Source organism: Sinorhizobium sp. NG07B (genome assembly GCF_002532005.1).
In the GTDB taxonomy this organism is placed as follows: Bacteria; Pseudomonadota; Alphaproteobacteria; order Rhizobiales; family Rhizobiaceae; genus Sinorhizobium; species Sinorhizobium fredii_C.
In genome coordinates, this window is the sequence record NZ_NWTD01000001.1 from 167,152 (window position 1) to 223,244 (window position 56,093).

A 56,093-nucleotide genomic window follows, 5' to 3' on the forward strand; every position below is an offset into this window, starting at 1 on the left:
TGCCGCTTCCCTGTTGTCGCGGAAGAGGGGATTGTCAGCGCTCGGCGACTTCCAAGCGGACTGGAGGCCCTCGGGCTTCTCCCAGGCGGCGAGCAACTCGCCGGCAATCGTCGTCAGGTTCTGCGCGATCGTCGTTCCGTAAAGGCAGCGAAAGTCACCTTCCGCGCCGGTCAGCGTCTCGGCTCCCGTGCCGTAGAGAACATATTCAAGCGCGCCGAGGCCCTGCACGGCGACGCTTTTCGTTTTCAGGCTTTCCGCCTGCGTCGCGCTCTCGTCGCGCTTGGCGAGAATAGCCTGTACCTGTTTCAGGCCGGTGCTCTTGCGATCCGGATAGAACAGGAAGCGCTCGAACCTGTTCTGTTCGAGGGCCGGTCCGAGGCGGATGATCTCGATCGTCGACCATCTTTGCACGACATCCGAAAAGGCCGCTCGCGTTTCCTCAAGTGCAGCGTCAGACGGCGTCGCACAAAGCGCGGCGCTTTTCTCGCCAAGTTCGCCCGTCGCCCGCCTCAGGTCGCGATAGCCGGGAATGATGAAGCCATCGACCGCCTTCGCCATCACGCCCGGCAGGGCGGCTTCGTCGAGAACGCGCGGCAAAAGCGCGTTGCCCTCCTGGGCCGCCGCGGGCGCGATCGCTGCAAGAAGCAGCAAGCCGAGGATCAGGGGAAGGCGCAGGCGCATCAGAGCGACTCCAGAAAGGAAAGCAGGGCGTTTCGGTCGTCCTTCGACATGGCGGCGAAGGCATCGCGGGTCTTTTCCGCCTCGCCGCCGTGCCAGAGGATGGCCTCGGTGAAATTCCGGGCACGCCCGTCATGCAGCAGGAACGTGTGGCCGCTGACGGTCTTCGTCAAGCCCAGCCCCCAAAGCGGCGGCGTGCGCCATTCGCGTCCGCTGGCAATTCCGACCTGCTGGCCGTCGGCGAGCCCGTCGCCCATGTCGTGCAGCAGGAAGTCGGAATAGGGCCAGATCAGCTGGAAGGCCAGCTCCTTGTGAGGCGCATCGCGCCGGGTCACGTATTTCGGCGTGTGGCAGACCGGACAGCCCGCTTCATAGAAAAGCCGTTTGCCCTCTAGCGTTTGCGGAAAGCTCGCCTTGCGCCGGGCCGGCACCGCGAGATTGGCGGAATAGAAGGTGACGAGGCCGAGCACCGGGTCGGGAGCCTCGACCGGACCGAGCCGCGCCTGGACACCGATCGGAAGCGTCAGGCAAGCGCCCTGCGCCTTGGTGCAGTCGCCATAGCCGCTGTCGAAGGCCGGCGTGGAAATGCCGATATCGACCGCAAAGGCGTCTGCTGCCTGTTGGCGAATGGTCGGATTCTGAGCCTTCCAGCCGAAGCGGCCGAGCGCGATCGTGCCACTGTCCCGATCCCGGGCGATTGCCGCCCGTCCGCTGACGCCGTCACCGTCCCGGTCGTCCGGGTCGGCTTTCGCAAGAATGTCTGCCTCGTGGATCATCTCGATGAGGCCGAGCCCGATCATCGCCGGGGCGACGCGCGGCGACGCGGTCGTCATCGGGTCCATCGGGCCATAGCCGAGATCGGTGACTGCGTAATGCGGCTTTCGGAGATGGACGATCTCGCCATCCGCAAGCGGCATCGCTTCTTCCCGGTAGCTGACCTTGAGACGGCCTTCGGCGGCAAGCCCGGGCACGGCGCTGTCCTGCAGCTGGGCGCCATAGACGGGGTCCGGGAAATTCAGTGCCTGGTGGTCAGCGATGAAGCGCCGTTCGGCTTCGTCGCGGGGCGGACGGGCGAGACGGTAGACCGTCGATGTCGAATCCACCCCCTCCGGCGGGCGGCCCCGCCCATCGCGCGGATGGCAGCTTTCGCAAGCGCGGGCGTTATAGAGAGGGCCGAGTCCATCGGAGGCTTGGGTCGAGGAGGGGGCGGAGACCCAAAGCTTTTCGAACAACGCCTTGCCGAGCTTGAAATTCTCTTCGTCTTCGAAGGGTAGGTTGGCCGAGAACTGCTGGAAGATTCTCTGGTCGATTGGCGCGATCGTCGTTGTGGCTCCCGCCGACATCGCCTCGAACTGTTCGGCCTTGGAAAAGTCCTGGGTGGGCCGGGTGACGGTTTCGACGCGTTCGAGATCCTGTCCGGAAAGGTCGTCGCGGGCCGGGAGGCACCCCCCTCTGCCCTGCCGGGCATCTCCCCCACAAGGGGGGAGATCGGTAAGCGCCGATGTTCCGCTCAACGAATTAGGCTGCGCGTGTTCGGTTGAATTCGACAGGTTCGGTATTTGCGCGTTGATGGGGCAGGGCTTTGCTTCCGGCCAATCTCCCCCCTTGTGGGGGAGATGCCCGGCAGGGCAGAGGGGGGTATCACCCTTCACCCCGGCGGCAGCGCCGAGGCCATCGCCTGTAGCCCAAGCCGCGGCGGGAACGCCGATGAGCGCGGCGAGCGGCAGCGCGAGGAAGCGGGCGGTCAGGACTTTCATCGGGCAAGAGCCGGGCCGCGCCCTGTCGGAACGGCCCGCCTTTTCAGCTTATTGGAAAACCGCGTTAGGATTATCCAGGCTATCCGAACCTTCAAGCTCGATCTTGCCGAGGTCGAGCGCCGCGATGACCCGTTCGACGGTCTTGGCCTGGGCAATCAGCCCGTCGATCGCGGCCTGGACGGTAGCGTTACCTTCCGCATTGTTTTCGCCGATCATCTGGTCGTAGGCCTCGACGGTCTCGGCCCGCTTTGCCATCGCCTGCATCTTCTCGACCGTCGTCGCGAGATTGGCCGTCATCTCCTTGTCGAGCGCGGCGTCCTTGGCGGCGACGAGCTTGGAAAGCGACGGGCCGGTGAGCTTCGTGCCGTCGATCCGGGTGTATTCGCCCGTATAGGCGGACTGGATGCCGATCGCGTCATGCAGGTGCGAATTGTGGGTGTTGTCCGAGAAGCAATCATGTTCCTCTTCCGGATCGTGCAGCAGCAGGCCGAGCTTCATGCGCTCGCCCGCAAGTTCGCCATAGGAGAGCGAGCCCATGCCGGTGAGGATCGCCGCGAGGCCGGCCTCGGGTTCGGCTTCCACCGCCTTGGCCGCGGCACCTTCCGGTGCCCAGTTGGCGACCATTTCCTTGAGATCGGAGACGAGCAGGTCGGTCGCCGCCTTCAGGTAAGCAGCGCGGCGGTCGCAATTGCCGTTGGTGCAGGCCTTGGTGTCGAAATCGGTATAGGCGCGCTTTCCAGCGCCCGGGCCGGTGCCGTTCAGGTCCTGGCCCCAGAGCAGGAATTCGATGGCGTGGTAGCCGGTCGCGACATTCGCCTCGATGCCGCCGGCTTCCTGCAGGGTGCCGGCCAGGAATTCCGGCGTGATGTTCGTCGCGTCGACGTCCTTGCCGTCGATCTTGATCGTCTTGTTGGCGATGACATTGGCGGTGAACAGCGCGTTCTCGTCGCTCTCGGTGCCGTAGCTCGGGTCGACATAGTCGATCAGGCCCTCGTCGAGCGGCCAGGCGTTCACCTTGCCTTCCCATTCATCGACAATCGCATTGCCGAAGCGGTAGACCTCTGTCTCCTGGTAGGGGTTGCGCGCCCTGAGCCAGGCCTCGCGCGCCGCCTTCAGCGCCTCCTCGTTGGGGCTGACGATCAGCGCATCGACGGCCTTGTCGAGGGCTTCGGCGGTCGTCAGCGCGTCCTCGTATTTGGCATGCGCGATCGCCGCATAATGCTTTACGACGGCGGCTGCGTCGGTCGCGGCGCTGGCCGGCTGCAGGGCCAGCACGGACGTGGCCGTCATGAGTGCCAGCGCGGCGGCGCGGGTGAAATTCTTGGTCATGACCCTCTCCTTCGCTTCTTGCAGACCGGCCGAGCAAAGCGGCTCGAGGCCGGTAAAGCGCTCATGTCATGAACCAAAAGCAAACTGGTGTCAAAGCGTATAGTTTAGAAGATTTTCAAATTTGCGACTTCCCCTTGCAGCGTTCGTCTCGGTACCTGTCGTTGCCCCATAACCGCTGCACGCTTGTGGGCGACATGCACTGGGCCGCTAGCTTTTCCTGCCCATCAGGCAAAAGAAAAACCCATCGGTTCCGGTTGAAGCGGGCGTCAGCGTGACGGTCTTCATATCGGCCGACCAGGGCTGTGGCTTGTCGGTACCGAACAGCGTCGCCCATGTTGCGGCGGCCGAGAGGATCTCGAACTCCGGATTGTCCTCGCAGAAGCCGTAGACCTGCGCTTCGTTTTCTTCCGGAAGCACGGAGCAGGTCACATAGATCAGGTGCCCGCCGGGGCGCACGAACTGGGCGGCGCCGGCAAGCGCCTCCTCCTGCTGGGCCAGTCGCTCCTCAAGGTTCTTCTGGGTCAGGCGCCACTTCGTGTCGGGCCGGCGCCGCCAGGTTCCGGTCCCCGTGCACGGCGCGTCGACGAGCACCCGGTCGCAGCGGCCTGCAAGCGGGGTGAGCGCCTCCGCCGACTCGTGCACCTGGACATTGCGGGTGCCGGCGCGCTTCAGTCGCTCGATGATCGGCGCGAGACGCTTGCGGTCGGCGTCATAGGCATGCACCTGACCCTTGTTGTTCATCGCGGCGGAGATGGCGAGCGTCTTGCCGCCGCCGCCGGCGCAATAGTCGAGCACCTGCTCACCCTCGCGCGCAAAGACCAGGTCGGCGACGATCTGCGAGCCCTCGTCCTGAACCTCGAACCAGCCCTTCTGAAACGAGATTTCGGCGGTGACGTGCGGCAGGCGCGCGGCGCCCTCGCCGGCGGGGATGCGTATGCCGTGGCGGGCGATCGCCGACGGTTCGGCACCGCTGCGCTCCAATGCCTTCAAGACCTTGTCGCGGCTTGCCTTCAGCGTGTTGACGCGAAGGTCGAGGGTTGGCCGGCCGGCGAGCGCCCTGGCTTCGTCGAGCCAGTCGTCCGAGAAGTTTTCTTCGAAAGAGGCTTGCGTCCACTCAGGGACATCGCCCTGCACATGGAGCGGCGCGTCTTCGATACGGCGCTCGCGGAACGCCCTCATCATCTCTGCCGAGGGTGCCTGCGGGGCGAACTTGTCGTCGGAGAGTTCCGCGGCCAGCCTATCGGGCGTGAAGCCCCATTGGCGGTACATGACCGCGTGGCCGAGGGCGGCCGGGCTTTCGCTATCCATCAGATAGGCGTGGGAGAGCTTCATCCGGAGCGCGTCATAGACGATGTTGCCGATGGCGGCACGGTCGCCCGAGCCGGCAAAACGATGCGACAGGCCCCAGTCCTTGAGCGCGTCGGCAACCGGGCGCTTGCGCTTCTCGATATCGTCAAGAACGTCTATGGCTCCGGCGAGCCGTCCGCCCAATCGCATCTTCGATCAACTCCTTTTTCGCCGTGGTAGCGGCGATGGCACCGAAGAGCAAGTGAGCGGTCGCATTATGTGCGGGAGAGATCGCCCCGCGGAAGAGAACCGTCCAGCCTCAAGCCGGCGGCCTTCGAACGATCAGGAATTGACGACCTGGTAGCAGATGCTGGCGGTGCCCGAGCGGACCATGCCGATCTGCGAGGCGGCCGCCTTGGAAAGATCGATGACCCGGCCGCGAATGAAGGGACCGCGGTCATTGATGCGCACGACGACGGACTTGCCGTTTCGCTTGTTGGTGACCTGGACCTTGGTGCCGAATTTCAAGCTTCGGTGCGCGGCCGTCAGGCGCGCGGCGTTCATGCGCTCGCCGGAGGCGGTTTTCGAGGTGAGGGCATACCAGGAGGCGCCACCGCAACCCGTTCCCTTTGCCTGGCTGTCGGATGCCGAGACGAGACCCATCCCGACGGCGAATAGCGCTGCGGCGGCAGCAGTCTTGATTTTCGCGGGCTTCAAGCGGTGACCCCTTCGGATTGAATGTTCGACTAGTTCCCTTTGCAGTTCGAGCTAATTAGGGCAAAACATGGCAAAAACGTGCTTCAACCGTTAACCATTCATTAGGATTTATTGAAAAATGCTGTTAATTTAAAACGAGATGCCGTTTTAATTGCTTTAGAAAGACCCAAGAAGTTCTTTTGAATCAGCGCCTAAACGTTTCCTGCGGGTTTTGGTTCCTCCCAACTCCCAGGCTGACGTAAAAAATCATTTAAAATTTCGATGCGCGTGAATTTCTACGAATTTCCCTCATCAAAATCCCAATCTATCGCCCAGGTTGTATCGAATGGCGAAGTATAGGTCGAAATAGGGCAGTATGAGGCAGTCAAGGTGAGTCGTCCGAATCTATTACTTTCGGATGATCTCGCAACATGCTTTCGGCGGTGGGGGATATTCTGATAAAAGTATCGGAGAGGTGGTTTTACTATCCACGCCAGGTCCCGCTTGCCCATAGCTGTGCAAGCGAAACGCGATAATTCGGATAGGCTAAGTCGAATCCGGTCTCGCGCAGACGCGCATTGGAAACGCGCTTGTTCTCACCATAGAAGGAGCGCGCCATCGGCGACATCTCCGCGCTCTCGAAGGGAATTTCCGGGGGCGGTTCGACGCCCATCAGCCGGGCGGCCTCGGCCACCACGTCCTGCGGCGGTCCCGGCTCGTCGTCGGTCGCGTTGAAGGTCCCGCCCATGCCGCGGTCGGCAAGGAACGCGGCCGCCGCGCCGATATCCTCGACGCGGATGCGGTTGAAGACCTGGTTCGCCTTGACGACCCGTCGGGCCGTGCCTTCGGAAAGATTGCGGAAAGCGTTGCGGCCCGGGCCGTAGATGCCGGCAAGTCGAAGCACGGCGACGGGAACGCCCCGCCTGGCGCCATAGTCCAACCAGGCGTTTTCCGCCTCGACCCGTTCCTTCGAGCGCTGCGAAACCGGCTTTATCGGCGTTTCCTCGCTGACCCAGCCGCCGCGATGGTCGCCATAGACGCCGACGGTCGAGAGATAGCCGACCCAACGGAGTCGCGGCATGAGGTCGTCGAGTGGCGGCGTCGCCGAGCGGAACATCGGGTCGCCTTCGCGTCCCGGCGCGATCGATTGGATGAGGTGCGTCGTCTTGCCCATCGCCTCGGCGAGTCCCGGGGAAATGTCGTCGCCGTCGAACAGCAGCGGCTCGATGCCGGCCGCCTGGAGCGCCGTCAGCTTGTCCGGCGAGCGGGTCGTTCCCGCGACCGACTGTGCGGCTGGCGCCAGCGCCTTCGCGATCGCCGTGCCGGAATAGCCGGCACCAAGTATCAGGACATGCATCGGCTCACTCCCGCCATTTGCCATTCCGAAAGCACCTCGTCATCCGTTTCCTGCCCGCACTCCATAGCGAAGGCGGCGAGCTCGTCAGCTGCCATCAGCCGCGAAAGCGCCCAGACGGCCATCGCCCGGACCGTTGGGGAGGCATCACGCGCCAATGCCTTGCAGGCGGGTAGCAACTTCTCTTCACCGGAATTGCCGGCGGCGATCAAGACATTTCTGACGAAACGGTCGCGGCCGATGCGTTTCACGGGAGAGCCGGAAAACAGGCTGCGGAAGGCGGCGTCGTCGAGCGTGAGCAGGGCGGCGAGCTCCGGTTCCCTGAGGTCCTCCCTGGCTTTGAGCTTCATCTCCGCGGCCGAGTGCGCGAATTTGTTCCAGGGACAGACGGCCAGGCAATCGTCGCAGCCATAGATGCGATTGCCGATCAGCGGTCTGAGTTCGGAGTCGATCGGCCCGTTGTGCTCGATCGTCAGGTAGGAGATGCAGCGCCGTGCATCGATCTGGTAGGGCGCCGGGAAGGCCCGGGTCGGACAGGCGTCGAGGCACGCCCGGCAGGAGCCGCAATGGTCGCGCTCAGGATCATCGATGTCGAGATCGGCGGTCGTGAACAGGCTGCCGAGAAACAGCCAGGAGCCGAATTCGCGGCTGACGAGATTGGTGTGCTTGCCCTGCCAGCCGAGTCCGGCCTTTTCCGCCAGTGGCTTCTCCATGACCGGCGCGGTGTCGACGAAGACCTTCACATCCTCGCTGGCGCGCGCCGCAAAGCGCGTGGCGATCTCCTTGAGCCGTCCCTTGACGACGTCGTGATAGTCGCGGTTCCGGGCATAGACGGAGATCGCGCCGCGATCTTGCTTGGCGAGGATCTCCAGCGGATCGGTGTCGGGCCCGTAGTTCATGCCGAAGAGGACGATCGAGCGGACCTCGCTCCACAGCACACGCGGATCGGCGCGCCGCTCCGCCGTCTCGGACAGCCACTCCATCGTGCCGTGACAGCCGGCGGTCAGGAATTGTCGGAGCCGCTCCGGCGCCTGCGGTATGGCATCCGGCCGGGTGATCCGACAGAGCTCGAAGCCCTTGGCCGCCGCTTCCTCCTTCAGAAAGGCGGTGAGCGTCCGGCGTTTCCTGCCCTGGTTCTCCGCCTTTGCAGCGTCGCCGGGCATTGTCGTGTCCTTAGAAATCGAGGTCCGCATAATGGGAAACGGGGGTAACGCCGCGCACCCGCTCGGCGAGCAGCGGGCGGAAGGACGGCCGGGATTTGAGCCGCTGGTACCATTCCTTGGCGGTCGGGGCGTCGGACCAGTCGATTTCGCCGAGATAGTCGAGGACGGAGACCGCCGCGGCCGCCGCGAGATCGGCGTAGGAAATCCGATCGCCTGCAAGCCAGGGACGCGAGCCGGCGAGCCAGGAGAGATACTTCATATGCTGGCGGATATTGTTGCGCGAGGTCCGGAGGATCTTCGAATCCGGCGCGCCGCCGCCCTGGTCCGGCGTCATCTGCAGCTTGTAGATGCGCTCGCGCACCAGCGGCCGGGTGACGTCGGCCTCCATCTTCTGCAGGAACCATTCGCTGAGCCGGCGGATTTCGGCGCGCTGAAAGGGATCCTCCGCCAAGAGCCGGCGATCACGCTTCATGATGCCGCTGGTCTCGTCGAGATACTCGGAGATGATCGTCGCGCCGCAAAGCGCCCGCATGCTGTCGTCGACATAGACCGGCAGGGTGCCGGCCGGGTTGAGCGCCAGGAAGTCGCGCCGATTCTCCCAGGGCTGCTCTTCGCTCAATTCCGTCTGATAGCCATATTCTGAGAGAATAAGGCGTACGAACCGCGAGGCGGAGGACATGGGGTGATGATACAGTGTCGGCATCGATATCAGGGTGCAGCTGTTTTCGGGGATCTACAGCGCCGTGCGTCTTTTCAGACGCACAAAGGACGCTGCAGCACTTTGAATCGCTGCATGTTTTGATCCTTAAATCGGCTCGATTTAAGGAAACATGCAGTAGGCATCGCGGCATATGCAACTGGCCACGGCTTCATACAACGAGCTATAGGTAGTTGCGGTGGCAAACACAAGAGAATCGACTTTTTCCTCCCAAATCCAAGAATATCAGGAACCGTTCATATATGGCCGATCAATCGATCATCAGCGCGCTCGTGCTCGGGCTCATCGAAGGCCTGACGGAGTTCATCCCCGTCTCGTCGACGGCGCATGTGCTCCTTGCCGGACACTTCCTCGGCTTCAAGTCGCCGGGAAATACCTTCGCCGTGCTCATCCAACTCGGCGCCATCCTTGCGATCCTGCTCGTCTATTTCAAGAAGCTGCTGTCGATCGCGCTGGCGCTCCCGACAAGCGTCAAGGCGCGGCGCTTCGTCTTCTCGGTGCTCGTCGCCTTCCTGCCGGCGGCCCTGATCGGCGCCGCGGCGCATGACTTCATCAAGACGGTGCTGTTCGAGACGCCGATGCTGATCTGCGTCGTGCTGATCGTCGGCGGCGTCATCCTCTATGTGATCGATCAGCTGCCCTTGAAGCCGCGCTACACTGACGTCTTCGATTACCCGCCTTCGCTGGCGCTGAAGATCGGCCTCTTCCAGTGCCTGGCGATGATCCCGGGGACGTCACGCTCCGGCGCCACGATCGCCGGCGCTTTGCTGATGGGAACCGACAAGCGTTCGGCCGCCGAGTTCTCCTTCTTCCTCGCTATGCCCACCATGGTCGGCGCCTTCACCATCGATCTCTACAAGAACCGCAACGCGCTCTCCTTCGACGACATCAGCCTGATCGCTATCGGTTTCATCGCCGCCTTCGTCGCGGGCATCTTCGTGGTGCGCTCGCTGCTCGATTTCGTCTCGCAGCGCGGCTTCACGCCTTTCGCGATCTGGCGCATTGTTGTCGGCACCGCAGGCCTGATCGGCCTCTGGCTACTGAGGTAGGCGCAGCCCGAAAAACTAAAGCCGCATGCGTCTCTTGCGAAACGCATGCGGCCCCTGGCCCCCGCCAATAAACTCAAAATGTCTGCCTCACGGCCGAGGCAGTTGCCCGGCTTACCAGCCGGATGCGCCGATCGACGCGGTCGTGCACGGATCGACGCCATAGGCAGGCGTGCAGCCCTTGCTGCTGCTCGCCACAGTGCCCGGTGCGATGAATGAGCCAGCCAGAATGATCAGTGCCGCAGACGCAAAAAAGATTGCGATCGACTTGCCCATGGGACGTTGTGCCTTTCGAGTATGAAGTTGTCACCGCCTGCGCTCGCCGCGCCGTGGGTGCGAGCGGTGTTTATTCGCCGGGCGTGTCATGATCAATATCAGGACATGCTGAATCTGCGGTAAACACCATTCCGGTTTTCGACTGCGGCAGAACTGCAACGCTGTTGCGCCAGCGCCACAAGCAAAAGCCGCCGGCGGGACCGGCGGCTGGGATCAGACGACAACGCCCGCGGGGATGATCAGGCGGCGCGACCGCCGCGCGTGTACTGCCCCTGCGGGCGAAAACGCACCAGATAGGTCGGCAGGATCGAGTCCAACAACGTCGGCTCGATGCCGATGCCGGGGAGCGTCCGGCCTTCCGCTTCGGCGGCCGGGGAAACGACATTGTCGGATTTCAGCAACACGACCTGGTCGGCGGTGATCGGCGGCGCGATGAAGGGCACGAGCGATGCGACACTGCCGAGAAGCGACGCGATGCCGAAGGGGATCGAGACGAAGGAACGCTTGCGATCGATCGTTTCGAGCATGATCTCGAGACATTCGCGGAACGAAAGGACCTGGGCGCCGCCGAGTTCATAGATCGTCCCGCCCTTGAGCTTGCCGTCGACGGAGCGGGCGACGGCTTCGGCGACATCCGTCACATAGACCGGCTGGAACTTCGTGTGGCCGCCGCCGATCAGCGGCAGGGCCGGCGCGAAACGCGCCATGCTGGCGAATTTGTTGAAGAAATCGTCCTCGGGTCCGAAGATGATCGACGGTCGCAGGATGACCGCCTCTGGCACCGTTTCGAGGATGGCGATCTCGGCCCGGCCCTTGGTGCGGGCATATTGGGATTCGGAATTCGTGTTGGCGCCGATCGCCGAAATGTGCGTCAGCTGTGCACCGGCCGCGCGGGCGGCTTCGGCGACGGCCCGGGCGCCGAAGTCCTGGACCGCGTCGAAGGTGTTGCGGCCGCGCTCGAAGAGCACGCCGACGCAATTGATCACGTGATCGGCCCCCTCGACGGCGCGGTCGACGGACCGGCGATAGCGCAGGTTGGCCTGGACGAAGGAAATCTGGCCCATGGTGCCGAGCGGCTGGAGATGGCCCGCGAGGTCCGGCCGCCGCACCGCGACGCGGATGCGATAGCCTCGCTTTGCAAGCGCGCGAACCACATGACGGCCGACAAATCCGGATCCGCCGAAAATCGTCACCAGCGGCGGAAGGTTGGACAAGGTCATGGGAAGCGCACTCCTGAGGTCGTTGGCAAGAATGGATTGCTACATAGCCGAAGCAGCGGGCAAGGTGAAGGCCATTCCACGGCACGGCTTGTTAGCCTTCCGTCCGCTGCCCGCGGCAGGGCTCCCAGCTAATCCTCAGACGCCCTCAACCACCACCATCTCGGCGTCGGCGACCTCCTGGCGGATCGCCGCGGCGATCTGATATTCGGGGGAATTGTAGCAGTCGATCGCGGCCTGCACCGAGGGGAATTCGATCACCACGTTGCGGGCGCGCACGGCCCCCTCCAGCCGGTGGAACTCGCCGCCGCGCGCCAGGAAGGTGGCACCATATTTCACGAAGGCGGGTTTTGCGGCCGCCACATAGTCCTTGTAGCGTTCGGGGTCTCTGATATCGACCCGAGCAATCCAGTATCCCTTGGCCATGATGAGCTCCTCGTCTTTCCGAAAAGTGCAGACGGGATCGTTACTTCCGGCAATTCCTGGTCGAGGTCAAGCGTGCCGGCAGACGAGAAGTCGAAAAGCCGAGTCTGGTTGCTTCCTGGCGACGGAATCAACCGGGGAGGGCGCTTTTCATCTCCGCGAGCATGGCGCGGCTCGCAGCCAGCGGATCGGTCGCCTTGACGATCGGCCGGCCGACGACGAGATGGCTCGAGCCGGCGCGGATCGCCTCGGCCGGCGTCATCACCCGCTTCTGGTCGCCTTTCTCCGCACCGGCGGGACGGATTCCCGGCGTCACCACCGCCATCTCCGCCCCGATGACACGGCGGACGGCTGCGGCTTCTTCCGCCGAGCAGACGATGCCGCCCATGCCGGCGGCGCGCGCCTGTTCGGCACGGCGCAGCACCAGTGTATGCGGATCGGTTCCATAGCCGGCATCGGCGACATCCTGGGCGTCCATTGAGGTCAGCACCGTGACGCCGAGCAGGCAGAGGTCGGATCCCTTCGCGGCGTCGACGGCCGCCTTCATCGCTTTCGGATAGGCGTGCAGCGTCAGCATCGACATGCCCATCCTGGCGATGTTCTCGACGCCCTTCGCCACCGTGTTGTCGATGTCGAGCAGCTTCATGTCGAGAAAGACTTTCTTGCCGCCCGCGGCGAGATCACGGGCGAAATCCAAGCCGCCGGCGAAGACGAGCTGATAACCGATCTTGTAGAAGAGGACCTCGTCGCCAAGCGTCGAAACGATTTTCTCCGCCTCGGCGGTCGTCGGAATATCGAGGCCGACGATCAGCCGGTCACGCGCGCTTGTGCTCATGTCGATCACCCCTGCCAGATTTCCATCGGCGTCCAGTCGCATGTGACGCCGCGATCCGCAAGACGGAAGGCAAAGAGATTGCCGCCGCCCGGCAACTGGTCGGCGCTGCGGGCGATCGCCGTCCCGGTCATCCGGCATTTGAGCAGCGTGCCGACGCCGCCATGGCCGACAAAGGCGATCGGGACGGCCGGATCGTGGCGGTCGAGGATGTAGAATACCGCCTTCACAATCCGCGCCTGCGCGTCGATGGCGCGCTCCCAGCCCCTGAAACTTTTCTCCGGATGGGCGAAGAATCGGTCCGCGGCCTTCTCGAAATCCTCTGGCGGCAGAAATCCGGTCGCGGAGCGGTCGTTCTCGCCGGTTTCCTCATCCGTTTCGACCGGAACGCCCGCGGCCTCGGCAAGGATCGCTGCGGTTTCCAGCGCCTTCCGTTCTCCGCTTGAGATGACGCGGCCAAGCAGCCGGACCCACGGCTGATTGGAGGTCAGGCGCGCCCGTTCCCGCCCGAGATCGGACAGGCCCCACTCCGGCACCGGGACAGCAGGATCGATCTGGATCTGCGGGTGCGTGATATAGACGCCGAACACGGGCGAGCCGTCCGTCTAATGGGCTTTGCTGTAAATCCAGAGCTGTGCCGGCGGGATGTTGCGCACGACGAAATCATAATGCTGGATGCGATAGCGATCCGGCATGGCGACGACCGGCGACATCGGCCCATAGGAGATCTGAACGACCGGGCGGCCGAAGGGGATGCGCGAGAGCAGATCGTCGATCAGCTCGACACGACGGTGCATCGGAAAATTAAGGAGCGGTACGGCGGAGACGACGCTGTCGAACTGCTGACAGTTCAGCGCGCCCAGCGTGCGCGAAAGGTCGAAGGCGTCGCCGTTGATGAAGTTCACACCGGCGAAATCCTGCTTCAACTGGTTGAAGAATTCGGTGGAGTATTCGATCGATACCAGCTTTTCAGGGGAGATGCCGCGCTCGAGGATCGCCTTGGTGATCACGCCCGTCCCCGGTCCGAGCTCAAGCACCGGCAAGCCGGAACGCGGATTGACGACGCTCGCCATCCGCCGCGCCGTCACCGCGGAGGTCGGCAGGATCGCGCCGACCGCGCGGGTGTTGCTCATCCAGCCCTTAAAGAAGCGAATCTCTTCGTCGAACTTCTGACCGAACTTTTCCTTCACCTTCAGGCGCAGACTCATCGAATCCCCTCGGCTTCATTGTTCCCATGGCTTTGCGCGCGGTACCGCGATTCGGCGGCCGCGCGTAAGCGTCTGCTCATAATGTGCTCCCATCTGCGGCGAAAACAAGTCGGCCTGCGTCTGAAAGCGACACTTTATCAACAACCAGCGACAGTCCCGCCAATGAAAAACCCGCCAGGCGGCAGCATGGCGGGTTCTGTCCGATTTCGCGCCGCTGCCCGCCTCTTTAAATCGCAGTCGATTTCGGACCGGAAACGTGCTGCAGCGACCTCTGTGCGTCTGATCGAGACGTATTGTCCTCAGACGCGCATCGGCATCAGCACGTAGAGCGCGTCGTCCGCGGCAAGATCGCGCACCAAGGTCGGCGAGCCGGGATCCGCCAGCATGAAGACCGCCTCATTGCCGGTAAGCTGGGCAGTGATGTCGAGAAGATATTTGGCGTTGAAGCCGATTTCGAGCGGATCGCTCTCATAACCGACCGGCAATTCTTCCGTTGCGCTGCCGGAATCCGGATTGTTGACGGTCAGCGTCATCTGGCCGTCGGAGAGCGCCAGTTTGACGGCCCGGCCGCGTTCGGAGGAGATCGTCGAAACGCGGTCGACGGCCTGTGCGAAGGACTGGCAGTCGACGCGCAGTTCCTTGTCATTGCCGGCCGGAATCACCCGCTGATAGTCCGGGAACGTCCCGTCGATCAGCTTCGACGTCATGACGATCGAGCCGATCGTCAGGCGGATCTTCGCGTCCGAGACCTCGACCGTGACCACCACGTCCGGAGTGTCGAGCAGTTTTTGCAATTCGCTGACGGTCTTGCGCGGAATGATGATGCCGGGCATGCCCTCGGAGCCGGCCGGCGCCTCGATGTCGGCGCGGGCGAGGCGATGGCCGTCGGTAGCCACCGCCCGCAGCTTGAGCTCGCCCTTGTTCTCAACCGTGTGGAAGAAGATGCCGTTGAGGTAGTAGCGCGTTTCCTCCGTCGAGATCGCGAACTGCGTCCTGTCGATCAGCATCTTCAGATCCGTCGCCTTGGCGCGGAAGGAATGCGAGAAGCTGCCGGCCGTGAGGTCCGGGAAGTCCGATTGCGGCAGGCATTGCAACGAGAACTTGGAGCGGCCCGAGGCGACGGTCATCGCCGTGCCCTCGGCATTGGTGGCGAGCAGCACCTCGGAACCGTCCGGCAGCTTGCGAACGATGTCATAGAGCAGATGCGCCGGAACGGTGGTTGCGCCCGCCTGTTCCACCTGCGCCGGTGTTGCCTCGGTGATCTCCAGGTCGAGGTCGGTCGCCTTCATTTCGAGGCTGGCGCCGTCGGAGCGCAGCAGCACGTTCGAGAGGATCGGGATCGTGTTGCGCCGTTCGACCACGCGGTGGACATGGTTCAGCGATTTCAAAAGATTGGACCGCTCGAGAGTAATGCGCATGGGATGCTACCGCTTTCAACCATTGCCGGACGGGCGGGGCGCGCCTGCCGCGGCGTCAAACTGCGTGTGTCCCGGCCGGCCGGCCGGAGCGATGTGGACGGGCAAAATGGCAGAAAAATCGCCGCGAAAGCAAGCGGTTTCGCGGGCTTTTCCCAAATGCAGCAGCCTGCCGTCCCGGCCGGCCTTGCCCTGCGCTGGCCGCTCACTCATAAAGGGCGCGAATCGGCAAGCCGGGCATCAGCGGGAACAGGGCGTTGGAAAAGCAGCAATCGGCCGAGGCGGCGGAGAAGGAAAGACAGCGCAGCTTTCGGCTGCACAATGCAAGCGTACCGGCGCGCCCCCTGGAACCGGCGCTCTATCTGGTGGCGACGCCGATCGGCAACCTCGCCGATATCACCTTGAGGGCGCTGGAGACGATTGCCGGCGCCGATCTGCTCGCCTGCGAGGATACGCGCGTGACGCGGGTGCTGCTCGATCGCTACGGCATCGTCAATCGGCCGGTCGCCTACCACGAACACAATGCCGCCGAGGCCGGGCCGCGGCTGATTGCGGGGCTCGCCGAGGGGAAATCGGTGGCGCTCGTTTCCGATGCCGGTACGCCGCTCGTCTCCGATCCCGGCTATCGCCTGGCGCAACTCGCGATCGACGCCGGCCACAAGGTCGTTCCCGTCCCCGGCCCGTCGGCGCCGCTTGCCGCCCTCGTCGCGTCGGGACTTCCGAGCGACGCCTTCCTGTTTGGCGGGTTTCTGCCGACCAAGGACAAGGCGAAGCGTGACCGGCTCAGGGAATTCGCCGCTGTGCCAGCGACGCTCCTCTTCTTCGAGTCGCCGCACCGCATCGCCGCCACCGTCGCCGCCGCCGCCGCGGTTTTCGGCGAGGAGAGGAGAGCCGCTGTCTGCCGCGAGCTGACCAAGGCCTTCGAGGAGTTCCGCCGCGGCACGCTCGGCGAGCTCAAAGCCTTTTATGACCAAGGCGCGAGCGTCAAGGGCGAGATCGTGCTGGTGATCGGTCCGCCGGACGCAAAGCCCGTCGCGGAGGCCGCGGACGTGGACGCGCTGCTGAAGGAGCTCGTCCGCGACATGCCGATGGGCAAGGCGGCGACTGAGGCGGCGCGCCGGACCGGACTGCCGCGCAAGGAGCTTTACGATCGACTCCTCAGCCTGAAGGACAGTCATGAAGGCTGAGCGCCCGGCTGCCCGCAAGCTCAAGGCGCTGAAGCGCGGCCATCTCGCCGAATACCGGGCCGCGCTCTGCCTGATGCTCAAGGGCTACCGGATCGTCGCGATGCGCTATCGCACCAAGCTCGGCGAGATCGACATCATTGCCCGCCGCGGCGACCTGATCGCCTGCGTCGAAGTCAAGGCCCGGGCGAGTTTCGACGGGGCCGTCTTCGCCGTCTCCGATACGGCGCAGCGGCGGATCAGGGCGGCGAGCGATATCTGGCTGTCGCGCCAGACGGATTTTCACCGCCTCTCGGTCCGCTACGACATCGTCGCCGTCATGCCCTGGCGCTGGCCGCGGCACCTGCCGGACGCGTTTTGATCAAACGATCAAAAATGTAATCGATCCGACACAAAAGCATTACCGGCCTGTCATCGAATGTCACTAGTCCACTGCCCACCGCAACCACGGTGGAGAGGGACCAGCCATGTTGAAAACCATTTCGCTCGCAGCCATTGCTCTTGCATTTTCCACGACGACGTCGCTCGCCGCGACCAACATCACCTGGTGGCACGGCATGGCCGGTCGCAACGGCGAGGTGATCAACGAGGTCGCCCAGAAATTCAACGTCTCCCAGAGCGCCTGCGCCCTGACGCCGGTCAGCAAGGGCACCTATGAGGAAGCGCTTGCCTCCGGCATCGCCGCTTTCCGCTCCGGCGAACAGCCGAACATCCTGCAGGTCTTCGACGCCGGTGCCGCAACCATCATCAACGCCAAGGGCGCCGTCATTCCGGCCGAGGACCTGATCACCAAGGCGGGCTACAGTTTCGACCGTGGCGCTTTCATCGACGGCGTGCGCTATTTCTACGCCGATAGCGAAGGCAAGTTCGTCGGCATGCCGTTCAATTCCTCGGCGCCGATCATGTATATCAACGACGAGGCCCTGAAGAAGGCCGGCGTCGAGGCCCCGAAGACCTGGGAAGAGTTCGAGGCTATCGCACCGAAGCTGAAGGAGGCTGGCTTCATTCCGCTCGTCCAGTCGCAGCTCACCTGGCAGTTCACCGAGAACTTCTTCTCACGCAACAACATCCAGTTCGCCACCAACAACAACGGCTACGACAGCGTCGTCGATACCAAGCTCAAGGTCACCGACCCGAACCTGGAGATGATGTTCGAGAAGCTGAAGGCCTGGAAGGACCAGGGCTACTTCGCTTTCTACGGTGCCGGCTGGAACGACAACCAGAAAGTCTTCGAAGAAGGCAAGGCAGCCCTTTGGATCGGCTCCTCCGGCTCCTTCGGCGGTCTGCAAAAGACTGCGACCATGCCCTTCTCGGCGACCTTCCTGCCCTATTGGAACGCGATCAAGGGCGCCGGCACCAACTCCTTCATCGGCGGCGCCGCACTCTTTGCCATGTCCGGAAAGTCGGACGAGGAAAACAAGTGCGTGGCCGATTTCTTCCAGTTCCTGACCTCGCCGGAAGTCCAGTACTTCTATCACAAGGCCACCGGCTATGTTGCGATCACCAAGGCGGCCTATGAGCTCGCCCAGAAGGACGGCTACTACAAGGAAAAGCCGGTCGCCGAAGTCGGCATCAAGCAGCTCCTGCTGCCGGCCGGCGATTGGTCCAGGGGCTACCGCCTTGGCTTCTATCCGCAGATCCGCGAGATCATGGAGCGCGAATACGGCCGCATCTTCTCCGGCGAAGCGACCGTGAAGGATGCCCTTGAAGCGATCGAGAAGGAAGGCAACGAACTGCTCGCCCGTTTCGCCAAGACCGCCGGCTGATTGCGATGAGCGAGGCGAGCCCCTCACCATTCCCCTTTCCCCGCGCGCGGGGAAAGGGGAATGCCGCCGACAATGGAGCGTCCCTTCTCCCCGCCAGTGCGGGGAGAAGGTGGCCGGCAGGCCGGATGAGGGGCCGCTCCAAAGATCAAGGACAGCAGGCAGCCGCCAAGCGCGTGCAATTCGCCTCGCCTTTCCTGCCCTATCTCTTTCTCGCGCCGCAGCTCGCGATCATCTTCGTGTTCTTTTACTGGCCGTCTGCCCAGGCGATCCAGTCCTCCTTCTATCTCGAGGATCCGTTCGGTTTCGGCTCCACCTTCGTCGGCCTCACGAACTATGCCGACGTCCTGAAGTCGACCGAGTATTTCGGCATAGCGCGGTTCACGGCCATCTTCACCGCCCTCGTCACCTTCTTCGCGCTGGCGATCGGGCTCCTGCTCGCCGTCAAGGCGGACGGCGTCATTCGCGGCAACGCGACCTACAAGACGCTGCTCATCTGGGTCTATGCGATCGCCCCGCCTGTCGCCGGCCTGATCGGCATGATGTTCTTCAACCAGCATATCGGCCCGCTCGTCGAATTCGCCCGCTGGTTCGGTTGGGACATCAAAGTCGGGCTCGATTATTTCGACACGGCCTTCGCGATGATCGTCGTCGCGGTCTGGAAGCAAATCCCCTACAACTTCATCTTCTTCCTTTCGGGACTTCAGGGCATTCCGGTGTCGGTGCGCGAGGCGGCGGCGATCGATTGCCGCTCGGAAATGCGCCGCTTCTGGACGGTCATCCTGCCGCTGCTGGCGCCGACTGCCTTCTTCCTGCTGATCATCAACGTCACCTATGCGCTTTTCGATACGTTCGGCATCATCGACGTGATGGTGAAGGACAAGGCCGCCAACAACCCGATCACGCTCGTCTACAAAGTCTACATGGACGGCTTCCGCGGCAACGATCTCGGCGGCTCCTCGGCGCAATCGGTGATCCTCATGCTGATCGTCCTGGTGCTCACCGTCTTCCAGTTCCGCTTCATCGAGCGGCGCGTGCACTATAATTGAGGTGATGCCGATGTATCGCACCCGTTTGCTCGACCACGTCATTCTTCTGATCGGCGTCTTCATCATGGTGATGCCCGTCGTCGTCGCCTTCATGACCTCGACCCACGAGGCGGCAGACATCCACCGCAATGGCCTCAGTCTCACCTGGGGCGGCCATTTCGCCGAGACTTATGAGACGGTTCTGGCCCGCGAGGGCGGTTTCACCGGCAAGGTCACCGGCTTCAACATGATGCTGAACTCCATGATCCTGGGCCTCGGCTTTGCCGTCGGCAAGATCGTGCTCTCGATGCTGGCGGCCTATGCGATCGTCTATTTCCGCTTTCCGCTGGCGAGCTTGTTCTTCTGGGTGATCTTCACGACGCTGCTCCTGCCGCTCGAGGTCCGCATCCTGCCCTCCTACGAGGTGATGAATGCCCTGAGGCTGACGAACACCTATACCGGGCTGATCGTGCCGCTTCTCGCCTCTGCGACCGGCACCTTCTATTTCCGCCAATTCTTCAAGTCGGTACCGGACGAACTCCTGGAGGCGGCGCGGATCGACGGCGCGGGGCCGTTCAAGTTCTTCATCGACGTGCTGGTGCCGCTGTCGCGCACCATGATGGCGGCGATCTTCATCATCATGTTCGTCTACGGCTGGAACCAGTATCTCTGGCCGACACTGATGACGACGGACGAGGGCTTCTTCACGCTGGTGCGCGGCATCAAGCAGATCCTGCTCGTCTGGGTCGGCTCCAACATTCCCGATTACAACGAGGCCTTTGCGCTGGCCATCCTCGCCATGCTGCCGCCGGTGATAATCGTCGTCATGTTCCAGCGCTGGTTCATCAAGGGACTTACTGAGAGCGACAAATAGAGCATTTCCCGGCGAAGTGTGCAGCGGTTCGCCGTCGGAAATGCGCAGACACAAAGTGGAACGACCGGAGGCGCGGCGGGTTTTAGATCCGTTCCCGCTCCGCATTCCTCATTGACCAACGGAGCTAGCCATGGCGGCGATCGATATCGCAGAGGTCTCTAAAATCTACTCGGGCAATGTCGAGGCCGTAAAGTCGGTCTCGATCGACATTGCCGACGGCGAGTTCATCGTGCTCGTAGGCCCCTCCGGCTGCGGCAAGTCCACGCTTCTGCGCATGGTCGCCGGGCTGGAGACGATCTCGAAAGGCAGCGTGACGATCGGCACGCGCCTCGTCAACGATGTCGATCCGGCCGAACGCGACATCGCCATGGTCTTCCAGAATTATGCGCTCTATCCGCACATGACGGTTTACCAGAACCTGGCCTATGGCCTCAGGAACAGGAAGACGCCGAAGGCGGAGATCGACGCGCGCGTCGCGGAAGCCGCGCGGATGCTGGAGATCGAGCCCTATCTCGACCGCAAACCGCGGGCGCTTTCGGGCGGCCAGCGCCAGCGCGTCGCCATGGGTCGGGCGATCGTCCGCAAGCCGGCCGCTTTTCTCTTCGACGAGCCGCTTTCGAACCTCGATGCGAAGCTGCGGGTCTCGATGCGCGGCGAGATCAAGCGGTTGCAGAAGCGGCTCGGTACCACCTCGCTCTACGTGACCCACGACCAGCTTGAGGCGATGACGCTCGCCGATCGGCTGGTGGTGCTGAACGGCGGCCGCATCGAGCAGATCGGCCGGCCGCTCGAGGTCTATCACGCACCGGCCTCGACTTTCGTCGCGAGCTTCATCGGCTCGCCGGCGATGAACCTCCTCAAGGGCATGCTCGAAGGCGGCCGCCTGCATATCGGCACGCATGCGATCGACCTCGACTATCCGGCGCCGACCCGGGGGCCGGTGACCGTCGGGCTCAGGGCGGAAGACTTGCGCCCGGCATCTGCCGGCGAGCAGGCCTTGCTCTTCCGCGTCGACTATGTCGAGGAACTCGGAGCACAACGCCTGGTGCACGGCGCGGTCGAGGATCAGCCGCTGACCGTCGCGTTGCCGCCGGAAACGCCGCTTTCCAGCGAGCTTGCCATCGCCATCCCGATGGATCGCCTGCATTTCTTCTCGGCGGAGAACGGCAAGCGGCTTCATCGTCAAGAGCGGACGGATGGCATGGCCGGTGCCGCGCCGGCCCGTCCGCACGCCGTGAATTTGGAGCCTGTGTCGTGATTGAGAAAGCCGTATCGACCCTTGCTGTTCCTTCGCGAGAGCACCGCGAGGGCATTGCCCGGACGGAACGCAGCATCCCTACCCATGACGCGATCATGGCCGGGATCGAGGCGATGAACACGATCGAGGTCGGCGGCGCCGCCACGACGCCAGCGCCGCTTGCCTTTCCCTTCACTGTTGCTGCCTGGAACCTCGAGCGCTGCCTGTTTCCCGAAGAAAGCGCCGAGCATCTCCGCGCGACCGGGGCGCGGCTCGTGCTGCTTTCGGAGATGGACAACGGCATGGCCCGCACCGGCCAGCGCCACACGACGGCCGAGATTGCGAGCGCGTTGGAAATGCAATACGCCTACGGCGTCGAGTTCATCGAGCTCGGCCTCGGCTCCGATACCGAGCGCGAATTCTGCAAGGACGACTTCAACGACAAGGGCTTCCACGGCAATGCCTTGCTGACCGCCGTGCCCCTCCGGCGTCCCTTCCTGTTGCGGCTTTGCGGGGAGCGCCTGTGGTTCAGGGACGACACCGATCAGCCGCGTCTCGGCGAGCGCTGCGCCGTCGGTGCCGTGATCGAGACCGAAGCGGGTCCCTTCGTCGCCGTTTCCACGCATTTGGAAAGCGCCACGACCGCCGCCTATCGCGAGCGGCAGATGAAGGAACTGATCGATCAGCTGGACACCACCTTTCCCGAACTTCCGATCCTGACCGGCGGCGATCTCAATACGGGAAACCATATCGGCGGCGATTTCGAGGCGGAGGGCCTCTTTGCGGCGAGCGCTGCACGCGGCTTCACCCGCCACGGCGGACCGCTCGATCAGATGACCACCCGTCCGAGCCTGATCACCCGTTGGCCGAAACGGGCGATGAAGCTCGACTGGTTCTTAGCGCGGGGGCTGAAGATCGGCGAGAGCCGCATCGTTCCCTCGCTCGACACCTCAGGGCGGCCGCTCTCCGATCACGACCTCATCACCTGCCTCGTCGAGGGTTTCCAATAGGCGCCGGTCTCCTTGCCTAAGCGCCTTGCGCATTCTACATGTGGCGGGCCTCCTGTGGCGGTGTCCGCCGTTGCGGGTGCATGATCGTCGCGGTAGCGCTTTGAATTGCTGTATGATTTCGCCGAAGCGATTTCCGCCTTGGGCGATGCGGCAGGGGAACCAACGGGAACGGGAAAATGGCAGGAATCGTCAATGTCGGGGTCCAAATGGACCATGTCTCGGGCATCACCATTGCGGGCGATTCCACCTTTGCCATGAGCCTCGAGGCACAGGCGCGCGGGTACCGGCTGTTCCACTACACGCCCGACAAGCTGTCGCTGCGTGACGGCAAGGTCTATGCGACCGCGCAGCAGATGACGCTGCGCGACGTCAAGGGCGACCATTTCACGCTGGACGAGCCCGAGCGGATCGATCTTTCGACCATGGACGTCATCCTGCTTCGCCAGGATCCGCCCTTCGACATGGCCTATATCACCTCGACGCATCTTCTGGAGCGGCTTCACCCGAAGACGCTCGTCGTCAACGACCCGGCCTGGGTGCGCAATTCGCCGGAGAAAATCTTCGTCACCGAATTTCCCGACCTGATGCCGCGGACGCTGATCACGCGGGATGCGAGCGAGATCGCCCGCTTCCGCGAGGAGATGGGCGACATCATCCTGAAGCCGCTCTACGGCAATGGCGGCGCCGGAGTCTTCCATTCGGCGCGCGACGATCGCAATCTCTCGTCGCTGCTTGAAATGTTCGGCCAGATGTTTCGCGAGCCCTTCATTGCTCAGGAATATCTGCCGGCGGTCCGAAAGGGCGACAAACGCATCCTGCTCGTCGATGGCGAGCCGGTTGGCGCCATCAACCGCGTCCCGGCCGAACACGACGCCCGCTCCAACATGCATGTCGGCGGCCGCGCCGAGGCGACCGAGCTCACCGCTCGCGAGAAGGAAATCTGCGACCGCATCGGACCGGCGCTGAAAGAACGCGGCTTCCTCTTCGTCGGCATTGATGTCATCGGGGATTACATGACCGAAATCAACGTCACTTCGCCGACTGGAATCCGCGAGGTCAAGAAGTTCGGCGGCGCCGATGTCGCCGGCATGCTCTGGGATGCAATCGAAAAGAAACGCGGCTGACCTCCGCAATCGTTTAGGAACGTTCGACCTGCCCGATCGGCATGCCGCCGGCACGCCGATTTCACCTCACGCGCGTTTGTTCTATTATTGTTCTTGTTTTTAAGCGCGTACCGTGCAAGATTTGGCTTGCTACCGGCGGCGGTTGTGCGGTGCAGGCTGGAGCAATGGGGGGCATCATGGTCGCGCGCGTCAGCACGGTTGCGTTTCAGGGTATCGAGGGCGTTCCGGTCGACGTCCAGGTAATGGTGGCTCCTGGCAAGGTCGGCATGCAGATCGTCGGGCTGCCGGACAAGGCCGTTGCCGAAAGCCGCGAACGCGTCCAGGCGGCGCTGCACGCCTCGGGCCTGGCGCTGCCGGCCAAGCGGGTCACCGTCAATCTGGCGCCGGCCGACCTGCCCAAGGAAGGCAGCCATTTCGACCTCGCCATCGCGCTCGGCCTGATGGCGGCGCTCGGCGCCATCCCAGCGGATGCACTTTCCGGCTATGTGGTCATCGGCGAGCTCAATCTCGACGGCACGATCGCTCCAGTTGCCGGTGCGCTGCCGGCGGCGATCGGGGCCAATGGACTCGGCAAGGGGCTGATCTGCCCCGCCGAAAGCGGCGCTGAAGCGGCCTGGGCCGGCGCCGAGATCAATATCCTGGCGCCGCGCAGCCTGATTGCCATCGCCAATCATTTCCGCGGCACGCAGGTGCTCTCCCGCCCCGAACCGGCGGTCCCGGCGGCCGCCGCCGATCTTCCCGATCTCGCCGACATCAAGGGCCAGGAAAGCGCCAAACGGGCGCTGGAGGTCGCGGCCGCCGGCAATCACAATCTCCTGATGGTAGGCCCTCCCGGTTCCGGCAAGTCGATGCTGGCGTCGCGTCTGCCGTCCATCCTGCCGCCGCTCTCCCCAGCCGAACTGCTCGAAGTGTCGATGATCCATTCGATCGCCGGGCAATTGGCGGGCGGCAAGCTCTCCGACCGCCGGCCGTTCCGTGCGCCGCACCATTCCGCCACCATGGCGGCGCTGATCGGCGGCGGTTTGCGGGCAAAACCCGGGGAGGCGTCGCTCGCCCATCATGGCGTCCTGTTTCTCGACGAGTTTCCGGAGTTTCCCCCGCAGGTGCTCGATGCGCTGCGCCAGCCGCTCGAAACCGCCGAATGCGTCATTGCGCGCGCCAATCACCGTGTGAGCTACCCGGCGGCGATCCAGCTCGTCGCCGCGATGAACCCCTGCCGCTGCGGCATGGCCGGCGAGCCGGGCCGCAGCTGCGCCCGCGGCCCGCGCTGCATGGCCGATTACCAGGCGCGGATTTCCGGTCCGCTGATGGACCGCATCGATATCCGCATCGACGTGCCCGCCGTCAGTGCCGCCAACCTCATCCGCCCCGGCACGGCGGAGGCAAGCGCCGTCGTCGCGCGCCGCGTCGCCCGCGCCCGCGAGTTGCAGCGGGGTCGCTTCGCCGCCCTCGGCCATCCGGAATTGACGAGCAATGCCCGGGCATCGACGGCGATGATCGAGAGAATCGCCGAACCCGATTCGGCGGGGCTGCAGCTCCTCAGGGACGCCGCGGAAAAGATGAAGTTCTCGGCGCGCGGCTATCACCGTGTGCTGAAGGTGGCCCGCACGCTCGCCGATCTCGACGAAGCACCGACCGTCGGACGGATCCATCTCGCCGAAGCGATCTCCTATCGCGTCGCCGGCGAGCGCCTGCCGGTAGCGGCGTAGCGCTCGCCTGGCCCAGTTGCACAAATCCAAGTCCATCTCTCAAGGCCCGCTATCGTGTTCCCCTTCAACGGCACCTTCCAACCAAACCGTTTCGTTATGCCGCTCGCCCTTGTGGCAGGCATTCTCCTTGGACCGGCCGTGGGGTCGGCAGTGTCCGAGGACCCAAGCAAGCTCTCCTATGGGGCGAGAATCGGCATGACGATGACGATCGTTTCGAAGGAGGGAATTGGAACGGCAAACGCTGTGATCCGCCTGAAGCACACGCCGCAGGACGCGAAAGTCTTCTGCGTCGAATATCTCCGCGATGACTCGTTGCGCTGCATTGGAGACGTGATCGCGACGACGAAGCTCGCTGACCGCGTCACCGGCAATTGCGTCGAGCGCACCTGGACGGACATGCATGGCTCCAGCTATTCCTTTCACGGCTCCGCCAGGCAGTCTCCTGAAATGATCAAGAAAGGGCTGCTGTCGGAGACGGACTATCTCATCCGCCGCGACGGTGACGAGGCTTTTCTCCCAAACCTTTCGCTTGCCTCCTACGCCGAGAGGCTCGAAATTTTTCAAAGCCTTTGCCCCGGAATTGCGAAATAGCGCCACGAAACGCCGAAGCGTGCTGCACTACAGCGTCCGCGCCCTTTCAGGCGATCGCGATCAGGGACGGCGGGATGAACCTTTCATCGCCGAGTTCGCCTCGAAGATGAGATCGATGAGGGAGGTGCGGAGAGTGCGAAAGCGGCTTCGACCAAGGCCGACCTCATGAACAAGCCCGGCGATTGGCACGAGATCGTCGTCTCGCTGAACAGCGAGGGATCGAGCGCGGTATGGGCGGAAAACCGAGCACCTCCTCTCATCCCGCTCCGCAGTGCCCGCGCCTCTACCCGCCCAGCCCCTCGAAAAGCACCGTCGAAAGATAACGCTCCGCAAAGGACGGAATGATCACCACGATCATCTTGCCGGCATTCTCCTCGCGCCGGCCGACTTCGATCGCCGCCTGGAGCGCGGCGCCGGAGGAGATACCGACCGGTACGCCTTCGAGCGTGGCGACGAGCCGTGCCACTTCGACCGCTTCGCCCGCATTCACGGTGACGACCTCGTCATAGATCGAGGTGTCGAGGATCGGCGGCGCGAAGCCAGCGCCGATGCCCTGGATCTTGTGCGGTCCCGGCGTGCCGCCCGAGAGGACCGGCGACTCCTCGGGCTCGACGGCGATCACCTTGACCGACGGCTTGCGCGCCTTCAGCACCTGACCGGCGCCGGTGATCGTGCCGCCGGTGCCGATGCCGGAAACGAGGATATCGACGCCGCCTTCGGTGTCGTTCCAGATTTCCTCGGCGGTCGTCCTGCGATGGATTTCCGGATTGGCCGGATTTTCGAACTGCTGCGGGATGATGGCGTCGGGCAGCGTCTCGGTGAGTTCCTGCGCCTTGGCGATGGCGCCCTTCATGCCCTTTGCCCCTTCGGTCAGCACCAATTCGGCGCCGAGCAGCGACAGCATCTTGCGCCGCTCGACCGACATCGTTTCGGGCATGGTGAGGATCAGCCTGTAGCCTTTGGCGGCGGCCACGAAGGCAAGCGCTATGCCGGTATTGCCCGATGTCGGCTCGATCAGCGTCGTCCGGCCGGGCTCGATCTTGCCCTCCGCCTCAAGCGCTTCGATCATCGCGACGCCGATGCGGTCCTTGACCGAGGCGATCGGATTGAAGAACTCGAGCTTGGCAAGCAGGTTCGCCTTCACGCCCTTTTCGCTGGCGAGCCTGTCCAGCCGCACGATGGGAGTGTCGCCGATCGTTTCGGTGATTGATGAAAAGACGCGGCCGCGGCCGGGCTTGCGCGCTTCTGGCATTGTGCTTCTCCCGTTGCTCAAGATGGTTGTCATGAGAATAGGAACAATCAACGGTCCATTCCAGAGCGGGAAAGCGCCGGATGCGGGCAGGCGGAGGAAAAAGCGATAGCAAACCCGCCGGTTGGAGCATGTTTTTCCGGTCGGTGGATAGCACGGCGTGGAAAGTTCCGCTTGAGAACGCCGCACCATCGCTCGCAAAAATTGACCCGGTGACAAGAACGGCGTTGCTAGCGACTCGTTGAGCCGTGCACGTTCCGGAAAAACTGCGGAAGGGGAACGGCCTTGCCCGAAACTCACAATCTCATCGGCTTCGCGCTGATTGCGCTCGGCATGGTACTGACGCCGGGACCGAACATGATCTACCTGATCTCCCGTTCGATCTGCCAAGGCCCGGGCGCCGGCCTTGTCTCGCTCGGCGGCGTGGCACTCGGCTTCGTCTTCTACATGGTCTTCGCCGCGCTCGGCATCACCGCCCTGTTGCTCGCGGTTCCCTTCGCCCACAACGTGCTGTGCTTCGCCGGCGCACTCTATCTCCTCTTCCTCGCCTGGCAGGCCGTGAAGCCCGGCGGTCGCTCGCCGTTCCAGGTCCGCGACCTGCCGCAGGACGGACCGCGCAAGCTCTTCGTCATGGGCCTCGTCACCAGCCTGCTCAATCCGAAGGTGGCGGCGCTCTACCTTTCGCTGCTGCCGCAGTTCATCCGACCGGAATCCGGAAGCGTGCTCCTGCAGTCGCTCGTTTTCGGCAGCCTGCAGATCGCAATCAGCGTCAGCGTCAATGCGCCGATCGCGGTGACCGCCGGGTCGATCGCCGCCTTCCTCGCAGGCCGGCCCCTCTTCATGCTGGTGCAGCGCTGGATGATGAGCACCGTGCTCGCCGGCCTCGCCGTCAGCATGGCTGCCGAGGCGCGCCGGTAGGCGAGGTCACCCGTGAAAGGCCAGCTTGCACCCGGGGGACCGTTGCGCGATCCTCTTCGGCGGAGATTTTGACCATGTCCGGCAGATCAACATCCTTCAGCTTGACCGCGGCCCATGTTGCGCAGGTCCACAGAGCGATTGCGGACGGCGGTCCGGGATCCGGAGCGCAACTGCACACAGATGCGGACTATGACCACTGGGTGGCGCGGATAATGAAGTGCCATCCGGCTCCGGGCTTGCCAACCTTGCTCTTCGCCTATGGATCACTGATCTGGAGGCCGGAGATCGAGCATGTCAGGGAAGAGATCGGCATCGCCCGGGGCTGGCATCGTTCGTTCTGCTTGCGGATGCTTCGCTTTCGGGGAACACCCGATGAGCCGGGTCTGATGATGGCCCTCGACCGCGGCGGGCAGTGCCGCGGCGTTCTCTACGAACTGCCGAACGACGACCTCGAAGGCCAGCTCGGAAGGCTGTTCCGGCGTGAGTTCACCTATAAGCCGCCCAACAGCATGCCCCGCTGGATCAAGGTCGAGACGGGGCAGGGATCCGTTCCCGCTCTGGGTTTCGTCATGAACCGCGCTTCGTCATTCTATGCCGGAAGCCTTCCTCTCGAGGCCGTCGCCGAAGTCCTGGCGCGCGCCTGCGGTCATGTCGGCTCGGGCGCGGAGTATCTCCTCAACACGGTAACGCATCTTGAAGCCAGGGGCATTCGAGATCGCAATTTGTGGCGCCTACAAGCGCTCGTAGCGGAGTGCATCGAGCGCGATCGAGCCGTGGCGTCAAGCGAGCTCATTCAAACACTGGACGCATGAAGCTGCGCTCGTAGCTTAGAATGCAGCGCGTCTCCTCGGCATAGGCGAAGGCCGCTTGGCATTCAGGATCGGCGGCCATCTGCTCGCGATAGGTCTCGTAGGCTGCGAGCGAGGGAAAGCTGAAGAGCGCGAGCGCAATATTGTTGGCGCCCTCATGCGGCATGAAATAGCCGTGATGGCTGCCGCCGAGCCGGTTCACCAGCGGAATCCAGAGCTTGGCGTAATGCTCGAATTCCTTGAGCTTGTAAGGATCGATGACGTATTTCAAATAGCAGGTGATCATCAGGCGCTCCGTTCGGCGTGCTGCTTGATACGTGGGGCCGAACGAAGCGTCCAGCCGAGATTGGTGCCGGCCGCTGCCAGCAGGATCGCGGCCGATCCCAGGATCTGCACGGGCTGCAATTGGTGCCCGAAGGCAATGCGGTCGACCAGGATTGCGGCGATCGGGTAGATGAAAGAAAGCGCGCCCGTCACATGGGTCGGCAGCCGCTGGATCGCGCCATAGAGCAGGATGTACATGATGCCGGTGTGGACGACGCCGATGGTGATCAGCAAGGTCCACTGGATTGCGCTCTGCGGCAGCGGCGCCGTCATGGCAAAGGGGGCGAGTATCGCCGCGCCGGTCAAGACCTGGATCAGCGCGATAAGCTGCGGCGGCGTGCCCTTGAGCAGCTTGGTGACGATCGCCGCAATGGCGTAGAAGAAGGCGGCGCCGAGCGAGAGGGCGATCCCTGCGAGATAATGACCGGTTCCGGCTCCGCCCGCCGGCTTTGCGGAGACGATCGCCAGCATGCCGATGAAGGCGACCGAGAGCCAGAACAGCTTGGTTGGGGTGATCTTCTCGCCGAGGAAAAGCGCCCCGAGCCCGAGCAGCATGAAGGGCTGCGTGTTGTAGACCATCGTCGCAATCGAGATCGAGGCGTGCGAATAGGCTTCGAAAAGCAGCAGCCAGTTGACGACGATCGCCACACCGCCGAGCACGGAAAGCCCGACGACCTTCGGACGCAAGTGCCTGAGATCGATGAGGCCGAGGGCTGCGGCAAGGATTGCGAGCGTCACGGCCCCGAAGACGCAGCGCCAAAAGACGACGCCGGCGACCGGCTGTCCCGACATCAGTACGAACCAGCCGATCGTTCCCGATATCAGCATTGCCGCCGTCATTTCCGCGCTTCCGCGCCGCAAATCCTTGTTCATCGCTCTCGCTCCACTGATGACTTGACCGCCAGAGTAATGAGTCTGCTGATGCGAATATATGGATTGGCGAAGGAGATTGTGAGAGAATGCCTAATTGTGTAAGGGGAACTTCCCAAGTTGACTTACGGAGTTGCCGATGCTGGACGAACTTGACCGTCGTATCCTGGAAATTCTCGCCGCGAACGCCCGCGTGTCGCTGAAGGAACTCGCGCTGGAAGCGGGGCTCTCCTCGCCGAGCGCTGCCGAGAGGCTGCGCAAGCTAGACGAGCGTGGCGTGATCAACGGCTTTACCGTCTCCGTCAACCCGGCGCGGCTCGGCTATCCGCTGCAGGCGGTGGTCCGCGTCCGGCCGATGCCGGGCATGCTGCACATCGTCGAAAAGCTGATCCAGGAGACACCGGAAATCGTCGAATGCGACAAGATCACCGGTGACGATTGCTTCATCGCCAAGATGCTCGTCCGTGACATGGGCGAGCTCGACACGATCCTCGATCGCATCGCCGAAAAGGCGCAGACCAACACCTCGATCGTTAAGTCGACGCCGGTCAAGCGGCGCCTGCCGCCGCTATAGATTCTTGTTTATGCATGTCGTTATCCCAAAACCGCTGCACACTTTTGGCGGACATGCATCAGTTAGCTCCCGTCGAGCCGAAACCGCCGGCGCCGCGCTCGGTCGGCGCGGCGCCGTCTGCCTCGCGGATCGCCACCTGGATCACCGGGGCGATCACCATCTGGGCGATGCGGATGCCGCGCTCGACGATGAAATCCGTCTCGCCGAGATTGATGAGCAGCACCTTCACTTCGCCGCGATAGTCGCTGTCGATCGTGCCCGGCGTGTTGAGGCAAGTGATGCCGTGCTTGAAGGCAAGTCCGGAGCGCGGTCGCACCTGGCCCTCGTGGCCGGCGGGGATCTCGAAGATGAAGCCCGTGGGCACCAGCGCGCGAGCGCCGGGCGCAATCGTCATCGGCTGATCAGCGGGCACGGCGGCTCGCAGGTCCATGCCCGCGGCCCCGGCCGTCTCATAGGCAGGCAGGTCGAGGTCTCGCGCGTGCGGCAGACGGACGAGAGCGAGAGCAGGGTGGTCTATGGAATTGTGCATGGCCATTCCGCCATAAGCAGGATCGGTCTCCCGGCAGTCAATTGCATATTGCCGTCCGAGCCTGTAAAGGACGCGGCAACTCACAGGATACTCAGATCATGGCCGAAAGCATTGCCGAGGCGGTTTCCCGCCGCCGCACATTTGCGATCATTTCGCACCCGGACGCCGGTAAGACGACCCTCACCGAAAAGCTGCTGCTCTTCGGCGGCGCGATCCAGCTCGCCGGCGAGGTGAAGGCCAAGAGGGACCGCATCCAGACCCGTTCCGACTGGATGAAGATCGAGCGCGAGCGCGGCATCTCGGTCGTCACCTCGGTGATGACCTTCGAATACGACGACACGGTCTTCAACCTGCTCGACACGCCCGGTCACGAGGACTTTGCCGACGATACCTATCGCACGCTGACGGCGGTCGACGCGGCCGTCATGGTGATCGACGCCGCCAAGGGCATCGAGCCGCGCACGCTCAAGCTCTTCGAGGTGTGCCGCCTGCGCGACATTCCGATCATTACCTTCGTCAACAAGATGGACCGCGAGAGCCGCGACCCCTTCGAGATCCTCGACGAGGTCGAGCAAAAGCTGGCACTCGACTGTGCGCCGGTCACTTGGCCGATCGGCCGTTCGAAAACCTTCTGCGGCACGTATCATCTTGCCACCAACGAGGTGCGCGGCGCCGACACGCAGGAGCGGCTGACCAAGGTCAACGATCCGGAAATGGCCTCGCATCGCCTGCCGGAGAACGAGCGCGACGCCTTCATCGAGGAGACGATGCTGGCGATCGAGGCCTGCAAGCCCTTCGACCGCAAAGCCTTCCTCGAGGGCCATCTGACGCCGGTCTTCTTCGGCTCGGCGCTCCGCAATTTCGGCGTTCGCGACCTGATCAATGCGCTCAGCGACTTCGCGCCGCCGCCGCGCGCCCAGGTCGCCGACATCCGCACCGTCGAGGCGACCGACGACCGGATGACCGCCTTCGTCTTCAAAATCCAGGCGAACATGGACCCGAACCACCGCGATCGCATCGCCTTCGTCCGTGTCTGCTCGGGCAAGCTCGAGCGCGGCATGAAGGCGCGCCTGTCGCGCACCGGCAAGCAGATGGGGCTTACCGCCCCGCAGTTCTTCTTTGCCTCGCAGCGCCAGCTCGCCGATACAGCCTTTGCCGGCGACGTGGTGGGCATCCCGAACCACGGCACGCTTCGGATCGGCGATACGCTGACGGAAGGCGAGCCGCTCGTTTTCCAAGGCGTGCCGAACTTCGCGCCGGAAATCCTCCGCCGCGTGCGGCTCGAGGACGCGATGAAGGCGAAGAAGCTGAAGGAGGCGCTGCAGCAGATGGCGGAGGAGGGCGTCGTGCAGCTCTTCTCCCCCGATGACGGTGCGCCTGCCATCGTCGGCGTTGTCGGCGCGCTGCAGCTCGACGTGCTGAAGGAGCGCCTGCAGGCGGAATACGGCCTGCCCGTCTCCTTCGAAATGTCGCGTTTCTCCGTCTGCCGCTGGGTCTCCGCCGACAATCCCGCCGAACTCGAAAAGTTTATCGCGGCGCGGCGCGGCGACATCGCCCGCGACCTCGATGGCGACCCGGTGTTCATGGCCCAGGACGGCTTCTCGCTGCGCTACGAGTCGGAACGCTACCCGGCGATCAAAATGGTGGCGATCAAGGAATATCACGTCGCCAAGGCGGCGTGATCGACCCCCACGAGAATGACATTCGCAGCGCGAGAATCAGTTGGGCGCAGCAAGTGATGGAACGCCTCCATCAAGCATGGATTTGATCCTCGCTGTCGCGGTTGGAACGCGCCTTAGCCGTTCAAAGCTTTTTGGCAGCAGTGAGGCGATGACCAAGCGAATGGTGGCCGTTCAGCAATCAAGACGCGGCGCCGTCCGGCCCAATATCGCGCATCGAGGCTCGACGGACCAGACGGCGCGGATGGCGGCGCCGAGTTCGTCGGTCAGCCGTTTCACGTCGGCCGCCGCGCCGGCGTGCAGCGCCTCGGCGACGACCAGCACGCGCTTTGTCTCGTCGCGCACGGCCGAATAACCGCTCTGGCGGTTGGTCCAGCGTCGCGCATGGGCACGTTTCTCGGCGTCGGTGAAGATGACCTCCCGCGGCTCAGGATGTTCGATGTCGCCGGCAAATGTCATGTAGACCTCGTCGCCGTCAGCGTGCCGCACCTCGAGATGGGCCGCCACCTTGTCGAGATCGAAGACTGCGATCGGAATGGCAAAGGCGAGCGAAGCCGCATTGCAAAGATCGATCAGCGGATGGATTTTGGGTAGTGTTCCCTCCTTCCTGAACCGCCTGAGCAGCGCCTCGGAGGCTGAGCGATATTGCGTCGGCTTCATCCCCATGCGCGAAAAGGCGCGGCGCCAGGCCTGTATTTCGGGAAGATCACCCTCTGCGGCTTCTGCAAGTCGGGCTTTCGCGACGGCCTCGAACTCAGTGGCATGGGCCGCGACGGGCACGTCCCGATGGATGCCCTCGACATGGAGGACGCCCGCCGCAAGTTCGGGGAACTCTGTCCAGATATCGGTCGAGTGACGGAAATGCATGAGACTGCTCCTGTTCAATGAGGTTCGGGTCGTATCCGTAGGCTGCCCGGAGTCGTCGGCCTGGAAAGGCCGATGCAGAGCACCGCGGCAAGGACGCAGCCGATGCCGAGCAGTTGATGACGAGTCAGCGGCTCGCCGAGCACCGCAAAGGCGAAAAGCACGGCGGATACGGGCGCAAGCGCTGTGAAGACCGACGCTTCGGTACCGCTCACCTTGGCCAGCCCCGCATACCAGAGCAGGAAGCCGCCGACGGTCGGCACCAGTGCATAATACGCGACGGCGGCAATGGCGGCCGTGGTTATCGATCCGGCCCAGGGAACCTCCGCAAGCGCAATCGGCGCGGCGATCACGCCGCCGAGGCCGGCCATCAGACTGGATAGGGTCAGCGGTGGGATTGCGCGCTTCAAACGCTTGTTGAGGAGGATGAACAGCCCTTCGCAGATGACGGCGCAGAAGATCAGCACGCTACCGGTGAGCGAATGCATGCCGCCGGTCTCCGATCGAAAAACGATCGTCAGCACGCCTGCGGCGGCAAGAGCGATCGCGAGAAGCGTCGAAGGATGCGGTCTTTCACCAAGAATGACGATGGCGATCGCCGCCGAGACGACGGGAAGCGTACCGATGATCACGCCGGCATCTGCCGCGGGGGTGAGCTTCAAGCCGGAAATGAGCAGGGTCGTATAGCCGACGCTGCCGGCGCCGGCCTGCAGAAAAAGGATGAGCCAGTCGCCCCTTGGGAGCCGCGGCCACGGCGTTCGGGTTCGCCGCATCAGCAGCAGCAAGAGCGGGAAGGCGATGGCGAAACGCAGCGCCGTTGCGGTGAAAGGCGGCAGGCCGGCCGCGATGATCTTGCTCGCAGCAACCGTGCTCCCCACAAGAACCATCGCGAGAGAAAGATAGAAGTATCCCTGAGCTTGCTTCGACATGCTGCCCGCCATCCGTGATTGCTGACGGCAGAAAATCGGATCGGGGGGCGGAGGTCTTGAACGGAATTGCAGGTCCTAAAGCGCGTCGCATTCAACCATATTCATGCCACGCGCTTTGGGTCTTTGTTTTTGTGCATGTCGATGTCCCAAAACCGCTGCGCACTTTTGGGCGGCATGCCGACAGCCCGCGCATAGGCGCCTGGCGAAAACCCATATTTGCGGACGAATAGCCGCGTCATATGGCTCTGGTCGGCAAAACCGCCGGCAATCGCCGCCTCCGCAAGCGGCGTGCTCTCGCCGATCAGCCGACGGACGATATCGATGCGCCGTTGCATGAGATAGGCATGCGGCGTCAGGCCGGTCGCCTTGGCAAAGCCGCGCACGACCTGGAAGCGGCTCAAGCCGCTTTCGCGGGCGAGGTCCGCCAAGGTGAGCGGCGTCAGCGGATCGTCGTCGATCAGACTGATCGCCGCTGCGATCGAAGCGGGCACTTTTTGCCCGGTGGCGGATCGGGGGACAAGATGCATCGCCTCGGCAAGCAACGTCACCCCCAGTTCTTCCCAGCGAAGCGTCGCCTCGGCGCCGTCTGCGGTCGCTGCAGCCGCGAAGAGGGCGCGAAAGCGGGCCGCGAGGACAACGTTGCGGATGACCGGAACGGCGAACTCGCAGGTCCGCATTCGTCCTTCGCTGATGTCGCTGACGACAGCCTCGATCAGCGACGGCGCGAGATAGAGCATCCGCCAGGAGCGACCGGCGTCGCCGACCGGCGCGCCGTCGTGGACCTCGCCCGGATTGACGGTGATCACGTCGCCGGCTTCCGCCTCGACGGTGCCGCGCCCACTCAGCGAACTCTGCGCGCCTTGGTGAATGAGGCCGATGCCGAATTGCTCATGGGTGTGGCGCGCGAAGCGATGGCGTGTCGCGGCTTCGACCACGTCGACCCCGTCAATGCGGCGCGGCATCACCCTGAATTGGCCTTTCATCACGATCCGATCGCCGTCTGTGTTCTTCGTTGGGCCCGATGCTGGTATAGCCTTTCCGTTGTCCTGCGGCAAAGCGGCACGCGGTTCGGCTTCGAGGAGGTGGCAATGCTTTACACAGGACGCGCGTTGAAGCGCTTGCGCCTCATGCGCGGCATCAAGCAGAGCCACGTGGCGGAGCTCCTGGGCGTCACGCAGGCGACGGTATCGCGCTGGGAGACCGGCGTCCTGATGCCCGCCGAGGATCAGCGAGCCGCTCTCGAACGCCTCTTCGCGCCTCAGGCATCCGCCGCCGATGCGGCCATCAGGCGGCTCGTCGAAACCTCGACAGCGCGCGTCCATCTGATTTGCGACCACTCGCATCGGCTGCTGGCGGCGTCGCCGGCCCGGCGGAAGGAATGGCGACGAGATATGCTCGGAACGCCGATGTTCCGTTATGCGTCGGAGGGCATTCAGCAGGCTGAGGCGACGCTTCAAGACCTTGGCTGGTATCACGGCCAGACGTCGTCGCTTGTCGTCGCGACGGGGCCGAACGGCCGCGACGACGTGCCGATCCTCGCGGGCAGCGTGCTGTGGGAACGCATTCCACTTTCGGACGGAGCGATCGGCCGCCTGGTGACGACGCTGACGTGATCGCGGGGGTATAATTTATGCCTTGTCGCTCCTCGCCGGCCGCGTTTAGCCTTCCAGGAAACGAGGAGCGAACGGATGACAATTCTGGTGACGGGAAGCGCTGGCCATCTCGGCGAGGCGCTGATGCGAGTATTGCGCCGGGCGGGGCGCCCGGTGCGCGGTGTCGACATCAAGCCCTCGGAATTCAGCGACCATCTCGGCTCGATCGCCGATCCCGCCTTCGTCCGGCACGCCGTCAAGGGTGTGCGAGCCGTCATCCATGCGGCGACACTGCACAAACCGCATGTGGCGACGCACGGCTATTCGGAATTCGTCGATACCAATATCACCGGGACGCTCAACCTGCTCGAGGCCGCAGCCGATGCGGGCGTCGGCGCCTTCGTCTTTACCAGCACCACCAGCGCTTTCGGTTCCGCGCTGACGCCGGCGCCTGGCGCGCCGGCCGCCTGGATCACCGAGGATGTCACGCCGATTCCACGCAATATCTACGGCACAAGCAAGCTTGCGGCGGAAGGACTCTGCGAACTCTTCGCCCGGCGGCACCGGCTGCCCACCATCATTCTGCGCACCTCCCGATTTTTTCCCGAGGCCGACGACGATGCGGAAATCCGGGGCCGCTATGAAACGGAGAATGCTCAGGCGAACGAACTCCTCTACCGCCGGGCCGATATCGAAGACGTGGTGAGCGCGCATCTGGCGGCGGTGGAGCGGGCAGAGGAGATTGGCTTCGGGCGCTATATCGTCTCGGCGCCGACGCCCTTTTCGCCTAACGACCTGGCCGAGCTCAGGACGGACGCCGCGCGCGTCGTCCTGAGCCGATTCCCGGAATGCGAAGCGTTCTATGCAGAGCGGGGCTGGAAGCTCTTTCCGTCGATCGACCGGGTTTATGTGAGTGCCCGGGCAATCTCGTCTCTCGGCTGGCGGCCCAAATATGATTTCCGGCACGCGCTTTCTTGCCTTCGCCGGGATGAGGATTTCCGAAGTCCCTTGGCGCGTGAGATCGGCTCGAAGGGCTACCATGATACGGTGTTCGCCGAGGGGCCCTATCCGGTGGCGTAGTGGTACGCGGAGATTGCGCGGGGTCGGATCTGCGGAGTACCCCTGGGTCGCACCCCCCTCTGCCCTGCCGGGCATCTACCCCGCATGGGGGGAGATCGGCAAGCGGCGATGTCCTGCTCAATCAACTACACTGAGACATGCCGTTGCCTCGGCGACCTCGGCATTGTCGAATTTAAGGTCGGCCAAGGCATTGCTTCTGGCCAATCTCCACCCTTGTGAGGGAGATGCCCGGCAGGGCAGAGGGGGTATCAACACCCTCTCTTATTCCCGCGGCCGCCCCGGCAGCGCGCTTATGTCGCCGACCCAAGGCAGGGCGGAGGAGCACCAGATCTGCGAACGCGGCGTGAGTTCGGCCCGCTGGTTGATCGTGCCGACACGGATGCCGATCTCCTCCGCGTCCTCATCCGTGCCCGTGGTATAGACCGGCGAGCCGCATTGCGGGCAGAAGAATTGCAGCCTTTTGCGCCCGTTCTCGGCGATCTTGACGTAGAGCTTCGGTTCGCCGCCGGTGAGCCGGAAGGAGGCGCGCGGCGCGCTCGCCGTCACGCGATAGGCGGAACCGGTGAGTTTCTGGCAATCGGTGCAGTGACAGATCGAGACGTCCTCGGGATCGATTTCCGCCTCATAGGTGACGAAGCCGCAATGGCACTGGCCGTCGATGTGCATGGGAGGGCTCCTCGTCGCTTTGCCTCAGCAAGATACGATAGGGCGCCCGCCCGTTTCGTCGAGTGTATTGCCGCCCCGGCTCAGATGCCGGTGAACAGCCACTCGTGTTCCTTGGCATTGTGGAACTTCCAGATCCGCTTCGGCCCGGCCATGACGTTGAGATAATACGAGTCGTAGCCGTGAATGGCGGCGACCGGATGGTAGCCCTTCGGGACGAGCGCCACGTCGCCGTCTTCCACCGCCATGGTCTCGTCGAGCGATCGGTCGTCCGTGTAGACGCGCTGCATGGCAAAGCCCTGCGGCGGGTTGAGGCGGTGGTAATAGGTTTCCTCGAGATAGCTTTCGGCCGGCAGGTTGTCCTGGTCGTGCTTGTGCGGCGGGTAGGAGGAGGTGTGGCCGCCCGGCGTGATCACCTCGACGACCAGCAGCGACTGAGCCGAGCCGTCGTCCTCCGGCATGATATTGGTGACGTAGCGGGTATTGGTGCCCTTGCCGCGCGTCATCTGCGGATGCGTGCCGGGGTGGATCACCTTCGCCTCGAAGCCTTCGCCACCGGGTGCGGAGCAGACGGCGAGCTCGAGGTCGGTCGTGGCTTCGGCCTGCCATGCGCTGCCCTTCGGCACATAGACGGCATAGGGCTGACCCTCGAAGGGCGTCATGCGCTCGCCGAGTTCGCCGAAATCCTCGCCGTCGACGGAGATCTTCGCCCTGCCGCTGACGAGCACCAGGCAGAATTCCTTCTCGCCCGCTTCGCCGCCGGTCTTTTCCCCTGGCTTCAGCCGGTTAAGCGCGAAACCGACATAGGTCCAGCCGGCGCTCTCCGGCGTGATGTCCTGGACCAGACCGGTTTGCGCCTTCGGTTTGACGAGCAGTTTGGACATGTGACGGTCTCCTGATTTTCTTCCTTGTAGCCGCGTCTCGGCCCGCCCCTTTCCTCGGGTTTAACCCGAAGACTAACCCTCTCCCTGCAGGGGGAGAGGGGACTTTAAGCGGCGCTGCATATCCCTTCTCCCCGCGAGCGGGGAGAAGGTGGCGGCAGCCGGGTGAGGGGGCGCTGCCAACGAATAAGAGCTTACTTGTCCAGCCCCGCTTCCTTCGCAAACGCCTTCAACGATTTCAGGCCCAAGGACTGGTATTCGAACGGATTGCGCACCGCCGAATCCTGCTCGGCCTCGATCACCAGCCAGCCATCATAGCCGTGTTCGGCGGCGATTTTCAGCACCGGCAGGAAGTCGACACCGCCTTCGGCATCGCCGGGTACCGTGAAGACGCCGCGGCGCACGCCTTCGAGGAATGAGAGTCCTTCGCCTTCAACCACTTTGCGGACCGCCGGACGGACGTTCTTGCAATGAATGTGACGGACGCGGTCCATGTATTTCTTCGCCACTTCCACCGGATCGGAGCCGCCGAACCAGGCGTGCCCGGTGTCGAGCAGCAGCTTCGTCGCCGGCCCTGTGTTTTCCATCAACAGGTCGATCTCCTCGCCGCTCTGGACGATCGTGCCCATGTGGTGGTGATAGACGAGGTCGATGCCCTGGTCGGCGCAATACTCAGCGATCACCTCGAGATCCGCGCCGAACTTCTTCCACTGATCGGCCGGCAGCACCGGCTTGTCCCTGACGAGCGACTTGGAATCGTCGCCATGGATGGCGTTCGAGGTCTCGCAGACGATCGCCACCTTGCAGCCATTGTGCTTCAAAAGATCGAGATGCGGCTGGATCGCCTTTTTCTCGGCCTCGACGTCATGGGTCAAGAGATTGGTCGAGTGCCAGCCGGAGACGAAGACGAGGTCGTAGGAGCCGAGCTTCTGCTTCAGCGCCTCCGGATCGGACGGCATCTTGTGGCCCTTCTCGATGCCGTCGAAGCCGATCTTCTGGCAATCGGAGAGGCAGTCCTCGAGCGTCAGATGCGCGCCGATCGAATGGTCGTCGTCGTTGCTCCAGGCGATCGGGTTGGTTCCGTAGCGGATCATGGTCTCACTTTCTGGTTTGTCTGCTCGAAGCGGTTGCTTCGTTATCTTTTGGCGCAATGCCCCTCAACCTACCGCCACCTTCTCCCCGTAAGGACGAGGAGAAGGGATATGCCGCGGCCTCCGAAGTCCCCTCTCCCCGCTTTAGGGAGAGGGCTAGTCCTCGGGTTAAACCCGAGGAGAGGGGCCCCTGAATGTACTGGAACCCGTGGTTTATTGAGATCAACCGAAGCGCTGCGACTGCAGTGCCTTCTCGTAACCGTCGCGGGCCACCTTCACCTGCTCGCGCTCAGAGACTTCCGGAACGGCGACGTCCCACCAATGGCCGCCGGCCTCGGTCGTGATCAGCGGATGGGTGTCGATGACGATCACCGTGGTGCGGGCCTCGTTGGCGGTTTCGGCAAGCGCCGCTTCGAGTTCGGGTATCGAGCCGACCTTGCGGGTGACGGCTCCCATGGCGGCGGCATGCGCGGCGAAGTCGATCTGCGGCAGTTCTACGTGATGCGTGTCCTGAAGCAGATTGTTGAAGTTGGCGCCGCCGGTCTCCATCTGCAGCCGGTTGATGCAGCCGTAGCCGGCATTGTCGAGGAGAACGATGGTGAACTTGGCGCCGAGCATGATCGACGAGGCGATCTCCGAGTTCAGCATCATGTAGCTGCCGTCGCCGACCATGACGATCACGTCGCGCTCGGGCCTGGCAAGCTTGACGCCGAGGCCGCCGGCAACCTCGTAGCCCATTGTCGAGAAGCCGTATTCCATGTGGTAGCCGCCGGGCTCTTCCGCCTGCCAGAGCTTGTGCAGCTCGCCGGGCAGACCGCCGGCGGCGCAGACGAGCGTCGTCTTGTTGCCGCCGCGGGCGCGCTGGACGGCACCGATCACCTGGGCGTCGGAGGGCAGCGCCGCATTGGTCGTGGCCGTCGCCTTGTCGGCCGCGGCCATCCATTCGGCCTTGCCGGCCTTCGCCTTTTCCGTCCAGCTCCGGTCGACCGTGTAGCCACCGAGCCCGCCGGACAGGCGGTTGAGGCCGACCCGCGCGTCGCAGATCAGCGGCAGGCCGTTGTGCTTACCGGCGTCGAAGGGCTGGACATTGAGGCCGATGATTTTCATCTCGTCGTTCTTGAAGAGCGCCCAGGAACCGGTGGTGAAGTCCTGGAGGCGCGAGCCGACGGCGAGCACCAGGTCGGTCTCCTCGGCAAGCCGGTTGGACGCGGAGGTCCCGGTGACGCCGACCGAGCCCATGTTGAACGGATGCGAATGCGGCAATGCGGACTTGCCGGCCTGCGTCTCGACGACTGGGATGCCGTGCCTTTCTGCAAAGTTAGCGAGGTCTGCGGTCGCTTCGGAATAGAGCACGCCGCCGCCGGCGATAATGATCGGCTTCTTCGCGGACTTGAGCAATTCGATCGCCGATGCCAACTCGTCGAGGTCCGGTTCGATGCGGCGCGGCACCCAGACCTTCTCTTCGAAGAAGGATTCCGGATAGTCATAGGCTTCCGCCTGCACGTCCTGGCAGAGCGACAGCGTCACGGGACCGCAATCGGCCGGATCGGTCAGCACCTGCATGGCGCGGCGAAGCGCCGGGATGATCTGTTCCGGCCGGGTGATACGGTCGAAATAGCGCGACACCGGACGGAAGCAGTCATTGGCCGAGATGGTGGCATCGCCGAAGTTTTCCACCTGCTGCAGCACCGGATCGGGCCGGCGGTTGGCGAAGACGTCGCCGGGCAGGAACAGGACAGGCAGGCGGTTGACATGGGCGAGGGCCGCCGAGGTGACCATGTTGAGGGCGCCGGGGCCGATCGAGCTCGTGCAGGCCATGAAGCGGCGGCGGAAGCTCGCCTTGGCAAAGGCGATCGCAGCGTTCGCCATGCCCTGCTCGTTTTGGGCGCGGTAGGTCGGCAGGGTTTCGCGGATGGCGTAGAGCGCCTCGCCGACGCCGGCGACGTTGCCATGGCCGAAGATAGCGAAGACGCCGCCGAAGATCGGCACGCGCTTGCCGTCGATGATCGTCATCTGCCGGGTCATGAACCGCGCCACGGCCTGTGCCACGGTCAGGCGCACGGTTTTCTGGCTCATCTTGAATTTCCTCCAGGTGGCGAAGTCCGCTTCGCCCATTGTCGTTTTTAATGCCGCAGGCCGGCTATAAGTACAGCAGGCTTCGGGTGCTTCCCACGTCCTTCCTGCTTAGGCAGCCTTTGTTTCACCCAAGCGCAGCCAGAGATCCACCAGCGCCTTGAACTTCGCCGCCATGTCGGCGACGGCCTCGTCGTCGCTCATCGAACCGGTGAGCCAGCTCTTGGCGGCGTCGGCAAAGATCGTCCGGCCGACGGCAAATCCTTTCACCGACGTCGACGTCCTCGCCGCCGCGAACCCGTCCTTCAGCACGTCGTAAGGGGCCTCGAGGCCGAGCAGGACGACGCCCCGGCAGAGCGGGTCACGGTTTTCGATGACGGCGTCGATGTCCGCCCAGGCGCCGCGGCTCGCCTGCGGCTCGAGCTTCCACCAATCGGGTTTCAGGCCGGCATCATAGAGCTCGTTCAGCGCCCGCGGTATCGTGTCGTCCTCAAGCGGTCCGTGCTTGCCGGCGATGATTTCGATCAGGATCTCGCGGCCGACCTTGCGGGCCGCCTCGAAAGCCGAACGAAGCTTGGCGATCTGCGCGGCCTTCATTTCGGCCGGATCGTCCGGATGGTAGAAGGAGAGCACCTTGATGCAATGGTCGACGGGCCAGTCGATAAGCCGGCTGCCGAGATCCTGGCTGAATTCGAACTGTAGCGGCCGCGAGCCCGGCAGCTCGATCGGCTTGCCGATCCAGAAATCGCGGTAGGCACCGGCGGCATAAAGGGCGTCTCGGCCGTATTTGTCGTCGATCAGCATGCCGAAGCCGGACCGGCCGGCGGCGACTTCAGCAGCGGCCTTGACGGCGAGCGCCTTGAAGGCCGGGATGCGCGCCAGCAGCTCCGGCTTGCCCTCGGCGATATCCTCCAGCTGGCTGCGGTGGTCGATGGCGAGCGCCATCAGCAGCGGGATGTCGCGGCGGCGCGTCGTCGCCCAGTGCACGTGGTTGATCGCCTCGTCCTTGCGCAGCGCCTTTTCCTTGCTGCCGTGCTCCAGGAAGAACTGCAATTCAGTCCAGGTCGGGATCTCCGGCGCGCAGAGCAGCCGCGATACCGCGAAGGCGCCGCAGGCATTGGCCCAGGTGGCCGAGGTCTCATGCGGCTCGCCCTTCAACCAGCCGCGCAGGAAGCCGGACATGAAGGCGTCGCCGGCGCCGAGCACGTTATAGACCTCGATCGGGAAGCCCTTGCCGACAATGCCGTCCTCGAGATCGTCGGAGATCGGCCCGTCATAGACGATGCAGCCCATCGGTCCGCGCTTCAAGACGATCGTCGCGTTCGACAGCGACCGGATGGTCTTCAAGGCTTGCAGCAGGTCGCTCTCGCCAGACGCGATGAGCACCTCTTCCTCGGTGCCGACGATCAGGTCGCAATCGCCGAGCACGGTCTTCAGGTGCGCCGAGACGCGGTCGGAAGCGATGTAGCGGCTTTCGCCCGCATCGTGGCCCGCGAGGCCCCAGAGGTTCGGGCGATAGTCGATGTCGAAGACGATCTTCGCGCCGCTTTCCTTGGCGATCCGGATCGCCTTGCGCTGCGCGGCATCGGTGTTGGGCTTCGAGAAATGCGTGCCGGTGACGAGGACCGCGCGGGCGGAGCGGATGAAGTCCTCCGCGATGTCATCTTTATTGAGCGCGTTGTCGGCGCAATTGTCACGATAGAAGAGCAGCGGAAACGACTTTTCGTTCTCGACGGAGAGGATCGCGAGGGCGGTCAGCCGTTCCGGATCGGTGACGATGCCGCGCGTCTCCACGCCCTCGCGTTGCAACTGTTCGCGGATGAAGCGGCCCATCTGCTCGTTGCCGACGCGCGTCAGCAGCGCCGATTTCAGCCCGAGGCGCGCGGTGCCAACCGAAATATTGCAGGGGCAGCCGCCGACCGATTTGGCAAAGCTCGCCACGTCCTCGAGCCGCGTGCCGATCTGCTGACCGTAAAGGTCGACCGAGGCTCTGCCGATGGTGATGATGTCGAGGGGCTTGGCGCCCTTTGCCGATGCCGATGGTATCTGGCTCACTGCTTCCTCCCCGCGGACGCCGCGCCGGCGCCGACAGATTTCGTTAGGTGCTGGGCGATGAGCGTATGAAACATAAATTCCGTCCTTTCGTCAATATGGAATTTTCGTTCTATATTGACGCGGCATCTTCGGCGCGACGGCGTTTTTCGGCGATCGCCACCGTCAGCGCCATGGCGAAGGCCATGCTGGCCGACAGCGAACGGAAGCCGGCGTGGTCGGCCTCGACGAGCTCGAACCAGACCTTCGACGACTCGGCGAGGGGCGAGAAGGCAGAGTCTGTCAGCGATACGACCGGAACCCTTCGATTCGCCAAAAGCCGAGCCTGGGCCGCGCTCTCGGACGCATAGGGCGAGAAGCTGACGGCAAAGGCGGCATCCCCTTTCGTCGCCATCGCCAGCATGTCGTCGTCGATGCCGGCGGCCGTGCCGACATGCTGGTATTTCACCTTCAGCTTGCCGAAGGCATAGGCCATGTAGCTGGAGATCGGGTAGGAGCGGCGCTTGGCGATGAGATAAATCGTCTCCGCCTTGGCGAGGATGTCGACCGCCTGCTCGAAGGCCTCCGGATCGACAGATGTCGCGATATTGTCGAGCGAGCGATGCGCGGCAGCAACGAAGCCGTTGAAGATCGAGCCGCTTTCGAGCTTGCTGTGCTCGTTGCCGCGCAGCGCCTTCAACCGGTCCTCGTAACCCGGTGTTCGCTCACGCAGGCGCGCCCGAAAGATCTGCTGCAGGCTCGAAAAGCCTTCGAAGCCGAAATGCTGGGCGAAGCGCACCAGAGTCGACGGTTGGACGTCGGCCGAGGTGGCGATGCTCGCTGCCGTGCCGAAGGCGATTTCGTCCGGATTGTCCAGCGAATAGGCGGCGACCTGTTTCAGCCGCTTCGGCAATTGCGCCTTGCGTTCGAGGATGACGGCCTTCAGCGCCTCGAAATCCTGCGGGGCATCCGTGGTCGTCTCCGATGTCGACATCGTTCAGCGTCTCCAGGCTCGCTTGTTCTATTTGCCTCACTCTAATCGATTAGGCGATATGGGCATAGAACGGACGTTCTATTTTTATGGATTTTCCGTAGCGGTGAAAAGCCGTTTGGCCCCTCATCCCGCTGCCGCGACCTTCTCCCCGCGCGCGGGAAGAAGGGATATGCCGCGCCCTCCAAGTCCCCTCTCCCCGCTTGCGGGGAGAGGGTTAGGGTGAGGGGCGATTCCCGGGCGTCGTTTCCTCTCGAGAAGAAAACGCCGTCAGCCGATCTCTACCCATTCGTTGCTCCTGGCCGAGCGGTAGGTGGCCGAAAGCACCTTCTGGACCTCGTAGCCCTCGCGGAAATCGGTAGTCGGTCTCCCTCCTTTGGCGATCGCCTCCAGGAACTCGTGAACTTCGATCGCCTTCAGGTCGTTGAAGCCGATCTGGTGTCCCGGTGCCACGCAGAAGGCGCCGTAGGGCGGGTGTTCCGGTCCGGCCCAGATGGTGCGGAAGCCGCGGCTCTTGATGTCGCCGTCGGTCGAATAGACCTTGATTTCGTTCAGTCGCTCCTGGGTGAAGACGATGCTGCCCTTGGAGCCGTAGATTTCGAAGTCATGCTGCATCTTGCGGCCGGTGGCGATCCAGTTCGCCTCGAAGCTGCCGCTGGCGCCGCTTTCGAAGCGAACGAAGGCCCGGGCGATGTCGTCGACCTCGACGGGGCGGGTCTCGGCCGCGCCGCGGGAGACCGGGCGCTCCGGTATATGGATGACCGTTTCCGCCAGGACGGATTTGATCGGTCCGACCAGGTGGCGCATGCAGGCGATGATATGGCTGCCGATATCGGCAAGCGCGCCGCCGCCGCTCCTCGGATCGAGCCGCCAGGCCCAAGGAATGGTGGCGTCGGCCATGAAGTCTTCCGCGTGAATGCCGCGGAACGAGCGGATCTCTCCGATCTCGCCGCTGTCGATGATCTCCTTGGCGAAGAAGATTAGCGGGTTCTTCAGGTAGTTGAAGCCGACCTGGGTGACGAGACCGGCCTTTTCGGCGGCCCCGACCATCTCGGCGCAGTCGGCAACGGTCGGTGCCAGCGGCTTTTCGCAATAGACGTGCTTGCCATGGGCGATGGCTGCAAGCGCCATTTCCTTGTGCAGGAGGTTCGGCGTGGTGATGTCGATGATGTCGATGTCCGGGTCTGTCAGGAGCTCGCGCCAGTCGGCGGTCGCCTTGCGGAAGCCGAGGCGTGCGCGGGCAGCCTCGGCACTCTCTGCGGTGACGTCCGCGACCGAAACCAAATCCAGGTCGAAGGGCAGGTCGAAAACCCGCGAAGCGATCGTGAAGCCGAGCGCATGGGCCTTGCCCATGAATCCCGTACCGATCAGGCCGACACCCAGTTTGCGTTTGCCGCTCATGCCATTCCTCCCGGCCGAACCTTCGTATCCGGGTGGAAATGAAATGAAATGTAAGAAGCTTGTCAATATGGAATGTTTGTTCGAAATCGCTTTCCGATATCAAGCGAGACAGCGCATGTGACGGCAGGCCCGCTGTCGTTGAAAAGCACGCCATGCGAAAAGTGTTAACGCATTTTTACCATGTTCCGTTGGAACATCGCCGTGACGATCGTCGGCGAATCGCCTTTTATCGAAGAACCCGAACCGGAGTGATCGACGCATGTGCCGCTGGGCAGCCTATCGTGGAGAGCCGCTTTATCTCGAGGAACTGGTGACGTCGCCGGCGCATTCGCTGATCGAGCAATCCCATTGCGCGACACGGGCGAAGACCGCCACCAATGGCGACGGCTTCGGCATCGCCTGGTATGGCGACCGCCCCGAGCCTGGCCGCTATCGCGACATCCTGCCCGCCTGGTCCGACTGCAACCTGAAGAGCATTGCGCGGCAGATACGCTCCCGCCTGTTTCTGGCCCATGTCCGTGCTGCGACCGGCGGCGGCACCCGGCGCGACAATTGTCACCCCTTCGTGCATGGCCGCTGGGCCTTCATGCACAACGGCCAGATCGGCCATTTCGAGCATCTGCGGCGGCCGATGGAAAACATGCTCGCCGACGATCTCTATGCGGCCCGCACCGGAACGACGGATTCGGAGCTGCTTTTCCTGCTCGCCCTGCAGTTCGGCCTCGACCGCGATCCGCTTGGCGCGGTCGCCGAGGCGCTCGGCTTCGTGGAGCGCCTCGCAGAACAACTCAGCCTTAAGGTGCTCGTCCGCTTCACCGCGGCATTTTCCGACGGTGAGGATCTCTATGCGGTGCGCTACGCCTCCGACCGCAAGGCGCCGACGCTCTATGCCGCCCCGATGGGAGCGCAGGGCGGTTACTGCCTCGTATCGGAACCCCTCAATGACGACGACAACGCATGGGCCGAGATACCGGATGGCTCGGCCGTCATCGTCGGTGAAAACGGCGTCGACGTTCGCCTTTTCAGCGCCGCCGACCTTCCGGCACGGGAGTCCGTTGCCTCCGCCTCCTCTTCCGCGAAGATCGCAAGCCCTGTTGCCTGATCGAAGCGGCGCTTCTTATGACAACAGTTTCGCGGCGATCAGGCTTGCGAGCTTGTCGGCCACTTCGTCCTTGCCCATTTCCGGCCACTCCTCGGTGCCGTCGCGGGCGATGAGCTTCACCCGGTTCCTGTCGCCGCCCATGATCCCAGTTGCCGGCGAGACGTCGTTTGCGACGATGTAATCGGCGCCTTTCCTTTCAAGCTTTGCCCGGCCGTTCTCCGCGACGTTTTCCGTCTCCGCGGCAAAGCCGATCACCAATTTCGGGCGCGATGCATGATGGCCGATGGTCTTCAGGATGTCGGGATTTTCGGCAAGTTGCAGCGGCGGCGGTGCCTCGCCCGGCCGCTTCTTGATCTTGTTGCCGGCGGCGGAAGCGACGCGCCAGTCGGCGACCGCCGCCACCATCACCGCTACATCGGCCGGCAGCGCCGCGACGACCGCGTCGCGCATCTCATCGGCGCGCTCGACCCGCACGACCCGCACGCCCGCGGGGTCGGGGATCGTTACAGGACCGGAGACGAGAGTGACGTCGGCCCCGAGCCGCGCCAGCGCCGCGGCGATGGCATGACCCTGCTTGCCGGATGAGCGGTTGGCGATATAGCGGACCGGGTCGATCGGCTCGTGCGTCGGCCCGGAGGAGACGATAGCCTTGCGCCCGGCAAGCGGCTTTGCGCCGGCGAGTAAGTCCTCGATCGCCGCGACGATCTCCAAGGGTTCGGCCATCCGGCCTTCGCCGGCCTCGCGGCTTTCCGCCATCTCGCCGGAGGCCGGCCCGACGAAGCGGATGCCGTCGGCGGCAAGCGTCGCGCGGTTGCGGCGGGTCGCTGGATGCGCCCACATCTTCGGGTTCATCGCCGGGGCGACGAGCACGGTGCGATCGGTTGCGAGCAGGATCGTCGAGGCAAGGTCGTCGGCATGGCCGCTCGCCATCTTGGCCATTAGGTCGGCGGTCGCCGGCGCCACCACGACGAGGTCGCACTCGCGCGCCAGCCGGATATGCCCCACATCCTGCTCGTCCTCGCGTGAAAAGAGCTCCGTATAGACGTGTGAGGCCGAAAGCGCACCGACCGCGAGCGGCGTCACGAACTGCTGCGCCCCGGCAGTCATTACCGGCCGGACCGTGGCGCCGCGTTCGCGCAGCCTGCGGATGAGGTCCAGGCTCTTATAGGCCGCGATGCCGCCGGAAATCATGAGGAGAATACGCTTGCCCGACAGTGTCATTCCGCTTCGGCTTTTCGCCGCTCCTTGCTGTATGACGCGAGCCTATCCGAGGCGACTGACCCGCGCAATCGGAGGCTCAAGGCTGCGCCCGCCGGAATGACGCTGCACCCTGCGGCTGAAATCCGCCGCAGGGCACAAAGCGCTGTGCTGCCGCTGATGCCGGATCAGCGCTCGTAGGTGACCTCGATCGTCGCCTGGTCCAGCGCGTTCGCTCGGGTAAAGAAACCGACCATGGCGGCGGGGGCGTCCTTGTCGAGAGGAAGCTTGTCGACGGACAGCGCGTAGACCGTGAACTGGTAGCGGTGTGGTCCATGACCTTCCGGCGGGCATGCACCGCCATAGCTGGACGAACCGAAATCGGTGCGGCCCTCGATCGCGCCGATCGGAAGCTTTCCGCCTCCGCTCGCCCCATTCGCGAGCTCCGTCGCATCGGCCGGAAGGTTGAATACCGTCCAATGCCACCAGCCGGAGCCGGTCGGGGCGTCAGGATCATAGGCCATGATCGCGAAGCTCTTGGTGCCCGCGGGCGCGCCCGACCATTGCAATTGCGGCGAGATGTTCTTGCCGCTGCAGCCGAAGCCGTTGAAGACCTGGGCGTCGGCCATGGTCCTTCCGGCCGCCAAGTCGTTCGAGGTCAGTTTCATTTCGGCGTGCGCGGCGGTAGCGCCGAGGAAGCTCAGGGCTAGAAGTGTGGTGATGAAGCGCATGGATCTTTCCTGCAGTTGCTGGAGCAATTCCAGGAAAAGTGTGCAACGGTCTTTCCGTACGGAATTGCGTAGTTTCAGAGGGTTAGGTCAGTTCAGTGTTTCAGGGAAACAATGAGGTGATCTGACAAAGAAACCCTATCCCCAGACGGACACAGCGTCTCTCCTGATCTGCTCAACTTCTGTCCCGATCCGCTCAAAAATTCCGAGATCGCCGCGTACCTCGCGCGGATTGATGCCGAATCGCTCCTTGAACCTTGCCGAGAACTGCGATGGCGAGTCGTAGCCGACCTCCTGGGCGACATGGGCGATCGGCAGGGTGGTCGTTTGCAGCAGCGCCAGCGCCCGCGTCATGCGCGTATCGCTCAATGTTTCGGTGAAACTGGTGTTTTCCGCCGCCAGCTTACGCCGAAGCGTGGCCTCGCTCATGTTGAAGCTGCGTGCGGCCTGGCCGAGGGTCCAGTTGCGGGCAGGCTCGGCTTCGATCATCTGGCGCAGGCGATGCTGCAAAAGGGGATTTCCCTGGACGCCCAATACGGCGCCGCTCAGAGCAAACCAGGTGATGAGTTCCATCAAGCGGACCGTCGCCACGGGGGCGGGGAGCCTCGAGATATTTTCCGGGGAGCAGCAGAAGTCAAACAGAGCCACGGCCTCGGCGGGCAGGTGCAAAGCCTTCACGGGAAGGGCGGTTCGAGGTGGCGTGATGAAAGCCAGGCGGGCATATGTTTCCTCGAACAACGGACGCGGTACGGGTAGGATGCGCGCTTCGTAGTTCTGCGGTGCCTTGGGAATGTTCTCCATCGTCATGGGTTGGTGGTCGGGCAACAGGCCAAACTCGCCGGCTGTGAGCAGCAAAGGCGTGTCGCGGATGACCACGACCTTGTTTCCCGAACGCACATGGATAAGCACCGGGGTGGTGTTCGTCAGGCGATGAAGGCAGGTTCTTCCGCCCTGGCGGATGACGGCGCCGGCCACAACAGGAGGAGTTTCGTGCTTCATGTGCTGGTCTCCCGATTTGGCGAACGGCAATGACAGTTCCGACGGTCGATCGCAAGACGCGGGACCCGTGAATCGGTCAGAGCTACTCCGTGCCGGTGGGGGCCGCAGGCACGCTTCCTCCGATCACGGCCGCAGACGCGCCATCGCGAAGACGTCGGCATATGCTCCGTCGCGCAGCGCATAGGATTTCAACACGCCTTCGGTGACGAAACTGGCATTGCGGTAGAGGCCGATCGCCGCCTCGTTGTCGGTGAAGACCGTCAGTTCGATGCGTAAAATGCCGAGCCAGCGGTCCGCGGCCTCGGTCAGCGCCTCGAGCAGTGCCTTGCCGATGCCGCGCCGGCGGTAATCGTCGTGGAACGACATGCCGATGTCGGCCGCATGCCGCCGCCTTCCTTTGTGCCGGTGCAAACCGGCAAGCCCGACAATCTGCCCCTCGAGTTCGGCGACGATAACCATGTCGTTTTCCGTAAGGCTTTCGAGCCAGCGTCGCGTCTGCTCCGGCGGCGCGAAGGGCAGGCGTAGCGTTCCGGAGCGAATGCCGGGCAGATCGCGCAAAGCGGCGAGGACTTCCCAGTCGGAGATGGACGCGGCGCGGATATGAAGTGCGGGTGAACCAGCGGTCATTGTTTCCTCTCTCTTCTCGCCGAGGAAACAGAGCCGAACCCTGCTTGCCTCGGCAGGGTTGGCATGAAGACGGCTCGCTTAGTGCAACAGGTCTCCCGCACACCCTGAGGTCTGCGTGGTCACCGGCATCACGAGCGAAAAACGACTGCCCATGGACGGATACTATTCCAGGATGCGGGATGTAGGAAGGGTGTTCGTCAGCACTTTGCCCCTCACCCTAACCCTCTCCCCGCAAGCGGGGCGAGGGGAATGAAGCGGCGCGGCTTTGTCCCTTCTCCCCGCGAGCGGGGAGAAGGTCGCGGCAGCGGGATGAGGGGCTCAAATGCAAAGCAGCCTGCTTCACTCCACCGGTCAAACAAGCTGCCATGCAATGAAAATGAGCGTTGCCGCGATCACCCAGAGCGCCAGCCGACCCGACCGGGTGTGCCTTGCCTCCGCCCGGCCGATCGCTTCTGCCGTCTCCGGATCGAAGCGCAGGCCATTCTCGGTCATCGCCATGATTTCGGCCGAGAAACGTTCGGTGCGCGCGGCGATTTCCGGAACGGCTTCGGCGACCCGGAGTGCCGCGTGCAGCCCGTCGCGCAGATCCGTGACGATCCTTTTCGGGCCGAGATTGTCGCGGATCCATTTCCCGACGACCGGTTCCGACGCCTTCCACATGTTGAACCGCGGGTTGAGCGTGCGGGCGACGCCCTCGACGACGACCATGGTCTTCTGCAGCATCACGAGCTCGGGGCGCGTCTGCATGTCGAAGAGCTCGGTCACCTCGAAGAGCAGTGTCAAAAGCTTGGCCATCGAGATCGTTTCGGCCGGCTGGCCGTGGATCGGTTCGCCGATGGCACGGATCGCCTGGGCAAAGCTCGCCGCGTCATGGTGCGAGGGCACGTAGCCCGCCTCGAAATGCACGTCGGCGACGCGCTGGTAGTCGCGGGTGATGAAGCCGAAGAGGATCTCGGCGAGGAAGCGGCGCTCCTTCTTACCGAGCCGGCCGACGATGCCCATGTCGACCGCAACGATATGGCCTGCCTCGTCGACGAACAGATTTCCCTGATGCATGTCGGCGTGGAAGAAGCCGTCGCGCAGCGTGTGGCGCAGGAAGGACTGGATCAGCGTTTCGGCGAGCGTATTGAGGTCGTGGCCGGCGGCCTTCAGGCCCTCGATATCCGACATCTTCACGCCGTCGATCCATTCCATCGTCACGACGTCGCGGCCGGTGCGCTCCCAGTCGACCTTGGGGACGCGAAAACCGGAATCCTCCTTGGTGTTCTCGCCGAGTTCGGAAAGGGCGGCGGCCTCGAGCCTGAGGTCCATTTCGACCTTGGTCGTCTGTTCGAGCGTCTTCGTCACCTCGACCGGCCTCAGCCGGCGCGTATAGGGCAGGAACCGTTCCTGCATGCGCGAAACGAGATACATCGCCTCGATATCGGCGGCGAAACGCTGGCGCACGCCCGGGCGGATGACCTTGACGGCCACCCTTTCGCGCCTGCCGTCGCGCAGGACGACTGCCGGATGGACCTGGGCGATTGACGCGGCCGCCATCGCTTCGGAAAACTCGACGAAAAGCGTATCGACGGAGCGGCCGAGCGAGCCTTCAATGGCGGCCCGCGCCTCGCTCTCGGGAAATGTCGCCATCCGGTCCTGCAGGAGGGAGAGGTCGGCGGCAAGCTCGGCGCCCACGACGTCGGGACGCGTGGCGAGAAACTGGCCGATCTTGACATAGGAGGGGCCAAGCCGTTCGACGGCCCGGGCGAGCCGGCCGCTGCGCACCTCAAAGCGGGCCCTGCGGCGGGCAAGCAGCCCGGCGAGCCGCTGTACGAAACGCGCCAGCGGCGGAAGGTGTTCGGACGGGACCGCTGCAAATGCGTCCTCGCGCGCGAGCACCCAGCCTATCCGCACGAGACGGAAATATGCTCCAGGCGTGCTCATGCGGTCAGATCTTCCAGCCGGAATGCAGGGCTGCGATGCCGCCGGTGTAGTTGGTGAAGGAGACGCGGCCAAAGCCAGCAGTGGGGATCATCGCGGCGAAATCGCGCTGGTCCGGGAACTTGCGGATCGATTCGACCAGATACTGGTAGGGCGCGTCGTCGCCGGTGATGAGCTTGCCGAATTTCGGGATCGCGTTGAACGACCAGGCGTCATAGAAGCGGTCAAGCAGCGGCATCTCGACCTCGGAGAATTCGAGCACCAGCAGCCGGCCGCCGCGCTTCAGCACGCGATAGGCCTCCTTGAGCGCCACGTCGATGCGCGGCACGTTGCGAATGCCGAAGGCGATCGTATAGGCATCGAACGAATTTGCCGCAAAGGGCAGGTCCTCGGCATTCGCCTCGACGAATTCGAGATTGCCGAGAAGACCCTTTTTCCTGGCGCGCTCGGCGCCGACGGCAAGCATCGAGCCATTGATGTCGAGCACCGTCGCATGCGCCTTGCGGCCGGAGGCCTCGACGATGCGGAATGCGATGTCGCCCGTGCCGCCGGCAACGTCGAGGACGCGATAGTCCTCACGGCGCGGCGGGTTGAGCGCGGCGATCATCGCATCCTTCCAGACGCGGTGGAGGCCGGCCGACATGACGTCGTTCATGATGTCGTAGCGCTTGGCGACCTTATGGAAGACGTCGTTGACCAGCGGCTGCTTTTCGCCCGTGCCGACCTCGCGGAAACCGAAGGAGGTCTCCATTCCGCCATCCGTCGATACGCGCTCATCCGTCATACGAAACTCCACTTCACGAATTTTGCCGGCACCATAGCGAAATCGCCCCGCACGCGCTATCTCAGCGCGCGGGACATGGCTGCGACATAGCGCATCCGTATAGGCCATCGATGCTGCCATGGGAATGGTGCGCTCGCCCTGCGGGCGGATGGAATGAACAAAGAGTGAAGGAAGACGGCCGATGCCGGAATTGCCTGAGGTCGAGACGGTCAAACGCGGGTTGGCGCCGACGATGGAGGGGGCGCTGCTGGTGCGCGCCGAATTGCGCCGGCCGGACTTGCGCTTTCCCTTTCCTGACAATTTCGCCGCCGCCGTGTCGGGCCGGCGCATCGTTGCGCTCTCGCGCCGCGCCAAATATCTGATGATCGATCTCGAGGGCGGCGATGTCATCGTCGCGCATCTCGGCATGTCCGGATCGTTCCGGATCGAAACCGGGGCGGCACCAGCCACGCCCGGCGCGTTCCATCATCCGCGTGGCAAGGACCAGAAGCACGACCATGTGGTCTTCCATCTCGACGGACACTCCGGCCGGGCGCGGGTGATCTACAATGATCCGCGCCGCTTCGGCTTCATGGATCTGGCACGCCGCGACACGATCGCCGAGCATGCCTTCTTCCGCGGCCTCGGGGAGGAGCCGACGGGAAATGCCCTCGACGCCACCTATCTGGCCCAGCGCTTCGTCGGCAGGGCGCAGCCACTGAAAGCGGCGCTCCTCGATCAGAAGACCATTGCCGGGCTGGGCAATATCTATGTGTGCGAGGCGCTGTGGCGCTCGGGCCTGTCGCCGAAACGCGCGGCGGGCACGCTCGTCGACAAGCGCGGTCGTCCGAGAAAGACCTTGTCCGCACTTGTCGAGGCGATCCGGGCGGTGATCGCCGATGCGATCGCGGCCGGCGGTTCTTCGCTCAAGGATCATATCCAGGCGGATGGCAGCCTCGGCTATTTCCAGCACGCCTTCTCCGTCTATGACCGGGAGGGCGAGGCTTGCCGCAAGCCGGGCTGTGGCGGTACGGTCGCTCGCATCGTTCAGGCGGGGCGTTCGACCTTCCATTGCCCGCGCTGCCAGAAATAAGCGGGGAGGGCCTCAGCGCCTACCCATCGAGTTCGAAATTGGAGGAGACGACAATGAGTTACGAGACGCTGCTGGTCGAAACGCGCGGGCGCGTCGGCCTGATCACTCTCAATCGGCCGCAGGCGCTGAACGCACTGAACTCGACCCTGATGCGCGAGCTTGACGCGGCGTTGAGGGCCTTCGACGCGGACAAGGGGGTCGGCGCGATCGTCATCACCGGCTCGGAAAAGGCCTTCGCGGCCGGCGCCGATATCAAGGAAATGCAGTCGCTCGATTTCGTCGACAGCTATCTCGGCGACTTTCTCGGCGGATGGGAACACGTCGCCGGCGCCCGCAAGCCGATGATTGCCGCCGTGTCGGGCTTTGCGCTTGGCGGCGGCTGCGAGCTTGCGATGATGTGCGACTTCATCATCGCCTCGGAGACGGCGAAATTCGGCCAGCCGGAGATCACCCTCGGCGTCATTCCCGGCATGGGCGGATCGCAGCGCCTGACGCGCGCGGTCGGCAAGGCGAAGGCGATGGACCTGATTCTGACCGGCCGCATGATGGACGCGGCAGAGGCGGAGCGGGCCGGCCTCGTTGCGCGCATCGTTGCGCCCGACAAATTGATGGAAGAGGCGCTCGGCGCCGCCGAGAAGATTGCCTCCTTCGCGCTTCCGGCGGTGATGATGGCCAAGGAAGCGGTCAACCGCTCGCTGGAAGTAACGCTCGCCGAGGGCCTGCGTTTCGAGCGGCGGCTGTTCCAGGCGCTTTTCGCCACCGAGGATCAGAAGGAGGGGATGGCCGCCTTCGTGGCGAAGCGCAAGGCGGAATTCAAGCACAGGTGAATCGGCAAGGTGCGGGATTTCGCAAAATGCGCGTTGACGCGCGGGCACTTTCCCGCTATACGCCGCCCTCAGTTTGAAACGCCATCTCGCATGGCTTTCCGATACTGCTCCCGAATTGCTTGGATGACAGGTCGCAGTGACCCGGCACGGCGAAGGCGGAGTTCATGTCAGTTTTCGAAGAGAGGCATCAATGGCCAATACAACTTCGGCGAAAAAGGCGACCCGCAAGATCGCACGCCGTACCGCAGTGAACAAGGCTCGTCGTTCGCGCGTCCGCACCTTCGTCCGCCAGGTTGAAGAGGCGATCGCTTCCGGCGATCAGGCAGCCGCCGCCGCTGCCCTGAAGGCAGCTCAGCCGGAACTGATG

Annotated in this window: 55 protein-coding genes and 1 pseudogene (2 of these 56 only partly in view); 21 read left to right on the forward strand and 35 right to left on the reverse strand. The window is 63.7% G+C overall.

The genetic code is table 11. The features are described 5' to 3' along the window. The 8 genes from CO664_RS00875 to CO664_RS00910 all read right to left on the reverse strand — a co-directional run. Positions 1-681 carry the 5' portion of an imelysin family protein gene (locus CO664_RS00875; RefSeq protein ID WP_097537704.1) on the reverse strand. The gene continues 444 nt to the left of window position 1, outside the view, so the window shows 681 of its 1,125 coding nt (coding positions 1-681); the start codon lies at positions 679-681; its stop codon lies beyond the left edge, outside the window. Then, positions 681-2,435, reverse strand: a complete 1,755-nt coding sequence (locus tag CO664_RS00880) for a di-heme oxidoredictase family protein (RefSeq protein WP_097537705.1) — start codon at positions 2,433-2,435, stop codon at positions 681-683. Before CO664_RS00880 ends, CO664_RS00875 begins: the two co-directional genes overlap by 1 nt. A 48-nt stretch (positions 2,436-2,483) precedes the next feature. Beyond that, entirely contained in the window at positions 2,484-3,764 is a 1,281-nt protein-coding gene (locus CO664_RS00885) for an imelysin family protein (protein WP_097537706.1), read from the reverse strand. A gap of 207 nt (positions 3,765-3,971) precedes the next feature. After that, positions 3,972-5,261 carry an RsmB/NOP family class I SAM-dependent RNA methyltransferase gene (locus CO664_RS00890; RefSeq protein WP_097537707.1) on the reverse strand — a complete coding sequence of 430 codons (1,290 nt, stop codon included), beginning with the start codon at positions 5,259-5,261 and terminating at the stop codon, positions 3,972-3,974. A gap of 132 nt (positions 5,262-5,393) precedes the next feature. Further along, complete coding sequence (locus tag CO664_RS00895; RefSeq protein WP_037420980.1) at positions 5,394-5,768, reverse strand: septal ring lytic transglycosylase RlpA family protein; 375 nt, start codon at positions 5,766-5,768, stop codon at positions 5,394-5,396. Positions 5,769-6,231: 463 nt separating this feature from the next. Next, entirely contained in the window at positions 6,232-7,104 is an 873-nt protein-coding gene (locus tag CO664_RS00900; RefSeq protein ID WP_097537708.1) for an SDR family oxidoreductase, read from the reverse strand. Beyond that, the gene (gene queG, locus CO664_RS00905) at positions 7,092-8,264 is read right to left on the reverse strand and encodes a tRNA epoxyqueuosine(34) reductase QueG (RefSeq protein WP_097537709.1); all 1,173 of its coding nucleotides are present in this window, start codon (positions 8,262-8,264) and stop codon (positions 7,092-7,094) included. Before queG ends, CO664_RS00900 begins: the two co-directional genes overlap by 13 nt. 10 nt (positions 8,265-8,274) lie before the next feature. Next, a complete protein-coding gene (locus CO664_RS00910) occupies positions 8,275-8,967 on the reverse strand; it encodes a glutathione S-transferase family protein (RefSeq protein ID WP_037420971.1) in 693 nt (230 codons plus the stop codon). A gap of 257 nt (positions 8,968-9,224) precedes the next feature. Between CO664_RS00910 and CO664_RS00915 the strand changes: the two genes are divergently transcribed. Then, positions 9,225-10,031, forward strand: a complete 807-nt coding sequence (locus tag CO664_RS00915) for an undecaprenyl-diphosphate phosphatase (RefSeq protein ID WP_097537710.1) — start codon at positions 9,225-9,227, stop codon at positions 10,029-10,031. A 111-nt stretch (positions 10,032-10,142) separates the two neighbouring features. Here CO664_RS00915 and CO664_RS00920 read toward each other — a convergent pair whose 3' ends face one another. The 7 genes from CO664_RS00920 to dnaN all read right to left on the reverse strand — a co-directional run bounded on the left by CO664_RS00920 (position 10,143) and on the right by dnaN (position 15,402). Next, positions 10,143-10,304, reverse strand: a complete 162-nt coding sequence (locus CO664_RS00920) for a hypothetical protein (protein WP_012710132.1) — start codon at positions 10,302-10,304, stop codon at positions 10,143-10,145. Between the two features lie 239 nt (positions 10,305-10,543). Next, a complete protein-coding gene (locus CO664_RS00925) occupies positions 10,544-11,524 on the reverse strand; it encodes a complex I NDUFA9 subunit family protein (protein WP_097525495.1) in 981 nt (326 codons plus the stop codon). Positions 11,525-11,659: 135 nt separating this feature from the next. Beyond that, the gene (locus CO664_RS00930) at positions 11,660-11,947 is read right to left on the reverse strand and encodes a DUF1330 domain-containing protein (RefSeq protein WP_037420963.1); all 288 of its coding nucleotides are present in this window, start codon (positions 11,945-11,947) and stop codon (positions 11,660-11,662) included. A 127-nt stretch (positions 11,948-12,074) separates the two neighbouring features. Then, positions 12,075-12,779 carry an orotidine-5'-phosphate decarboxylase gene (gene pyrF / locus CO664_RS00935; protein ID WP_097538550.1) on the reverse strand — a complete coding sequence of 235 codons (705 nt, stop codon included), beginning with the start codon at positions 12,777-12,779 and terminating at the stop codon, positions 12,075-12,077. Between the two features lie 5 nt (positions 12,780-12,784). After that, positions 12,785-13,366: a histidine phosphatase family protein gene (locus CO664_RS00940; protein WP_097525496.1), complete on the reverse strand. Its 582-nt coding sequence runs from the start codon at positions 13,364-13,366 to the stop codon at positions 12,785-12,787. Positions 13,367-13,381: 15 nt separating this feature from the next. Beyond that, positions 13,382-13,984: a phospholipid N-methyltransferase PmtA gene (gene pmtA, locus CO664_RS00945; protein WP_083854119.1), complete on the reverse strand. Its 603-nt coding sequence runs from the start codon at positions 13,982-13,984 to the stop codon at positions 13,382-13,384. 299 nt (positions 13,985-14,283) lie between these two features. Continuing rightward, positions 14,284-15,402: a DNA polymerase III subunit beta gene (gene dnaN, locus CO664_RS00950; protein ID WP_037377962.1), complete on the reverse strand. Its 1,119-nt coding sequence runs from the start codon at positions 15,400-15,402 to the stop codon at positions 14,284-14,286. Between the two features lie 254 nt (positions 15,403-15,656). Here dnaN and rsmI point away from each other — a divergent pair, with 254 nt between their 5' ends. From rsmI to CO664_RS01000, 10 genes are all read left to right on the forward strand, one after another. Beyond that, positions 15,657-16,586: a 16S rRNA (cytidine(1402)-2'-O)-methyltransferase gene (rsmI, locus tag CO664_RS00955; protein WP_234820075.1), complete on the forward strand. Its 930-nt coding sequence runs from the start codon at positions 15,657-15,659 to the stop codon at positions 16,584-16,586. Next, positions 16,576-16,944, forward strand: coding sequence for a YraN family protein (locus CO664_RS00960; protein ID WP_097537712.1), 369 nt, complete (start codon positions 16,576-16,578; stop codon positions 16,942-16,944). Before rsmI ends, CO664_RS00960 begins: the two co-directional genes overlap by 11 nt. Positions 16,945-17,050: 106 nt before the next feature. Next, positions 17,051-18,349 carry an extracellular solute-binding protein gene (locus CO664_RS00965; RefSeq protein ID WP_097537713.1) on the forward strand — a complete coding sequence of 433 codons (1,299 nt, stop codon included), beginning with the start codon at positions 17,051-17,053 and terminating at the stop codon, positions 18,347-18,349. 125 nt (positions 18,350-18,474) lie between these two features. Further along, positions 18,475-19,395 carry an ABC transporter permease subunit gene (locus CO664_RS00970; protein ID WP_050988280.1) on the forward strand — a complete coding sequence of 307 codons (921 nt, stop codon included), beginning with the start codon at positions 18,475-18,477 and terminating at the stop codon, positions 19,393-19,395. 10 nt (positions 19,396-19,405) lie between these two features. Continuing rightward, the gene (gene ugpE / locus CO664_RS00975) at positions 19,406-20,248 is read left to right on the forward strand and encodes a sn-glycerol-3-phosphate ABC transporter permease UgpE (protein WP_097537714.1); all 843 of its coding nucleotides are present in this window, start codon (positions 19,406-19,408) and stop codon (positions 20,246-20,248) included. Between the two features lie 130 nt (positions 20,249-20,378). After that, positions 20,379-21,506: a sn-glycerol-3-phosphate import ATP-binding protein UgpC gene (locus tag CO664_RS00980; protein ID WP_037420952.1), complete on the forward strand. Its 1,128-nt coding sequence runs from the start codon at positions 20,379-20,381 to the stop codon at positions 21,504-21,506. Next, a complete protein-coding gene (locus tag CO664_RS00985) occupies positions 21,503-22,495 on the forward strand; it encodes an endonuclease (protein ID WP_037420949.1) in 993 nt (330 codons plus the stop codon). Before CO664_RS00980 ends, CO664_RS00985 begins: the two co-directional genes overlap by 4 nt. 176 nt (positions 22,496-22,671) lie before the next feature. Then, complete coding sequence (gene gshB / locus CO664_RS00990) at positions 22,672-23,619, forward strand: glutathione synthase (RefSeq protein WP_097537715.1); 948 nt, start codon at positions 22,672-22,674, stop codon at positions 23,617-23,619. A gap of 176 nt (positions 23,620-23,795) precedes the next feature. Next, the gene (locus CO664_RS00995) at positions 23,796-25,328 is read left to right on the forward strand and encodes a YifB family Mg chelatase-like AAA ATPase (RefSeq protein ID WP_097538551.1); all 1,533 of its coding nucleotides are present in this window, start codon (positions 23,796-23,798) and stop codon (positions 25,326-25,328) included. A gap of 54 nt (positions 25,329-25,382) precedes the next feature. Beyond that, positions 25,383-25,919, forward strand: coding sequence for a hypothetical protein (locus CO664_RS01000; protein ID WP_141471672.1), 537 nt, complete (start codon positions 25,383-25,385; stop codon positions 25,917-25,919). Between the two features lie 283 nt (positions 25,920-26,202). Here CO664_RS01000 and cysK read toward each other — a convergent pair whose 3' ends face one another. Next, positions 26,203-27,171, reverse strand: a complete 969-nt coding sequence (gene cysK / locus CO664_RS01005) for a cysteine synthase A (RefSeq protein ID WP_097537717.1) — start codon at positions 27,169-27,171, stop codon at positions 26,203-26,205. A 282-nt stretch (positions 27,172-27,453) separates the two neighbouring features. Between cysK and CO664_RS01010 the strand changes: the two genes are divergently transcribed. Together CO664_RS01010 and CO664_RS01015 are read left to right on the forward strand one after the other, a co-directional pair. Beyond that, entirely contained in the window at positions 27,454-28,086 is a 633-nt protein-coding gene (locus tag CO664_RS01010; protein WP_097537718.1) for a LysE family translocator, read from the forward strand. A 74-nt stretch (positions 28,087-28,160) separates the two neighbouring features. Further along, the gene (locus CO664_RS01015) at positions 28,161-28,898 is read left to right on the forward strand and encodes a gamma-glutamylcyclotransferase (protein WP_097537719.1); all 738 of its coding nucleotides are present in this window, start codon (positions 28,161-28,163) and stop codon (positions 28,896-28,898) included. On the opposite strand, the gene CO664_RS01020 is transcribed toward CO664_RS01015, so the two are convergent. Both CO664_RS01020 and CO664_RS01025 read right to left on the reverse strand, forming a co-directional pair. Then, complete coding sequence (locus CO664_RS01020; protein WP_097525510.1) at positions 28,876-29,181, reverse strand: NIPSNAP family protein; 306 nt, start codon at positions 29,179-29,181, stop codon at positions 28,876-28,878. The two genes, CO664_RS01015 and CO664_RS01020, sit on opposite strands and share 23 nt — an antisense overlap. Continuing rightward, positions 29,181-30,092 carry a DMT family transporter gene (locus CO664_RS01025; RefSeq protein WP_097537720.1) on the reverse strand — a complete coding sequence of 304 codons (912 nt, stop codon included), beginning with the start codon at positions 30,090-30,092 and terminating at the stop codon, positions 29,181-29,183. Before CO664_RS01025 ends, CO664_RS01020 begins: the two co-directional genes overlap by 1 nt. Positions 30,093-30,228: 136 nt before the next feature. On the opposite strand from CO664_RS01025, the gene CO664_RS01030 reads away from it, so the two are divergent. After that, positions 30,229-30,663: an Lrp/AsnC family transcriptional regulator gene (locus CO664_RS01030; protein ID WP_097525512.1), complete on the forward strand. Its 435-nt coding sequence runs from the start codon at positions 30,229-30,231 to the stop codon at positions 30,661-30,663. A gap of 58 nt (positions 30,664-30,721) precedes the next feature. On the opposite strand, the gene dut is transcribed toward CO664_RS01030, so the two are convergent. Next, complete coding sequence (dut, locus tag CO664_RS01035; RefSeq protein WP_097525513.1) at positions 30,722-31,198, reverse strand: dUTP diphosphatase; 477 nt, start codon at positions 31,196-31,198, stop codon at positions 30,722-30,724. 92 nt (positions 31,199-31,290) lie between these two features. On the opposite strand from dut, the gene CO664_RS01040 reads away from it, so the two are divergent. Beyond that, positions 31,291-32,874 carry a peptide chain release factor 3 gene (locus tag CO664_RS01040; RefSeq protein ID WP_097537721.1) on the forward strand — a complete coding sequence of 528 codons (1,584 nt, stop codon included), beginning with the start codon at positions 31,291-31,293 and terminating at the stop codon, positions 32,872-32,874. 171 nt (positions 32,875-33,045) lie between these two features. On the opposite strand, the gene CO664_RS01045 is transcribed toward CO664_RS01040, so the two are convergent. From CO664_RS01045 to CO664_RS01055, 3 genes and pseudogenes are all read right to left on the reverse strand, one after another. Continuing rightward, complete coding sequence (locus CO664_RS01045; protein WP_097537722.1) at positions 33,046-33,738, reverse strand: phenylalanine--tRNA ligase beta subunit-related protein; 693 nt, start codon at positions 33,736-33,738, stop codon at positions 33,046-33,048. A gap of 14 nt (positions 33,739-33,752) precedes the next feature. Next, the gene (locus CO664_RS01050) at positions 33,753-34,664 is read right to left on the reverse strand and encodes a DMT family transporter (RefSeq protein WP_095678049.1); all 912 of its coding nucleotides are present in this window, start codon (positions 34,662-34,664) and stop codon (positions 33,753-33,755) included. A gap of 179 nt (positions 34,665-34,843) precedes the next feature. Then, positions 34,844-35,650, reverse strand: a pseudogene (locus CO664_RS01055) (AraC family transcriptional regulator); the annotation flags it as partial. Between the two features lie 102 nt (positions 35,651-35,752). On the opposite strand from CO664_RS01055, the gene CO664_RS01060 reads away from it, so the two are divergent. Continuing rightward, entirely contained in the window at positions 35,753-36,277 is a 525-nt protein-coding gene (locus CO664_RS01060; protein WP_037420913.1) for a helix-turn-helix transcriptional regulator, read from the forward strand. A 75-nt stretch (positions 36,278-36,352) separates the two neighbouring features. Continuing rightward, on the forward strand, positions 36,353-37,336 hold the full coding sequence (locus CO664_RS01065; RefSeq protein WP_097537723.1) for an NAD(P)-dependent oxidoreductase: 984 nt from the start codon (positions 36,353-36,355) through the stop codon (positions 37,334-37,336). Positions 37,337-37,597: 261 nt separating this feature from the next. Here the strand turns inward: CO664_RS01065 and CO664_RS01070 are convergent, their stop codons facing one another. From CO664_RS01070 to CO664_RS01100, 7 genes are all read right to left on the reverse strand, one after another. Next, on the reverse strand, positions 37,598-38,002 hold the full coding sequence (locus tag CO664_RS01070) for a GFA family protein (protein ID WP_037420907.1): 405 nt from the start codon (positions 38,000-38,002) through the stop codon (positions 37,598-37,600). 80 nt (positions 38,003-38,082) lie between these two features. Beyond that, the gene (gene iolB, locus CO664_RS01075) at positions 38,083-38,883 is read right to left on the reverse strand and encodes a 5-deoxy-glucuronate isomerase (protein ID WP_097525517.1); all 801 of its coding nucleotides are present in this window, start codon (positions 38,881-38,883) and stop codon (positions 38,083-38,085) included. Positions 38,884-39,074: 191 nt separating this feature from the next. Beyond that, a complete protein-coding gene (gene iolE / locus CO664_RS01080; RefSeq protein ID WP_097537724.1) occupies positions 39,075-39,974 on the reverse strand; it encodes a myo-inosose-2 dehydratase in 900 nt (299 codons plus the stop codon). Between the two features lie 219 nt (positions 39,975-40,193). After that, entirely contained in the window at positions 40,194-42,047 is a 1,854-nt protein-coding gene (gene iolD, locus CO664_RS01085) for a 3D-(3,5/4)-trihydroxycyclohexane-1,2-dione acylhydrolase (decyclizing) (protein WP_097538553.1), read from the reverse strand. Between the two features lie 108 nt (positions 42,048-42,155). Further along, on the reverse strand, positions 42,156-44,099 hold the full coding sequence (gene iolC, locus CO664_RS01090; protein ID WP_097537725.1) for a 5-dehydro-2-deoxygluconokinase: 1,944 nt from the start codon (positions 44,097-44,099) through the stop codon (positions 42,156-42,158). A 109-nt stretch (positions 44,100-44,208) separates the two neighbouring features. Continuing rightward, entirely contained in the window at positions 44,209-45,069 is an 861-nt protein-coding gene (locus CO664_RS01095) for a MurR/RpiR family transcriptional regulator (protein ID WP_097537726.1), read from the reverse strand. Positions 45,070-45,336: 267 nt separating this feature from the next. Continuing rightward, positions 45,337-46,467 (reverse strand): Gfo/Idh/MocA family oxidoreductase, encoded by a 1,131-nt coding sequence (locus CO664_RS01100; RefSeq protein ID WP_097537727.1) that lies wholly within the window; start codon positions 46,465-46,467, stop codon positions 45,337-45,339. Positions 46,468-46,726: 259 nt separating this feature from the next. On the opposite strand from CO664_RS01100, the gene CO664_RS01105 reads away from it, so the two are divergent. Then, positions 46,727-47,569 (forward strand): class II glutamine amidotransferase, encoded by an 843-nt coding sequence (locus tag CO664_RS01105; RefSeq protein ID WP_097537728.1) that lies wholly within the window; start codon positions 46,727-46,729, stop codon positions 47,567-47,569. A gap of 15 nt (positions 47,570-47,584) precedes the next feature. Here the strand turns inward: CO664_RS01105 and coaBC are convergent, their stop codons facing one another. From coaBC to ubiE, 6 genes are all read right to left on the reverse strand, one after another. Next, positions 47,585-48,790 carry a bifunctional phosphopantothenoylcysteine decarboxylase/phosphopantothenate--cysteine ligase CoaBC gene (gene coaBC / locus CO664_RS01110; RefSeq protein ID WP_097537729.1) on the reverse strand — a complete coding sequence of 402 codons (1,206 nt, stop codon included), beginning with the start codon at positions 48,788-48,790 and terminating at the stop codon, positions 47,585-47,587. Between the two features lie 164 nt (positions 48,791-48,954). Further along, the gene (locus CO664_RS01115) at positions 48,955-49,497 is read right to left on the reverse strand and encodes a YbhB/YbcL family Raf kinase inhibitor-like protein (RefSeq protein WP_097537730.1); all 543 of its coding nucleotides are present in this window, start codon (positions 49,495-49,497) and stop codon (positions 48,955-48,957) included. Between the two features lie 135 nt (positions 49,498-49,632). Further along, positions 49,633-50,493: a helix-turn-helix transcriptional regulator gene (locus tag CO664_RS01120; RefSeq protein WP_097537731.1), complete on the reverse strand. Its 861-nt coding sequence runs from the start codon at positions 50,491-50,493 to the stop codon at positions 49,633-49,635. A gap of 123 nt (positions 50,494-50,616) precedes the next feature. Then, positions 50,617-51,120, reverse strand: a complete 504-nt coding sequence (locus CO664_RS01125; RefSeq protein ID WP_097537732.1) for a GNAT family N-acetyltransferase — start codon at positions 51,118-51,120, stop codon at positions 50,617-50,619. Between the two features lie 351 nt (positions 51,121-51,471). Next, complete coding sequence (gene ubiB, locus CO664_RS01130) at positions 51,472-53,046, reverse strand: 2-polyprenylphenol 6-hydroxylase (protein WP_037420880.1); 1,575 nt, start codon at positions 53,044-53,046, stop codon at positions 51,472-51,474. A 4-nt stretch (positions 53,047-53,050) separates the two neighbouring features. Next, positions 53,051-53,827, reverse strand: coding sequence for a bifunctional demethylmenaquinone methyltransferase/2-methoxy-6-polyprenyl-1,4-benzoquinol methylase UbiE (gene ubiE / locus CO664_RS01135; RefSeq protein WP_097537733.1), 777 nt, complete (start codon positions 53,825-53,827; stop codon positions 53,051-53,053). Positions 53,828-54,008: 181 nt separating this feature from the next. Between ubiE and mutM the strand changes: the two genes are divergently transcribed. From mutM to rpsT, 3 genes are all read left to right on the forward strand, one after another. Next, positions 54,009-54,899 (forward strand): bifunctional DNA-formamidopyrimidine glycosylase/DNA-(apurinic or apyrimidinic site) lyase, encoded by an 891-nt coding sequence (gene mutM / locus CO664_RS01140; RefSeq protein ID WP_037420875.1) that lies wholly within the window; start codon positions 54,009-54,011, stop codon positions 54,897-54,899. Between the two features lie 53 nt (positions 54,900-54,952). Beyond that, positions 54,953-55,726 carry an enoyl-CoA hydratase gene (locus tag CO664_RS01145; protein WP_097525527.1) on the forward strand — a complete coding sequence of 258 codons (774 nt, stop codon included), beginning with the start codon at positions 54,953-54,955 and terminating at the stop codon, positions 55,724-55,726. Positions 55,727-55,916: 190 nt separating this feature from the next. Further along, positions 55,917-56,093 carry the 5' portion of a 30S ribosomal protein S20 gene (rpsT, locus tag CO664_RS01150; RefSeq protein ID WP_018235071.1) on the forward strand. It continues 90 nt past the right edge of the window, so 177 of the gene's 267 nt are visible here — the first part of the coding sequence; the start codon lies at positions 55,917-55,919; the stop codon falls past the right edge of the window.

Coding starts and splice junctions, on each gene's coding strand:
- CO664_RS00880 (WP_097537705.1), bottom strand. CDS start 2,435: ATGAAAGTCCTGACCGCCCGCTTCCTCGCGCTGCCGCTCGCCGCGCTC.
- CO664_RS00885 (WP_097537706.1), bottom strand. CDS start 3,764: ATGACCAAGAATTTCACCCGCGCCGCCGCGCTGGCACTCATGACGGCC.
- CO664_RS00890 (WP_097537707.1), bottom strand. CDS start 5,261: ATGCGATTGGGCGGACGGCTCGCCGGAGCCATAGACGTTCTTGACGAT.
- CO664_RS00900 (WP_097537708.1), bottom strand. CDS start 7,104: ATGCATGTCCTGATACTTGGTGCCGGCTATTCCGGCACGGCGATCGCG.
- queG (WP_097537709.1), bottom strand. CDS start 8,264: ATGCCCGGCGACGCTGCAAAGGCGGAGAACCAGGGCAGGAAACGCCGG.
- CO664_RS00910 (WP_037420971.1), bottom strand. CDS start 8,967: ATGCCGACACTGTATCATCACCCCATGTCCTCCGCCTCGCGGTTCGTA.
- CO664_RS00915 (WP_097537710.1), top strand. CDS start 9,225: ATGGCCGATCAATCGATCATCAGCGCGCTCGTGCTCGGGCTCATCGAA.
- CO664_RS00920 (WP_012710132.1), bottom strand. CDS start 10,304: ATGGGCAAGTCGATCGCAATCTTTTTTGCGTCTGCGGCACTGATCATT.
- CO664_RS00925 (WP_097525495.1), bottom strand. CDS start 11,524: ATGACCTTGTCCAACCTTCCGCCGCTGGTGACGATTTTCGGCGGATCC.
- CO664_RS00930 (WP_037420963.1), bottom strand. CDS start 11,947: ATGGCCAAGGGATACTGGATTGCTCGGGTCGATATCAGAGACCCCGAA.
- pyrF (WP_097538550.1), bottom strand. CDS start 12,779: ATGAGCACAAGCGCGCGTGACCGGCTGATCGTCGGCCTCGATATTCCG.
- pmtA (WP_083854119.1), bottom strand. CDS start 13,984: ATGAGTCTGCGCCTGAAGGTGAAGGAAAAGTTCGGTCAGAAGTTCGAC.
- dnaN (WP_037377962.1), bottom strand. CDS start 15,402: ATGCGCATTACTCTCGAGCGGTCCAATCTTTTGAAATCGCTGAACCAT.
- CO664_RS00960 (WP_097537712.1), top strand. CDS start 16,576: ATGAAGGCTGAGCGCCCGGCTGCCCGCAAGCTCAAGGCGCTGAAGCGC.
- CO664_RS00965 (WP_097537713.1), top strand. CDS start 17,051: ATGTTGAAAACCATTTCGCTCGCAGCCATTGCTCTTGCATTTTCCACG.
- CO664_RS00970 (WP_050988280.1), top strand. CDS start 18,475: ATGAGGGGCCGCTCCAAAGATCAAGGACAGCAGGCAGCCGCCAAGCGC.
- ugpE (WP_097537714.1), top strand. CDS start 19,406: ATGTATCGCACCCGTTTGCTCGACCACGTCATTCTTCTGATCGGCGTC.
- CO664_RS00980 (WP_037420952.1), top strand. CDS start 20,379: ATGGCGGCGATCGATATCGCAGAGGTCTCTAAAATCTACTCGGGCAAT.
- gshB (WP_097537715.1), top strand. CDS start 22,672: ATGGCAGGAATCGTCAATGTCGGGGTCCAAATGGACCATGTCTCGGGC.
- CO664_RS00995 (WP_097538551.1), top strand. CDS start 23,796: ATGGTCGCGCGCGTCAGCACGGTTGCGTTTCAGGGTATCGAGGGCGTT.
- cysK (WP_097537717.1), bottom strand. CDS start 27,171: ATGCCAGAAGCGCGCAAGCCCGGCCGCGGCCGCGTCTTTTCATCAATC.
- CO664_RS01015 (WP_097537719.1), top strand. CDS start 28,161: ATGTCCGGCAGATCAACATCCTTCAGCTTGACCGCGGCCCATGTTGCG.
- CO664_RS01020 (WP_097525510.1), bottom strand. CDS start 29,181: ATGATCACCTGCTATTTGAAATACGTCATCGATCCTTACAAGCTCAAG.
- CO664_RS01025 (WP_097537720.1), bottom strand. CDS start 30,092: ATGAACAAGGATTTGCGGCGCGGAAGCGCGGAAATGACGGCGGCAATG.
- CO664_RS01030 (WP_097525512.1), top strand. CDS start 30,229: ATGCTGGACGAACTTGACCGTCGTATCCTGGAAATTCTCGCCGCGAAC.
- dut (WP_097525513.1), bottom strand. CDS start 31,198: ATGGCCATGCACAATTCCATAGACCACCCTGCTCTCGCTCTCGTCCGT.
- CO664_RS01040 (WP_097537721.1), top strand. CDS start 31,291: ATGGCCGAAAGCATTGCCGAGGCGGTTTCCCGCCGCCGCACATTTGCG.
- CO664_RS01045 (WP_097537722.1), bottom strand. CDS start 33,738: ATGCATTTCCGTCACTCGACCGATATCTGGACAGAGTTCCCCGAACTT.
- CO664_RS01050 (WP_095678049.1), bottom strand. CDS start 34,664: ATGTCGAAGCAAGCTCAGGGATACTTCTATCTTTCTCTCGCGATGGTT.
- CO664_RS01060 (WP_037420913.1), top strand. CDS start 35,753: ATGCTTTACACAGGACGCGCGTTGAAGCGCTTGCGCCTCATGCGCGGC.
- CO664_RS01065 (WP_097537723.1), top strand. CDS start 36,353: ATGACAATTCTGGTGACGGGAAGCGCTGGCCATCTCGGCGAGGCGCTG.
- CO664_RS01070 (WP_037420907.1), bottom strand. CDS start 38,002: ATGCACATCGACGGCCAGTGCCATTGCGGCTTCGTCACCTATGAGGCG.
- iolB (WP_097525517.1), bottom strand. CDS start 38,883: ATGTCCAAACTGCTCGTCAAACCGAAGGCGCAAACCGGTCTGGTCCAG.
- iolE (WP_097537724.1), bottom strand. CDS start 39,974: ATGATCCGCTACGGAACCAACCCGATCGCCTGGAGCAACGACGACGAC.
- iolD (WP_097538553.1), bottom strand. CDS start 42,047: ATGAGCCAGAAAACCGTGCGCCTGACCGTGGCACAGGCCGTGGCGCGG.
- CO664_RS01095 (WP_097537726.1), bottom strand. CDS start 45,069: ATGTCGACATCGGAGACGACCACGGATGCCCCGCAGGATTTCGAGGCG.
- CO664_RS01100 (WP_097537727.1), bottom strand. CDS start 46,467: ATGAGCGGCAAACGCAAACTGGGTGTCGGCCTGATCGGTACGGGATTC.
- CO664_RS01105 (WP_097537728.1), top strand. CDS start 46,727: ATGTGCCGCTGGGCAGCCTATCGTGGAGAGCCGCTTTATCTCGAGGAA.
- coaBC (WP_097537729.1), bottom strand. CDS start 48,790: ATGACACTGTCGGGCAAGCGTATTCTCCTCATGATTTCCGGCGGCATC.
- CO664_RS01115 (WP_097537730.1), bottom strand. CDS start 49,497: ATGCGCTTCATCACCACACTTCTAGCCCTGAGCTTCCTCGGCGCTACC.
- CO664_RS01120 (WP_097537731.1), bottom strand. CDS start 50,493: ATGAAGCACGAAACTCCTCCTGTTGTGGCCGGCGCCGTCATCCGCCAG.
- CO664_RS01125 (WP_097537732.1), bottom strand. CDS start 51,120: ATGACCGCTGGTTCACCCGCACTTCATATCCGCGCCGCGTCCATCTCC.
- ubiB (WP_037420880.1), bottom strand. CDS start 53,046: ATGAGCACGCCTGGAGCATATTTCCGTCTCGTGCGGATAGGCTGGGTG.
- ubiE (WP_097537733.1), bottom strand. CDS start 53,827: ATGACGGATGAGCGCGTATCGACGGATGGCGGAATGGAGACCTCCTTC.
- mutM (WP_037420875.1), top strand. CDS start 54,009: ATGCCGGAATTGCCTGAGGTCGAGACGGTCAAACGCGGGTTGGCGCCG.
- CO664_RS01145 (WP_097525527.1), top strand. CDS start 54,953: ATGAGTTACGAGACGCTGCTGGTCGAAACGCGCGGGCGCGTCGGCCTG.